This is a genomic window from Acinetobacter sp. YH12128 (assembly GCF_013418655.1).
In the GTDB taxonomy this organism is placed as follows: Bacteria; Pseudomonadota; Gammaproteobacteria; order Pseudomonadales; family Moraxellaceae; genus Acinetobacter; species Acinetobacter amyesii.
On the sequence record NZ_VPBO01000025.1, the window covers coordinates 1 to 55,014 of the forward strand.

A 55,014-nucleotide genomic window follows, 5' to 3' on the forward strand; every position below is an offset into this window, starting at 1 on the left:
ATTACGCAGAATAATTCGGTACTATTGAACATTAGGACTAGAGTTGTGAGTTTTGTGTGGTAACTCAACTGATGGCTCTAGTCTTCTTATTTTCAAGTTTATTTCTTATCCGCGATTCGGGTTAATTAAGCATCTTGTATTCAAATACAGTGATCCCTTAAAAAGCCTTATTCTGCGGATTTAAAAATAAAAAAGGGAGCCAATCAGCTCCCTTTTTTTAAATCTTTGATTAGTTTGTTAAGCAGTTCGAGGCATATCCTGAATACGTCGCCATGGCTGAGCTTCTTCAATTTCATACGCCAGTTCAATCAAGGTTTTTTCATCTCCGACATCGGCTGATATTTGCATACTGATCGGTAGTCCGTCGTTTTGCGTTTCTCCCATAGGAATCGACATACCCGGCGCACCCACCACATTTTGAATAGGTGTAAAAGTCACATAGTTCTGAATACGTTCAAATAATTGGTCAAACGGTAATTGAGGTGACAAATAGCCGATTTTCGGTGTGGTATGTGCAAGTACAGGCGATAGCAAAACGTCATAATGCTTAAAGATTTCATGATATTGCTGCTGCATTTTCTTTAATCGATACAGAAATAGCGGGGTTTTATAAAAGTTCTTTTTATACAACTTCGATAAACCAACGGTTAAGTGATCTAACTCTTTTGGATTAAAGTCAGCGCCAAAGATTTTCTTGCCAAAGGTACTCAGTAAAAAGGATAACATCCCCCAATATTCACTAAAATCTTCAACAAAGCTTAAGGAAAAAGGTAATTGAAGTTCTTCAACATGATGGCCTAATTTTTCTAAGAGTGCTGCACTATGCATTAAGGTTGCAGTTGTTTCGCTATCTATTTGCCCTGTAATCGATTGCGGGACTAAACCGATGCGTAATCGACGTTTAGAAGGCCCATGAATCATGCCTATGCGTGGCAGCTTTTTATTGTAATAACTTGATTCCATTCCTGCATAGAAATGAGCAGTATCTCGTATGCTACGGGTTAGGACACCTTCACTGATGATATTAATCGGAAGAGAGCCTGCTGCTTCACTGTCATAAGTACGGCCACGGCTAGGCTTTAATCCAATCAAACCGCAGCATGCAGCAGGGATACGAATCGAACCACCGCCATCATTGGCATGGGCAATCGGCACTACACCGGCTGCAACGAGAGCTGCGGAACCCCCTGAAGATGCACCGCAGGAATAACTTAAATGCCAAGGGTTATAGGTGGCTGATCCATCTTTATATTCGGTGCTGGCATTTAGACCAAATTCAGGGAGCTTGGATTTTCCTAATACGACAAACCCTTGATCTAAGATTTGTTGGCTAATTTGAGGATTACGATCGGCTGGTTTTGAACCGATGGCCTTTGAACCATGGCGTGAGGGCAATCCTTGATAATCTAGATTATCTTTAAAGAAAAAAGGGACACCCGCAAAAAGACCATGTTCAACATATTGATTTTGCTCTAAAGCACGCTGAAAACAGTCCAGTTCAATGGCATTTAGATGCGGGTTCACTTGTTCCGCACGTGCAATGGCCGCTTGTGTTATTTCTTGCACGGAGGCTTCTTTAGATTTGATGAGCTGTGCAATCCCCACAGCATCCAGATCTGTGAGTACATCCGAACTAAAGGCATGTATGCGTTGACTGTGTTTTTGATCTTCCATGAACGAACCTATTTGTTTTTTGAATTTTGGTAAATGTTGAATGAACTCGGTGTTATCTCAACAACAAATATATGTATTTGAACAATATCTGTTTGAGCATAATAATGACAATAAAAATTGTCAAATATTCCTCTGATCTGAGGAAAGTGCAGAGATTGTACTAAGGAGGGCATCTAAAGCCTGTTGAATCTCATCCTTCCATGCAAAGGAACAATTTAAACGGATATATTGAGTTTTGGCTTCCGCAACATTAAATAAACGGCCTGGAGCAACGCCAATCTGCTGTTGAATTAGGGCTTCATAGACTGCCATACTTTCAACATTTTCCGGTAGTTTTAACCAAAGAAAATAACCACTTGGATGATATTGTAATTTGCATCCAGTCGGTAGGCGGCTTTCTAAATAACGGTAAAACTGTAATTTATGTTGCTGTAGACTTTTTCTTAAGACCCGTAAATGTTTTTCATAATGATAATTTGAAATAAATTCCACCAAGGCATTTTGCAATAAGGTATTAACGGAAATCGTGCTCATGAGTTGTAAGTGTTGAATCGCTTGAGAGTATTTACCGGCGTGTACCCAACCCACTCGAAATGCAGCGCCCAACGTTTTAGAAAAAGATGAGCAATGTAAGACCATATTATTTTGGTCAAAATATTTCATTGATACGGGTTTCTTAGACGCATAATGCATTTCTTCATACACATCGTCCTCAATTAAATGCACATGATATTGGTGTAAGAGCACGGCAATTTTTTGCTTGATTTCATCACTCACTGTGAAGCCCACAGGATTATGTGAATTTAGCATCAGCCAACAGATCTTGATGGGATAAGTTTTTAAAATATGTTCAAACGCGGTTAAATCAAAACCGTCTTGTGGATGTTCAGGTAAGGTCACCACTTTAAGGCCTAAGCGCTCTGCAGCTTGCAAGGCGCCATAGAAAATATTTTGCTGTAACACGATATAGTCACCCGGTGAGGCAATGGCCTGTAAGGAAAGATTCAGTGCATCCATACAGCCTGAGGTAATCACAATATCCTCTGGATCTGTGGCAATGCCTTGCATGCAATAATGCTGTGCAATCAATTTACGAAGGGCTAAATTACCGGGTGGAAGATTATCAATGGCATCGTAACTTTTGGGATTTCGGGAAATTTGCCCCATGATTTGGGTTAACTTTTTAGAAAAAACAATGTCTTGAGCTGGAAAAGCTGATCCCAATGGAACGACTTTTTCATCTTGTATTGATTTTAAATACTTAAAGACTAGAGAGTTAATTTCAACCGGTGTGTTTAAGGACACGATTTGAGTTTGTTCAGCCTCTATTTCGACTAAGCCTTGCGCCACATAGTAGCCAGATTTCTCACGTGCATAGATTAAGCCACGCGATTCTAACTCCTGATAAGCATTCATGACTGTGATTAAACTAAAGCCGGACAACTGCACTTGTTCACGCAAAGACGGGAGTTTTTCGTGCGCTTTTAAAGTGCCATTTTCAATCAGTTGACGTAGGTGCTGAGCGAGCTGTTCCGATTTATACATAGTCATCAACAAGACAAAATTCTGTTATAAATATATCAGTAAATGAAACTTTACATTAAATTTTTATAACAGATGAGTCTATACTGTTATATGTTTTTTCAAAATCACTGTATCTAGTTTTAAGCTTGAATTTTTTATAAGGTGCATAGACCACAACACTTGTGGCGTCAAATGGTATGGAAGTTAGGGAGTTGAGTATGTTTAAAGCCAGTGAATTAGAACTGTTACAACATTTACTGGTGGATGTTCCATTGACAGATTCAACGCTGCATCTGTTGCAACAACAGCATACTAATTTAGAAGCGGTGCTTTTACGAAGTCGAATTTTGCGCCAAGTACAGCAAGTGGGCTATGTCAGTATTTGTCAGGAGTATATGCACGCCAAGGCTGAAAATGCGGCTTTTTTATTTGCACCCTTTATCTTAGCGAATTTGAATCAGAAGGTGATCTACGCTACACCACAAAGCCCTGAAAATGTTGCGATATTGAATCGTTATTATCATGCTGAGGCTAAACTTAGCGCATTTAAAGTTGATGATGTTTTATCGGGACTCAATGTCTACATTGAGCTAAATAATGAACAGCTATCGCCAGCAGAATACTTCTATTTTAGTTTGATCAATAGCTTATGTAATCCGAAAGTTTCCAAAATTATTTGTATTACACATCTACATATCGACTTAGAAAAATTAAATCAGCTTGCTGAATATTTAGATGTTGAAATCCATGTCTTGGCGGATAACGCTGAACCGATTGACTTTGATCTAAATAAAATCAATATGTTAAAGCTGCTATTTAAAGACAAAGATCAGCAATATAACGATTTATGTCAAAAATTTTCGTTTATTAATGCGCAAATTTTACAACGATTAGGTTTATATGAGTTTGACCGTGCGCAAGTCTTGGTAGAAGACATGTTTTATTCAGAACACATCTTTGAAAAAATGTCGGTATACGGTGAATATATTCAAACGCATCTACAGCACCAAGTTTAAAAAAACAGAGTCCTGCATAAGCGATTCAGAGGGGAAAGTAATTTTATAGCTGTAATTTGATCACTTTAAAAATGCAAAAAAGCTTGTAAATCTAGACTTACAAGCTTTTTTTAAATTCAAATTTAAACCAATTTATTTGGCCTAATGATCAATACAATATGATCTGATCACTAGCAAACATGAAATGTAAGATATACATGCAATAGCGAGTTGTAATAAGTGAATAGATTATCGCTTAAGGTAGATAAGAATTATCTGCGCCAACGACAAACGCTACACCAATACAGAATAAAAGCACATAGATTGAGAACCAAATAATGGCACGTTTAAAGGCCTTATCTGAAATTTCACTGTCTGCATATTTTTGCGGTTTTTTAGGCTCTTGATTGCTCATAAGATGTACTCTAAATCCCTAGTGGTTATAGGTGATTATTGGGGTATATCGCCTGAAAGCATAGATACAACATTCATCTAAATTTCTATAACAGTTATAGTTTGGAAGAAGCCATCCTGACTTAATCCATTAATAAACTATGATATTGGTCAGTTCTTTTTCTCAAAAAGTCCCAAACCAGTTTAATACGCGGCTCATGCTGTAAATCGACTAAGGTCAGCATCCAAAAGGTATGCACAAAACGAACATCTTGCGCCAAGACTTGTTCTAATTCGGGTTTTTCCTCGGCCAAAAACTTGGGCAATATTGCCAATCCTGCACCCGCACTCACAGCAATTTGTTGAGCCAAAATACTACTACTTCTAAAGTTTGCATTGAGCTGAATAGGTAAACGTTCTAAACAATACAGTTCTGGGCTATAGACTAGATCATCTATATAGTTCACAAAAGTGTGTGATTTTAAATCTTCTAATGTATGAATGGGTTGCGTGTTTTTTAAGTATTCTTTACTGCCATAAATCTTTAAACAATAGTCTGCTAGTCGAGTAATGATATAGGGGCCTGATTTTGGTCGATCGATGGAAATAACAATATCTGCTTCACGATGTGAAAGCTTGATCATTTTCGGTACAGGAATAAGGTCGATAGTCAGCAAGGGGTATTTTTTGGACAATTCTGCCAAGAGCTGTGTCAAAAATGCTGTTCCAAACCCTTCGGGTGTGCCAATTCGCACACGACCTTGCATAGGTTGGTTGGGTTTTTCGATTTGTAAAAAGGCCTGTTCCATTTGTTCAACGCGAGGAACCAGTGCCAAACCTTCTAAAGTGAGCTCATAACCTGTGGCTTCACGTTTAAATAATGGTGTGCCTAAAGCCAGTTCTAGCGCATGTATGCGTCGAGAAACTGTACTGTGCTCAACACCGATAATACGTGCGGTATTGGTTAGGGTTTTCGCACGAGCCAAAACCAAAAAATACTGTAAATGATCCCAATCTACTTTCATTGTTATTGTCATCCCTGTGCATATTTGCACATCAATCGTGCGTGAATCTCTATTGGTAGTCAAAATTTTCTTTGCTAGTTTGAAGTGAATTGGAAAATATAAATATAAGGCTTTTGGATATTTTCTAAGTCAGTACAAAACAATAAGTGCCTATGGAGAGGTCATGAACACAATGTCAAATATTCAGTCATCGACGGCTAAATTATTAATTAACGGTAAATTTGTAGAGTCAAACACTACAGAGTGGCAAGACATTTTAAATCCTGCAACTCAAGAGGTTTTGGGTCGTGTACCAATGGCGACTATGGAAGAAGTGGATGCAGCGATTGCTTCAGCTCAAGAGGCGTTTAAAACTTGGCGCTTAACACCCGTTCAAGCACGTATGCGTATTATGCTGAAACTACAAGATCTGATCCGTAGCAATATGAAAGACATTGCCCGTGTACTGACTGCTGAGCAAGGAAAGACGCTAGCAGATGCTGAGGGTGATATTCAACGTGGTTTAGAAGTCGTTGAGCATGCATGTTCGGTTGGCACACTTCAAATGGGCGAATATATAGAAGGTGTGGCACGTGGTGTGGATACCTATACTTTGCAACAACCTTTGGGTGTATGCGCAGGAATTACGCCATTTAACTTTCCTGCGATGATTCCACTGTGGATGTTCCCAATGGCTATTGTCAGTGGAAATACCTTTGTTCTAAAGCCATCTGAACAAGATCCATTGTCGACCATGATGCTTGTCGAACTTGCGATTGAAGCCGGTATACCAGCAGGCGTATTGAACGTAGTGCATGGTGGTAAGGACGTTGTTGATCGTTTATGTACACATCAAGCTATTAAGGCCATTTCATTTGTAGGCTCTACAGCCGTTGGTACACATGTATATAACCTTGCAGGACAGCATGGAAAACGTGTGCAGTCGATGATGGGGGCCAAAAACCATGTCGTGGTAATGCCGGATGCCAATAAAGAACAAACTTTAAATGCCCTCGTTGGTGCAGCATTCGGTGCGGCAGGTCAGCGTTGTATGGCTTTGTCGGTTGCTGTCATGGTTGGTGAAAGTAAAGAATGGGTCAATGAACTGGTTGAAAAAGCCAAAACGCTGAAGGTCAATGCAGGGCATGAGCCGAATACCGATATTGGCCCAGTTATTTCACCTCGCGCAAAAGCACGTGTACTGGATTTAATTCAAAGCGGTGTAGAACAAGGCGCAGAACTGTTGCTGGATGGTCGTGATGTTCAAGTCATTGGCTATGAGCAAGGAAACTTTGTCGGAGCAACGATTTTTAATCAAGTTTCAACCGATATGCGCATCTATACCGAAGAGATCTTTGGACCCGTATTAGCCATTATTCATGTTGATACTTTAGAGCAGGCGATTGAATTGATTAATGCCAATCCATTTGGCAACGGTGTTGGACTGTTTACACAAAGTGGTGCAGTTGCTCGTAAATTCCAAAGCGATATCGATATTGGTCAAGTGGGTATCAATATTCCAATTCCTGTACCTGTACCTTTCTTTAGTTTTACAGGATCGCGTGGTTCAAAACTGGGTGACTTAGGTCCATATGGTAAGCAAGCAGTTCAGTTCTATACACAAACTAAAACCATCACCAGTCGTTGGTTCGAAGATACACAAGAAAAAGGTGAAGTGAATACCACCATTAACCTACGTTAATTTAGGAGTTCAAGGATGAATATTGCCTTTATCGGTTTAGGAAACATGGGCGGAAAAATGGCCCAAAACCTACTCAAAGCAGGTTTTACGGTTTACGGTTTCGACTTAAGTGAAATTGCGATTCAGCATTTTACTGAAGCAGGTGGCATCGTTTGCCACAGCCCACAAGATGCCGCGAAACAAGCAGATGTCTTGATTAGCATGTTGCCTGCTGCCAAGCATGTCAAAGAGGTGTACTTGGGAGAAAATGGTGTATTGGCGGTAATGAAAGCAGGAAGCTTATGTATCGATAGCAGTACCATTGATCCGCAAACCATTAAGGATATAGCCGAAGCCGGTGCTGCACATCAGATAAAAATCTGTGATGCACCTGTTTCAGGCGGAACTATTGGTGCACAGGCAGGTACATTAACCTTTATGGTCGGTTCAGATGATCAAACCTTTGAAAGAACCAAAGCTGTATTGGGCCACATGGGTAAAAACATTGTGCATTGTGGCGATGTGGGTGCAGGTCAAATTGCGAAAATTTGCAATAACTTGATTCTTGGTATTTCCATGGCAGCCGTTGCTGAAGGTATGGCGCTCGGTGCGCGTCTGGGGATTGATCCTCAAGCCCTAGCGGGTGTGGTGAATAGTTCGAGCGGACGTTGCTGGAGTTCAGATGTATGTAATCCATGGCCGGGTATCTCAGCAAATGCACCCGCAGGACGTGGCTATACCGATGGTTTTGCAACGCAGCTGATGTTGAAAGATTTAGGGCTGGCTGTAGAAGCCGCAGGACAAGTCAAACAGCCGATTATTTTAGGCGGACTGGTTCAGCAGATGTATCAACAGCTGTGTTTACAAGGTAATGCACACTTAGATTTTTCAAGTATCGTGCAGCAATACTTACCTAAGGACGCTGAATAATCAGATTGAATACTAATCTGGCCTAGGGATGGCTAACAATACAAACACTCGTGTCGGAATAACAATAAATTGAGACTGAGGTAGAGAAGATGTCGAATTATCAGGATGTTGCAAAGGCATTTGACTTAAATCATGCTGCCAAAGAAATGTTATCAGGCTCTTTAGAGCAATTAAATGCATGTTATGAATGCTGTGACCGTCATGCGATTGATCAAGATAAGGTAGCACTATATTGGCAAGGCAAAGATGGGCGGAAAGAACAATATACCTTTTCAGAGCTGCAACAGTGGTCGAGCCAATTTGCCAATTTTTTAAAGTCACAGGGTGTGCAAAAAGGTGATCGTGTATCGGGTTTATTACCTCGTACAGTTGAATTACTTGTGGTGATTTTAGGGGCTTGGCGAATAGGTGCTGTATATCAACCGCTATTTACCGCCTTTGGCCCCAAAGCCATTGAACATCGTTTACACCTTGCACAAAGCAAATTGGTGATCAGTGATGTGGGTAATCGCAGTAAATTAGATGAAGTTGCACATTGTCCCCAAATCGTTACTGTTGCAGATCGAGCGGGTCATGGAATTCAACAGGGGGATTTAAACTTTTGGGATGAAGTCAAAGCACAGTCTACAGATTGTGAATTTGTCTTACAGAGCATTAATGATCCATTTCTTTTGATGTTTACTTCAGGTACTACAGGTCCTGCAAAACCTTTAGAAGTCCCGCTCAAAGCCTTAATCGCTTTTGGTCAATATATGAAAAATGCGGTAGGACTGCGTGAAGATGATTCGTTTTGGAATATTGCCGATCCGGGTTGGGCTTATGGTTTGTATTACGGAATTACTGGGCCACTTTTACTTGGACATGCAACACTCTTTTACGAAGGTGGTTTTAGCATTGATAGTTTGTGTCAGATCGTAGATGACTACAAAGTAACAAACCTTGCAGGCGCACCGACAGCGTATCGGATGATGATGGCGGCTGATCCTGAACAAATGGCAAAACTCAAAGGTAAATTTAGAGTCGTGAGTAGTGCTGGAGAGCCGCTTAATCCTGAAGTGTTCCGCTGGTTTAAACAAGTCCTAGATGCACCGATCTTTGACCATTATGGTCAGACTGAAGTTGGTATGGTGGTGTGTAATCACCATGGTTTACAACATGATATTCGCGCAGGTGTCGCAGGTTATGCCAGTCCAGGATATCGCGTGGCGGTTGTTGATGAACAAGGGCAAGAGTTAGCTGCAGGAACGCCAGGAGTACTGGCTGTCGATATCAGTCAATCACCGATGATGTGGTTTGGTGGCTATAAAGAAAGTCGTAAGTCACCCTTTGTAAAGCATTATTACCTCACCGGTGATACCGCAGAAATACACGCAGATGGCAGTATGAGCTTCGTTGGTCGTAATGATGATGTGATTACAACATCAGGTTATCGTATCGGGCCATTCGATGTAGAAAGCGCTTTACTGGAGCATGATGCAGTGATTGAAGCTGCGGTCATTGGTGTGCCTGATCCAGATCGGACAGAAATCGTAAAAGCTTTTGTGATTTTAGCTGAGCATGTCACAGCGTCAGAAGAATTAGCGGAGCAGCTGGGGCAATTTGTGAAAAAACGCCTATCTGCACATGCTTATCCACGATTGGTGGAGTTCGTTCAAGAACTACCGAAAACTCCAAGCGGAAAAATTCAGCGTTTCTTATTAAGAAATCAAGAGATTGCAAAACAATCTACGCAGCATGCAAGTTAAAAGACGCAACGATTAACCCTAAATGAATGCCGAACAATCAGGATCAGGAATCAAGCTTTCATTCATTTCCAAACTAGATGAAAGCAATTGATTGATGTACAGGAAGATAAGATGCAATTTACCGAAGAACAATTATTAATTCAGGACATGGCACGCAGTTTCGCGCAGGAACAAATTAAACCTCAAGCGGCTGAATGGGATAAACACGGAACCTTTCCCAAAGCGGCTTTAGCGCAGATGGGAGAACTGGGTTTATTGGGTATGTTGGTATCAGATGAATGGGGTGGTTCAGATACAGGTAATCTTGCCTATGTTATGGCTTTAGAAGAGATTGCCGCGGCCGATGGGGCAACCTCAACCATTATGAGTGTACATAACTCGGTAGGCTGTGTTCCTATTGCTAAATTTGGCACAGAAGAACAAAAGCAGAAATATTTAGTGCCTTTAGCACAAGGCAAAATGATCGGTGCATTTGCATTAACTGAGCCGCATACGGGTTCAGATGCTGCTGCCATTAAAACTCGTGCAGTCAAAGATGGCAATGAATGGGTGATTAATGGTGCTAAGCAGTTTATTACCTCTGGACATAATGCAGGGGTCATTATTGTCTTTGCTGTGACTGATCCGAGTGCAGGGAAAAAAGGCTTGAGTGCTTTTATTGTCCCTCGTGAAACAGCTGGCTATGAAGTGATTCGTACTGAAGAAAAGCTTGGATTACATGCCTCAGATACCTGCCAAATCGCACTCACAGACGTGCGAGTGCATGAAAGCCTAATGTTAGGAAAAGAAGGTGAAGGTTTGAAAATCGCCTTATCAAATCTAGAAGGCGGTCGTATTGGTATAGCGGCGCAAGCAGTTGGTCTTGCACGTGCAGCATTAGAAGAAGCAACCCGATATGCCAAAGAGCGTATTACTTTTGGTAAACCAATTTTTGAACATCAGGCAGTTGCGTTCCGATTGGCAAGTATGGCAACAGAAATAGAGGCCGCACGCCAATTGGTCTATCACGCGGCACGTTTAAAAGAAGCAGGACAACCTTGCTTAAATGAAGCGTCTATGGCCAAGCTTTTTTCATCTGAAATGGCTGAACGTGTTTGCTCAGCAGCATTACAAGTCTTTGGAGGTTATGGCTATCTCAAAGATTTCCCGATTGAGCGCATATATCGTGATGCACGTATTTGCCAAATCTATGAAGGCACGAGTGATATCCAACGCTTAGTAATTGCCCGCAGCTTATAACGTTGTCATTAAGACATTTAAACGAAAAGGCTTCAGATATGAAGCCTACTCATAAATATCGAATATATATAGGGATCTCACATGCAATTTGAAACGATTCTGCTCGAAAAGAACAATGGTGTTGGACTCATTATTTTAAATCGTCCTCAGGCCTTAAATGCGTTGAATAGCACAATAATTAAAGACCTTAATTTGGCCTTGGATGATTTAGATCGAGATCCAACCATCGGTTGTATGGTTATTACAGGTTCAGAAAAAGCCTTTGCCGCTGGTGCAGATATTAAGGAAATGGCTGAACTGAGTTTTCCGAATATTTATTTGGATGATTTTTTTCATCTGGCAGATCGAATTGCTCAGCGCCGTAAACCTCTAATCGCAGCTGTCAGTGGTTATGCGTTGGGTGGAGGCTGTGAGTTAGCGCTGATGTGTGACTTTATTTACTGTGCCGACAATGCAAAATTCGGTTTACCAGAAGTGACTTTGGGAGTAATCCCAGGGATAGGTGGGACACAGCGCTTAACGCTTGCTATAGGTAAGGCCAAAGCCATGGAAATGTGTCTGACTGCGAGACAAATGGGCGCAGCAGAAGCAGAGCAGAGTGGTTTAGTTGCTCAGGTCTTTCCTAAAGAGGAGTTGGTCGAAAAGACCTTAAAAGCTGCTGAAAAAATAGCCGAAAAATCTGTAGTCGCAACCATGATGATCAAAGAGTCAATTAACCGTGCATTTGAAGTCAGTTTACAAGAAGGTTTACGTTTTGAACGCAGAACATTCCATTCGATTTTTGCAACTCAAGACCAAAAAGAAGGCATGCAAGCATTTGTTGAAAAGCGCCAAGCCAATTTTAAAAACAATTAAAAATAAAAAAGGATTATATGGATATGAGTACAAATAACTTAATGATTGAAGAACATGGACATTTAGGCCAAATCAGTTTAGATCGCGTGGCAAGTTTAAATGCCTTGTCTTTGGAAATGATTCAAGGGATTCAACAGCAATTAGCACTATGGGCTGATCAAACTAATATTCATGCTGTACTTATTCGCTCAAATAGTCCTAAAGCATTTTGTGCAGGTGGCGATATTCGTTATCTCTATGATAGTTATATGAATGGTAAAGAAGATCATCAAGCTTATTTTCAAGCTGAGTATGAAATGCTGAATACCATTCGTGCGTATGAAAAACCCATTATTGTCATACTTGATGGCTATGTACTTGGCGGTGGATTTGGCTTGGCCCAAGCATGTCATGTGCTTATCAGCAGCGAAAAATCTAGATTTGCCATGCCTGAAACTGCCATTGGATTTTTCCCAGATGTGGCTGCGACACACTTTTTATCACGTTTAGATGATATTGGTGTGTACATGGCAACTACAGGCGATCAAATCAGTGCTAGCGATGCGTTGTATCTAGATTTGATTGACTACCATGTTCCGAGTGAGCAACTTGTTCAATTAGAAGAAGAATTAAGAAATTCCAAGCAACTCAGCAAGGAAAATATTGAACAATTGATTGCGAAATATATTACTCGACCAGCGGAAAGTGAACTTAGTCAAAATGCAGATTTAATTCGTAAGCATTTTGGTTTTGAGAGCATTGATGCCATTGAAAATAGTCTTGAAAATGAACAGCATAATGATGCTCAAGTGTGGGCGCTAAAAATACGCAATACCTTGGAACAACGATCTCCAATCGCGAAAAGAATCAGTTTACAACTCCAGCATTTAGGTCGTGGTCTTTCACTGAAGCAATGCATGCAAATTGAACGACATTTACAAGACGTTTGGTTTCAACATGGCGATATTGTCGAAGGTGTGCGCGCATTAATTGTGGATAAAGACAAACAGCCAAAGTGGCAACAGTCTAGTCCGACCTTAGATAAAATAATGGAGGAAATATCTATTTAATCAGTAATTTAAAAACATTCACGGTTCAAACACTTGGGTAATATTCATATTCAATTTCTTATTCAATATGAACAAGTGACTCAGCGTAAATTAAACATATATAAGATCTAAAAATATTGATTTTCATGAAGAAAATCATCACACAAATCAAGCATCGTGAAAATGCAACATAGAAATATCTTGCAGAATAAGGAAGATAACAATGCAAAATGTACAGGGAAACACAGCTCCACCAGCTAAGTCTTCGCATCGTTTAGCAGGTATTTCCAGCATGGTGGGTACAACCATCGAATGGTATGACTTTTTTATCTATGGTGCTGCCGCAGCACTCATTTTCAATCGACTTTTCTTTCCAAATCTTGATCCATTAACTGGCGTATTGGCAGCATTTGCCACTTATGCTGTTGGCTTTATTGGTCGACCACTTGGTGGAATTGTTTTTGGTCATTTCGGCGATAAAATCGGTCGTAAATCAATGTTATTGGTCACATTAATGTTGATGGGTATTCCAACGGTGATGATTGGGTTGTTACCGACATTTGAAACCATTGGTTATTGGGCAACGGTCTGTTTAATTATATTAAGATTTATACAGGGCATGGCCATGGGTGGAGAATGGGGCGGAGCAGTCCTCATGGCGGTAGAGCATGCGCCAGCGGGTAAAAAAGGCTTTTGGGGAAGTTTACCGCAAGCCAGTACAGGTGGTGGTTTATTGCTCGCTTCGGTAGCTTTAGGCTTAGTCTCAATGTTGCCTGAAGAAGCACTATTTAGCTGGGGTTGGCGTCTGCCATTTTTAGCCAGCATTATTTTACTGGCTGTAGGTTGGTATATTCGAGTGAAAGTGCCTGAGTCACCAGACTTTGAAAAAGTTAAAGCTCAAACCGAAACAATTAAAGTTCCAGCAAAACAAGTGTTTAAAAATCATCCTAAGCAGTTGATTACGATTATTTTATCTCGAGCTGCTGAAAATGCTTGGTTCTATTTAGCATCGACATTTGCTTTAGCCTATACAACCACACAGCTAAATATTCCTAGACAAGACATTTTGTTTGCAACGATTTGTGGTGCTGCGGTCATCATGGTCATTACGCCAATTTTTGGGCATTTGTCTGATAAAGTTGGGCAAAAAAACATGTTCAGATTTGGTTTATGCGTACTGGCTTTATACAGCTATCCATTTTTTGCAATGTTAAATACCAAGGATCCTGTATTGGTTTGGACGGCCATTGTGATTGGTATTGGCGTAGTTTTTCCTTTGATGTATGCGCCGCAGTCACAGTTATTTTCACGCCAATTTCCAGCAGAAATACGTTATAGCGGTATTTCAATCTCAGTTCAATTTGCAGGCGTGCTAGGTGGTGGTTTAGCTCCATTAATCGCGACGAAATTGTTGAGTATTGGTGATGGAAGCCCCAATTTAATTATTGCCTATATTTCAGGCTTTGCAGTGATTGCGATTATTGCGTCGTCATTTTTAAAGCCGGATCAAATAGAGCAAAAAACAAAAGCATTTAGCAGTAAAGAAATTAAATCTTCATAAATCAAAAATCAGGTAAACAGTAGGCTGATTTAAATATAGAAATTAATGTGAATTAGCCATAGCAATCGTTGTTATGGCTTTTTTCTTGTCTGAGGATTGTAGCAGGACAAATAATATTGTCAGTATTGCGTAGGATCTTGGCGGCACAAAATATGTTTGATGTGTAAGAGCAACAAATCAAGTTTGTTACACAGATGAAAGATTTAAGCACCAATAAATTAAAAAATATTAAATATCAAAGTCTTAATTATACTATTTCGTATAATATATATTATGTTAAATAGCATATCCAAGACTGTGGCCTACACAACGCATCCATGGTCTCCCAAAATATGATTGATCTAATATGAGCACCTCCAATGACCCTTTACACGGCAAAAAACTTGCTGACATCTTGGATGAATTATTGGATTACTACGGTGGTTTTGAAGGCTTAAGCCGCAAAATTGAAATTAGATGTTTTTGCATAGATCCAAGCGTTAAATCATCACTACGATTCTTACGTACTACACCTTGGGCACGTGAAAAAGTAGAAAGCTTATATTTGTATGTCTTACGCCAAAAAGCCAAACAGAAAGCGTAACGATGAATGCCTATGCTCGAATAATTTTGTATAGCAGTTTATGGTTTAAGATAGAATAAAACTGCTTAATCCTTCTAGCACTTCCTTGTACGCAGTATCTTCGCCTCAGATTTAAATTGATCCCTATTATGAGCAATACTTTTTCCCAGCATCCTCAAATTGGTGTAGTCACTACATTTTCTGAATTGATTCATAGTCATTTCGAAGGTCAAATGAATGCGCTTTGCTGGCAACGCAGCATACAAGGCGACTTTAAAGAAATAGTCGAAAAACTCGAACTGATTGAAAATATAACCGAAATTTCTATAGATGATCTGATGAAGTTAACACTTTCATCGCAAGGCCATTTAGCCAGAGAAGTTATTTTAAATGATCTGCAACAATTAACAGAATTTGGTGCATCACCTTCGTTGAACTTGCTCAAATGCTATGAACGAGATGATGAATTCGATTTCATCTCAACCGATGTTTATTCCTTTCATGTCGATCGATCACCTATCGCTACCGATACCTTTTTATGTACATATTATGGTGCTTCCAGTGATATTGTGCCAAATGATCAAGTGACACAAAGAATCTTAATTCCTAAAATACGAGAACAACTTAAAGATTTGTACGATGGCCCTACCTCAGAATTTGATGATTTTTTAGCGGAATATTTTTTTGATTTACATTATCAGCTCAAAGAAAATGCTGTGCCTGTAAATCTAGGCAATGGTCATCTTTGGCGTTTAGCGGTGGATCATCCTACACAGCCAGTTTTGCCTTGTGTGCACCGCGCACCTGTTGAAAATGCAGGTGAATATCGGCTTATGCTGATTTGCTGATTTGCTGATTTGCTGATTTGCTGATTTGCTGATTTGCTGATTTGCTGATTTGCTGATTTTAAATATTGATGGATCCTGAGTCCATACGATCCATTCTGTCTAATGAATGAATCGTATGGGGTAATGCAATATCGTTTTAATCTTGATTGATTAGTCTAGATTATTTAGATCGAGCTGTATTCAGCCAGCGGTAGAGCACGGGCAATAGCACCAAGGTCAGTAAGGTGGAAGAAAGAATACCGCCAATCACCACAGTCGCTAAAGGTCGTTGTACTTCTGCACCTGTACCTGTTGCCAAAGCCATTGGTACAAAACCTAAAGAGGCAACGCAGGCGGTCATGAGTACTGGGCGTAATCGAAGTACAGCGCCCTGCCATACGGCTTCATGCAATGGATACTTGTCCCCCAGTTCTTTAATGAAGGTCAGCATGACCAGGCCATTCAGCACAGCAACACCTGAGAGTGCAATAAATCCAATCCCTGCAGACATCGAAAGCGGAATATCTCTTAACCAAAGAAACAATACACCGCCCGTTAAGGCAAAGGGTACGCCAGTAAAGACCAGCAGACTTTCTTTCACATTATGAAATACTGCCATTAATAAAATAAAGATGGTCAGTAGTGCTAAAGGAATGACAATTTGCATTCTTGCTTTGGCAGATGCAAGGTTTTCAAATTGACCGCCATATTCAATCCAATAACCGCTTGGTAATACATATTGTTTCAGCTGAGTCTGCATATCCGCCACAAAAGAACCTAAATCACGGCCTTCAACATTGGCAGTCACTACAATACGGCGTTTACCATTTTCACGGCTGACTTGATTGATCCCATCTACATTAGACACTGTGGCAACATTTGAGAGTACAATACTGCCACCATTTGGCAACTTTAACGGTAGTTGTGAAATCGTGCTTACATTACGGTCTTGATCATTTAAACGAATAACAAAGTCAAAACGGCGATCACCTTCTAAAATCTCCCCTACACTTTGTCCACCGACACTGGCTGCCACAGTATCCTGTATAGATTTAACGCTTAAACCATATTGCGCAGCCAAAGCCTTATCTATTTCAATATTTAATAAAGGCAAACCTGAGGTTTGTTCAACTTTTACGGCGCTACTCCCCGCAACTTGCTGCATAATTTTGGCAATTTTAGTGGCTTCTGTGTTAAGCACTTGCATATCATCGCCAAATATTTTAACGCCCACATCACTACGCACACCTGAGATCAGCTCATTAAAGCGCAGTTCAATAGGTTGGGAAAACTCACTGTTATTGCCAGGAATCGTAGCCACATAAGCCACCATACGGCCACGCAGTTCATCCACACTTTCTTTAGGGTTCGGCCATTCATTACGTGGTTTGAGCATAATATAACCATCGGAAATGTTCGGAGGCATTACATCGGTTGCCACTTCTGCTGTACCTGTACGAGCAAATACAGCCTGAATCTCTGGAAATTTTTTCAGCAGCAATTTCTCAGCGTTCTCCTGCATTTTTAATGATTCTTCTAAACCAGTGCTAGGAGAGCGCATCAATTGAACTGCAAAATCACTTTCACTCAGCTGTGGTGCAAACTCACTGCCAATTTTAGTGCTTAAAAGCCCAGTAATGAGCAGTAAACACAGTGCAAAAGTCATCACTACAGCCTTGTAATGAAAGGCTTTATTTAAAATTTGAAGATACTGCTTTTTCAGCCAATTCATCCAACGGCTTTCTGTTTCTTTAATTTCACCTTTCACCCAAAGCGCTACAGCAGCAGGTACAAATGTAATAGACAGAATGATCGCCGCCACAAGTGCCAATACCACAGTTAATGCCATCGGATGGAACATTTTTGCTTCTACACCACTTAAAGCAAAAATTGGCAAATAAACCACTAAAATAATTAACTGACCGAATATCAGCGGACGGCGCGCCTGACGTGCAGCCAAAAAGACTTCATTAAAACGTTCATTTTGCGTTAATGGACGCTTTAATGTTTGCTGTGCATGGGCCAAGCGGCGGATACAGTTTTCAACAATGACCACAGCACCATCAACAATAATCCCGAAATCCAGCGCACCTAAGCTCATCAAATTCGCGCTGATATTCTTTTGTGCCATGCCGGTTAAGGTAAACAGCATTGACAGCGGAATAACACAGGCCGTAATGAGTGCTGCACGGATATTGCCTAAAAAGATAAATAAAATGATGATGACTAGAATTGCGCCTTCAACCAAGTTCTTTTGAACGGTTTTAATCGCTTTCTCCACCAATGTGGTACGGTCATACACTGTTTCAATTTTTACCCCTTTGGGTAAGCTTGCTTGAATGTCTTTAATTTTGGAATCTACAGCTTTCGAGACAGTTCGGCTATTTTGTCCCATAGCCATCATGGCAATACCTAAAACCGTTTCTTCTCCGTTATAGGTTGCACCACCTGTGCGCAAATCATGCCCAATGGAGACTTGCGCAATATCACCCACCCGAATTGGACTGCCATTTGGGCTGTCAATCATGGTGTTTTCAATATCTGAAATGGTGTTTAAGGTTCCCGGCACTCGAACTGTTAACTGCTGACCATTTTCCTCAATAAATCCTGCACCACGGTTTTCATTATTTTCTGTAAGCGCTTGCTGTAATTGTTCTAATGACAGGTTCAGCTGTTGCATGCGGTTTAAATCAGGTGAAACCACGTAGGTTTTATTAAAACCACCAATACTGTTGACCTCGGCAACACCTTGTACACGCTGTAATTGCGGACGCACAATCCAGTCCTGAATTTCACGCAAATCCATCGCGCTATATGCCGTACCATCTGCTTTTTTTGCATTGGGTTCAGCTTTAAGCACCCATTGATAAATCTCGCCCAAACCTGTCGAAACTGGCGACATCGTCGGAGAAACCTGAGCTGGCAATGACGACTGAACTTCCTGTACCCGCTGATTAATTTGCTGACGTGCCCAGTAAATATCCGTACCGTCTTTAAAGACAATCGTGACTTGTGACAGGCCATAACGGGAAATAGAACGGGTCAACTCCAAATCTGGAATACCTGCCATCGCATTTTCAATCGGATAAGTAATCCGCTGTTCAACTTCTAACGCTGTAAAGCCATTGGCCTGCGTATTAATTTGCACTTGGGTGTTGGTAATATCAGGTACTGCATCAATCGGCAGTTTTTGATAACTGTAAATCCCGACGGCAATCCATGTGCAGACAAACAGCATCACCCAAATTGCATTTTGAATTGAAAACTGAATAATGCGTTCGAATAAACCTGCTGGCTTTGGCAAATTAATGTTCGTGTTCTCTGAATTAGTGTTCATGGCCAGCCTCATCTTTTTCCAGTTCAGATTTCAGTAAAAAACTGCCTTGGGAAATATACTTTTGCCCTGCCTCAAGACCCGAAATCACTTCTAGCCATTGCCCATCACTGGATGCTTGTCCAAGTTTTAGCGCTTGTGCTTTTAAATGCACTTGGCCTTTTAGCTCAGATTCAACAATAAAAATACTGTCTTTACTCTCTATGCTTTGTACGGCGGACTTTTGCACCCGTAATGCTTTTTTAGTACCTGAATCAGCCAATAGCACGTTGACCATCACATTCGGGCGAAGCTCAGCAGATTGTTGTTTTAATTTGGCACGTACCACCAAGCGTCCCGTTTGCACATCTGCCTTTGACGTCAGGCTTTGTACCTCTGCGCTATAGAGCTGATCTGAGCCATTGATTTTGAAAGAGACGTTTTGACCCGTTTGTAATTGTGCGGAATATTGATGAGTTAAGTTAAATTCTAGCCACAAATCTTTTAGCTGTTCAATGGTGAACAATTGATCTGCCAATTGCACATTTTCACCTACAACAATATCTTTTTGACTGATTACACCTGCAATAGGCGCACGAATGATAAATCGTCCGTTTTGACCGCTATTCGCGCCCAAAGCTTGCAAGCGCGATTGTGTCGACTGTACGCTAATTTGAGCCTGACGATAGGCATTTTCAGCACGCTGAAAGTCCTGTTTGGCAGAAATCCCTTGAGACCATAGCTTTTGCTCACGCTGATAATCTTGGCGAGACAAATCTAAATTGGCTTCTGCCATACGCAAATTGGCTTGCTGATCAATTAATTCAGGCACAGAAAGCACAGCTAGAGTTTGCCCTTTTTGTACGGTTTGACCGAGTGCCACACTGACTTGCTCGACATGTCCGCTAAAATTTGGGGAAATATGTGCCTGCTGATCTGTATTGACGGCCAATTTACCCGGCAATTGAATAATATTTTCGACCAGACCATTTTCCGCAGTCGTAATTTTAATTCCTTGTTCCACCATTTGCTGAGCGGTAAGATGCAGTTCACCTTCTTCTGCATGTTCTGCTTCAGCATCACTATTATTAGCCTCGTTATGCTCTCCTTCATGCTCAGTTTTATCCGCATCGGATTTATTTTGACTGAACCAAATAGCAGTACACAGCATTAGCGTTAAGCCAATCAAAACTGCAATCATTAACGGCTGTGAAATTTTTCCATCTTGTTTAATTTTCATGTGATTAACTGCCTTATTGTGCTGATGCGCTGTTGATGAGGGTTTGGGATGCTTCAATGGCTTTTTTATTTAGTTGGCTATAAGCATCTGAACGGCTGATTTCTTCATAACTAGTGCCAATACTTAGGGCTTCAGCACTGAGTGCGCTCTGCCAAGCCTGCGCCAAAATTTGTATTTGGCTAAGTCGAAGGTCTTGGAGTTGTTTTGTGGTTTGCTGTACATCTGTAATGGCAAATTTCCCTGCCTGAAAACCTTGCAAAGTTCGGTTTTGAACCTTTTCAGCCAAGCCAATCTGACTGCCTGTGGCATCAAACTGCGTACGTAGACCTTTAAGCTGGTGAATGCTGTTGGCGATGTCCAAAACTTGCTGTTTTAACTCGCGCTGTTGCTGATGATTTAATAAAATTTGCTGTTTTTGCGCCATTGGAATGGCATATTGCTGGCGGTTAAAAATATTTAGCGGAATATCCACACCAAGTACCAAGACCGTATCATTGGTATCTGTTGGAGACTTGGTACGTGACATGCCCATATTTAGGGTTGGGTTTGGACGTGTCTGTACTTTTAAATGTTCAATTTGCTGATTTGCCTGCTGAATATTCAAGGCATACAATTTTTGTAACCAGCCTTCCGATAAATTACGCTCAACTAAACTTTGGCTCTGTTCAGGCCACGGTGTAACACTGTTATTCAACGCGATTTGCGAGGTGGTTTCACCCCATAAATTAGAAAGCTGACGCGCCGCAGTTTGCTGTTTTAAAACTGCCTGTTGATATAGACGTTGTATTTCCAAAGCTTCAATTTGAGCACGCTCCACATCCACCAAAGCTATACTGCCTGCTTGATAACGTTTTTGTGCACTGTCCAAATTAGATTTGCTGAGTTTGAGCTGTGTAGCGTAAATCGATTGCTCATTTTGAGCGATGGCTAGCTGTGACCATGCAAACTTCACAATCAACTGACTTTGTGCATTCCAAATTTGCTGTTGCAACTGTATTTGCTGTGCAGAGGTACTTGCGAGTGCTTGATTGATTTTACGCTGACCGAATACATCCAGTGGTTGGCTGATTGCGATACTGAGTTCTTGATCTTGATTGTTACCAAAACCATTTTGTTCAATCGATAGACTTGGGTTCTGCCAGAGCTTGCTTTGGCGCATATTAAAATCAGAGATTTGCTGTTGTTGTTGCCAAATATCTGTTTGGGCTTGGTAGTTTTGTACTTTGGCAAATGCAGATTCAAAACTGCTGACATTTTCTGCAAAAGTACTTTGTAAGGCCGTCGAAATACCGACAGCTAAACCTAGACGTATAAACGCCGTAAAATATAAAGACATGATTTTTCCCACTCATTTATTAAAAAAAGTGGCGGGAATGTTTTAGGCTACCCCGCCATTAGCGGGGCATAAACAGGAGGAGGTGTTCGCAGTAAGAGATCAGGGGCTTGATAAAGATTCTTCCAAACAAATTTTGGCGAATATTCAAAGGCCTGATGTGCAATAAAAAGAATCGATTGTGGATTTTGTACAATCAAATGCGTCATAGACGGCAAATGGTCTTGATGATCTTCACCAAGTTGCAGATCGTTAGCCGTATTTTTGATGGGTTTGCTACTAGATTCATCAGATGCTTGATGTAATGAATGCTTTAGATTTTTTTCACTGCTGACGCATAAGGTATTTTGATGATGACCAAAGTGATAGCTTTGTAAAACTGGGGTTTGCTCTTCATGCACACAGAAAGCAGCTGCCATGTTCCAAAGGCTTTGGAACATGAACAATCCAACTAAGACTGTTATCCATGTCGCAGAACGCATATTCCATCAATCAAGAAAATTTTAACGATTATAAAGCTTGGAGTCGGTCGAAGGTCAAGTGAATCTTTGAATTCATCTTAAAAATGAATTGCCATAGAGATATAACGTAAGGCATTCGCATTAATCCCCTAACATGACACATTCTAAAGACAATCCATTGGTGCATGATTACGATTTTTATCAGCGAAACCTTTATTTTTAATTCAGTTCTGAATCATTCTTCAACTTAGCTTTTCTTGTCACAACTAAGCCGCAGAGAACTACCAATGTCGTAACACCTAAGGACAATGAAGTCTCATAACTGTAGGCTGGAGATAAAAACATATAGATCAGCACACTTAAGATCACCAGAATGACTGCCCATGTCAGCCATGGAAATAGCCACATTTTAAACGCAATTTCAGTTCCATTTTTTTCGATTTGTGTTCTCAATTTAAGCTGTGAAAATGCAATCACTAAATAAACCAATAAGGCAATTGAACCTGTTGTAGACAGTAAAAATCCAAATACTTGGCCTGGAAATAAATAATTGACTGCACAGCAAATTAAGCCAACTACAGACGATGCAAATACAGCAATAGCAGGTACACCAGAGGCATTAATAGATGTGACCCATTGAGGTGCTTCTTTGCGTGTCCCCAATGAAAATAGCATCCTTGATGAACTATAAAGTGCGGCATTCATACAACTTGCAACCGCAATAAAGACTACACTATCAATAATCAATTTTGATTGAGGGACATTTAAACTGACCAAGACATATTGGAAGGTGCCTAATTGTTGTAATTGCGGTGAACGCCAATCTACCAGTGCAACCGTTATAAAAATTGAAACCACAAAAAATAAGATGACCCGATACAACACTAAATTGGTTGCACGTTTAATTTTTTGTTCAGGATCTTTTGATTCTGCTGCAGCGATCGATAGTATTTCTACACCAAAGAATGAAAATGCTGAAATCAATATTGCTGAAAGTACACCACCCAGGCCATTTGGCATAAATCCATCATTTTTGAACAGATTTTCTACACCACTCACGTCAGGTGCTAAGGGCCAAAATCCAAATATTGCGGTGAGTCCAATGGCGATAAAAATCACAATAGCCAAGACTTTTATCAGAGAAAACCAAAATTCAAACTCACCAAAACTTCGAGTACTAAAAAAGTTGGCTAAACTGAGAAGCACAATGAAGAATGTTGCAAATACAGCACTGGATATTGATGGAAACCATGCATGCAAAATTTCTGCACCGGCAATTGCTTCAATAGGAATAACTAAAACCCAAAACCACCAATATAACCATCCGATAGTAAAGCCAGCCCATGGCCCTATGGCTTTTCTTGCATAGGTTGAAAATGAGCCTGTGTCAGGTTGAGCTACTGCCATCTCCCCCAACATTCGCATGACTAAAAAAACCAATATACTGGTAATAATATATGCAAGAACAGCGGCTGGCCCGGCTTTTGCGATAGCAGCAGATGACCCAACAAACAGTCCAGCACCAATTACACCACCAATACTGATCATCGTGATATGCCGATTAGATAGCCCTGCACCCAGTTTTGCAGTTGATTTATGTGTGGCTAAGCTATCATCATGCATCGATTAGATTCCCTGTCTGCACGTTCAGTCGTACAAATCATTATTTCCAAGATCATTAGGAATAAAAAAGGGAAAACGCTGTGTTCTCCCTTGTTTTGTAACAATTTAATCTAGAAAATGAGTTTTTCATAGTTCTAATCAAAACTTTAAGATGCATCTTAATACCATTTTTTCATCTAATTCACTGTTATTACTTATATAATTTATATTTATTTAAAAACTTATTTGACCATTTTCTAGATGCAAAATATGGGCTTTTAAATAATCTAACTCATCACCATGATGCGTGACATATATCATCGGCAGCGCCGACTGTTCTTTCACCGTGTTTAAAAATGGCAATATTTGATCTTTCAGCCTGCGGTCCAGCCCTGTCAGCGGTTCATCTAACAGCAGCAAGTCAGGCTGTGACAGCAATGCGCGGCCTATGGAAACGCGCTGCGCCTCGCCGCCAGAAAGTTCATGTGCCCGCCGTTTAAGCAGCGGCTTTAACTCAAGTAAAGCCACAACTTGATGAAACTGAAATTGCGCATTTTTCTTTGCGCTTAACTTCTCTGCATATTGCAGATTTTGCTGCACATTCATATGCGGGAAAAGCCATGCTTTTTGAAAAATCAGCGCAATACGGCGTTTATGCATCGGCACATTAATCTTCTGCGCTATGTTGAACACTTCACGCTGATTCAGCGAAATATAACCTTGCTGCGGCTGCAGCAGACCGGCCAAATTTTTCAGCAGCGTAGATTTTCCGCTGCCTGATGGCCCCATAATGCCAAGCAGCTGTTCTTGCATCTGCAGCCGAGCCTGCAATTGAAAATCTGCATATTGAAACTGAAAATCACACTGAAGCATGGCTTGCTCCGAGTTTTCGCTGATAGCGCTGTAAAATATAATAATTAGCAATCAATGCACCAAAAGCTGCGACCAGTGAAAGTACAACTAAACGCATTGCGGCCTCTTCACCATTTGGCTGCTGTATCAGCGAATAAATGGCAATTGGAATGGTTCGAGTTTCCTCTGGAATATTGCCGACAAAGGTAATGGTTGCACCAAACTCACCTAGACTTCGGCTAAATCCTAAAATGCTGCCAATTAAAATCCCCGGTAAAGCCAGCGGCAGGCTGATCGAGGCAAATACCCGTAAAGGATGTGCGCCTAGTGAGCCTGCAACCTGCTCCAGCTGTTGATTGATCATTTGAAAAGACAAACGGATCGGCTGCACAATCAGCGGAAATGACACAATCATGGATGCTAAAACGGCGCCTTTCCAATTAAAGGCCAGTTGAATGCCCAATTCATTGAGTAGCTTGCCGATCCAGCCATTTGAACCAAATAAAATCAACAACAGATAACCCAAAACGACTGGCGGCAATACCATGGGCATTTGCAGTAAAGCTTCAACTATAAACTTCAAATGAAAATCATAACGTGCTAAAACCCATGCCAGTGCAATTGCAAATGGCAAGCAAAATAAAGTCGCACAAATGGAAACTTTGGCTGAAAGATACAGCGCACTCCACTCTTCTGGGCTAAGCATACTTTAGCCTTTCACGCCAAAACCATAATGCTTAAAAAGCATTTTGCTTTGCGCATGGTCTTTAAGATAACGGTAAAACTTCACGGCCTCAGGTTTAGCTGCGCCTTGATGTGTTAAAGCCAATGGATAAATGATCGGTTGATGAGTATGATTTGGAAAAATCCCGGCTATTTTAACTTTAGAACTGATCAGCGCATCGGTACGGTAAACAATCCCCGCTTGGCACTCACCGCGTTCAACAAAAGCCAAAGCCGATCGTACATCATCTGTCCCGACAATCCTTCCATTCAAACTTGATAGCCAGCCCAACTTGGTTAGGCTTTGTTTGGCATATTTTCCAGCAGGTACAGACTCCATTTGCCCTGTACATAAGTGACCTTTGAATGCCTTGGCAAAATTAAACTGCGGCACGGCTTTAAATTGCATATTCACCGCTTTAGGCGTAATCAGCACCAAATCATTGCTTAGCATGTTGAATACTTGCTTTGCAGGTATTTTCTGTTTTTGCACCAAATAATTCATCCAGTCCACATCTGCTGAAAAATACAAATCACTTGGCGCACCGGCTTCAATCTGTTTGGCTAAAGCAGATGACGCGCCAAATACCGGTACAATTTTGATGTCTGGATTCTGTGCCTGATATTGCTTTGCAATATCGCTGATAGCATTGCTTAAACTGGCTGCAGCATAAATTTTGACTGTTTCCGCCTGAGATGCGCCAGCAATGAAGCTCACTCCTACTGCTAAAATAAATTTGAATCGCATAGCAAACTCCTAATGCTGAATAAATACGCCTTGAAGAATTTGTCCTGCTTGCACAGACTGCCCTGCAGGAATCCGAACAATGCAATTGGCTTGCATTAAATTGCTCAACATATGCGACTGCTGTTTAGACAGGCTGGTTAGTTGAAGCTTGCCTTGCTTATCAAAGTGCGCCGACATTCTTAAAAACCGCTCACGTGCATCTGCTTTTAGGTCATGTGTCATGACTGCGCTGAACCAGTCCAGCGCAGGTGTTTGACCTTGTAGGGCTTTCAATAATCTATCTGTATAAATTTGCATGCCGACATAGACTGCAGCGGGGTTGCCCGGCAGTCCGAGTAAATAACAGGAACTGCTGTCAAGACGTCGATATTGTGCAAACAGCATCGGTTTGCCGGGTTTTTGTTTCACTTTCCAGAAAATTTGCTGAAAACCGATGTCCAAGGCTGCCGGCCGAACAAAATCATAATCACCGACAGATACGCCGCCAGTCGTTAAAATTAAATTAAAGCTGTCTTTTAAACGGTTGAATAAATCTAAAACCGCCTGTTTTTCATCTGCAATATGAATCACTTCAACTTGGACGTGCTGCGACTGAAACCATACTAAAATCAGCGGCGCATTGGCATCAAATATTTTACCTGCACGATAATCTTCTATATTTTGTGCAACTTCATCACCTGTAATGACCACCGCAACTTTAGGGTAAGCGTAGACCTCACAATGAGAAATACCTGCCATACTCAGTGCTGCAATTGCGCCCACAGAAAGTTTTTGGCCTTTTCTTGCCAATATTTGACCCTCTGAGAATTCCTCACCTGCATCACGAATATCCGCATGCTTATTTAAAACTGAAGTCAATTCAATTTGCTGTGCATCCGCTTTCACAATTTCTTGCCGTGCTACTGTAGTCGTGCCTTCAGGAATCGGCGCGCCAGTAAATATACGGACAGCTTGGCCTGCTTTTAAAATAGTTTCAGCCGTTTGCCCTGCGCGGATTTCTCCAATGAGCTCAAATTGCGTACCTGCTTTAATTTCACCCGCCGCGCAAATGGCATAGCCGTCTACAGCGCTTTGAGCAAATAAGGGCAGCTGAATTTGTGAATGCACATCTGCCGCCAAATAACGGCCTAAAGCGTGTTGAAGTTCCAAAGTTTCATGCGCCAAACTTTGTGTATGTGTCTGAATCAGCGCAAGAGCCTCGTCAACTGAAATCAGTCCAGCCTCAGCACCGCAGCCTGTATGCAATACAGCTTGGTTCATTGATAGCCTCCTGCATGCGGAATATTCTTCTGCACATCAAATAGATGTACCAAGGCAGGTAAAATGGCAATAAGTGATTCTTTTGCGCCTTGTCTGCTGCCCGGCAATGTAATGACAAGGCTGTTATCTATATAGCCCGCAACACCACGGCTAAGCGCAGCATAAGGCGTGCGTTTTTGACCAAAACTGCGTGAAGCCTCCATCAAACCCGGAATTTCACGTTTTAACAGCGGCTGTATCGTTTCTACAGTTAAATCTTTTGGCCCTAAACCCGTACCGCCAACCGTCAATATCAGCGGGTATTGATTTTTTTGCTGCTCAATCAAGGCAAGCAGTTGTTCAGGACTGTCTGGTATCACTTGATAGCTGATATTGCTGAAGTTTGCTTCTTCCAATATTTCGAGGACATTTTGCCCTGCAGTATCTGATTTTTTACCGGCAGCAACCGTATCTGAAAGCACAATAATCGACGCCGATAAGCTTTCTTTCAATACACGGGTAAAATGTGATTTACCGCCTTTTTTCTTTTGCAGTTTCACCTGATCTAGGCATAAATCTTCAGGCTCACAGTGCGGTTTCAGCATGTCATACAGCGTTAAACCGGCAAGACTGACCGCAGTTAATGCTTCCATTTCCACACCCGTTGGGCCAATGGTTTCGACCACAGCACTGATTTCGACATGCGCCTCAAATAATTCATATTCGACATCTGCACGGTAGATCGGCAGCGGATGACACAGCGGAATGAGTTCATCCGTGCGTTTTGCGCCCAATATACCTGCAATCCGTGCGGTTTTCAGCGCATCGCCTTTTTCTGTATTGCCATTACGCAGCAGTTCAATGCAATGTGGCGGTGCATGCAGTATTCCAGTTGCAATGGCTGTACGGTAACTTTCCGCTTTCATGCCCACATTTTTCATTGCTTTATCCTTATTTTGTTCATTTTCAGCTGTAATATTGAAAATATTGAATTTTGGGTTTTATAAATGCCATTGGTAAATATTGGCGTTCAAATGCATGGTCTGGCTATTTTGATGTGAATGTTCGCATGACTCGCTATGAACATGAGCATGCTTCGTTTCGTGATCTGCCACTTCAGGCGCGTGATCCTTACGAATACAGCAGCCCTCTACATATTGACTGCTGCCATCCATATAAAACTCTTCTTTCCAAACAGGCACTTCATGCTTTACACGTTCAACCGCTTCTTCGCAGGCTGCAAAAGCTTCACGGCGGTGCGGTGCATAAGCCATAGCAATAATTGCAGTATCACCAATATCTAAACTGCCAATACGATGCACAACCCGTACATATGACACGTCGTATTTGGCTTGAATTTCCTGTTCAATTTGTCGGATCATTTTCTCAGCCACAGGCGCATAAGCTGTATATTTCAGGGCTTTTACCGCTTTGCCTTCATGGTGATTACGAACCGCGCCAATAAATACACCTATACCGCCGCATTCAGGAAATGCCTCAATGCTGTCAAAATCAGCTTGGCTGAATACCGTATCTTGTATGCGTGAAATATGCTTGAGCTCCATATTCAGCCTCCCGCTACAGGTGACAGCAGCACAACGGTGCTGTCCTGCACCAATGCGGTTTGTCTTGGTACAATATCTTCCCCAATGGCACAGGCGCAGCGTTCAAGCATGCTGAATGACTCCGGAAATTGATCTGTAACTTGCTGTAAAACCTCTGCAATTGATTGCTGTGCCAAGCAAGTCAGACTTAAATTCGCTGGCAGCAGGCGTTCAATAGCGCCAAAAGATTCTATTTTGATGGTGATCTGAGTCATCTTTAACCTCCAATCATATGCATGCTGATTTTTCTAGATGGGCTGGATTGGGTAGTTATGGCATGAAAGCCTTGTTCCTTCTGCCAAATGTAACCGCCTAATTTTTGCTGCAAAGCCATTGCATCGAGCGGCATTAACTCTGTTGTTTTACTGCTTTTCAGCTGCTGAATTTCATGGCTGAGATTTAAACCTTTTCGGGCAAACAGGCAGTTAAAAAACTCGCCTTGCGCATTCAGTCTCAAACGGTCGCAGCTGCCGCAAAAAGAATTGCTGATGGTTGAAATAATACCTATAGGCAAGCCGTTGATTAAGTATGATCTGGCTGGTGACGCGCCTTGACCTTGCAGTGTTTGCACTTCAAAAGCAGTCTTTAGTTTATCCAGTATGTCTTGTTCAGTAACGACCGCAGCTTTAGACCAGTTTTGATCACCATCCAGCGGCATAAACTCGATAAACCGCAGTTCGAAACCTTTTTGCAGCGCCCATGCTGTTAATGGAATGATTTGCTGTTCATTTAGACCTTTGATTAACACAGCATTGATTTTTATTTCAAAGCCCGCTTGCTGAGCTGCTTCAATCCCGTCTAATACAGGCTGTAATTGTTTTTGCGTCAGCTGAAAAAATTGCGCTTCATCCAAACTGTCCAAGCTGATATTTATGCCATCTAGGCCAGCTTGTTTTAGGGCCTGTGCATATTGCTTCAGATAATGTCCATTGGTGGTCATGGAAATACGTTTAAGGCCTAGCTTTCTCAGCTGCTGCAGCTGTTCAATAAAATGCACAACGCCTTGACGCATAAGAGGTTCACCGCCGGTGATCCGGATTTGATCAATCCCGCGCAGCACCATAAACTCACAAAAATTGTAAAGTGATTCAAAACTAAGAAGATTATGCTTTTTCATCCACTCAGGATGTTCAGGCATGCAATAGACACATTTAAAATTACAGCGGTCTGTCACTGAAATGCGCAACTTGCGTTTTTCACGGCCAAACTGATCCTTAAAAATGGTCGCTGGCTGTAATTGTGTCATGCTGTTCATGTTTATCTTCCATGGTGCTGTCATTTGCCCTGTCTTAGCTCAGTACAAATTTTGCGCCCTCTTTTCTTGCAGTAAAAATTGCAATAAGTGTTCCAACTTTGCGCTTTTTTAAATAATTATTTTAAGCACTTTAGGTTTGATATTTTAATCAACAATATCAAACATTTACGTTTTATAGACCATAATATTAAACACAAATTGACGTTAAGGCGCTGATCTATAGGATATAAGCAGGCAGCTTTATTACTGAATAACGCGGTTGAAGTCTATCAATGGGACGTCATGCCTCTTCATTGGCTCAAAACTGCACTTGAACATCATCCATTCACATAAAAGCGCACAGCAAATTAAAACTTTTAAAGGAAATTCAGCTGACGGTGCTGCTGCAGCTCATCTAGAGAGTTAATACTGTGAAAAAAGAGTGCATTATTTTGAAAACGTGCAACTTGCATGTGCATTTTACTGAAACACCCCTTCAAACTGCGCTGTTTTTGATCAAGATGGGCTTGCAGCATTGTGAGACTGCTTCGTTTCAGCAAACAAAATGGATACAGCGCTTTGCCATTAATTTCCACAACTGCCACTTCACACAAGGGATCCCGCTGCATAGCCTGATGTAATCTCGAAAGCACTTTCTTCGGGATATAGGTCACATCGCACGGGACAAACAAAACATAATCCGACTGTACATGTGACCACGCGCTTTTCATGCCCATCAACGGCCCTAAAAAACCCGCTTCATCATCTTTATACAGCTTTATTGAAGGAATCATGCATTCATAGATTGAATGGTCACGATGGCTGTTAATCCAGACATTTGCAGCCCGTGATTTTAAACACTGATGAATCTTAATAAGCTGAATTTCATCATCAAATTTTTGTAAAACTTTATTTATACCGTTCATTCTGCGGGCTTGACCGCCCGCCAAAATGACCAAGTCTGTTTCTGGATAGCCTACTGATTTGGTGATTTTCTTCATCATTCTGCGTACTCCGTCTGACAGGCTTTAATTAAGCCTCGAATTTCTGATAAGCACGAACCGCAATTGCCGCCGGCCTTTAAACATGCAGTAACTTGTTTTTCATGGGTAATATTCTTTTCTTTAATGGTTTCGATAATGGTATTTTTACCGACTTTAAAGCAGCTGCACACCAGCGGACCTGCACTGTTGGTCATGTTCATCGGCTGACCTGCAAGCAGCGCTTTGCGGTGCGTTGCGCTGAGTCGTTCACGCTTAAACATGCCAGCAATCCAATCACGGTCTGGCAGCATAGAGCGTTGCGCAATATATAGACTGGCAATTAAATGCCCATCTTGCAGCACCACGGTATGACTCAAATCGGCAGTTTGATCTTCCAAATTCAGCCATTCAAAGCTTTCATCGGTAAATGGCAGTAATGTTTTCAGCTGCTGCGCTGTAGTGCTGAATTTTTGACGGTTTGCAAGTTCATAGCGAGTAGCTTTTGCTGTGGTGACTTTAGTCCACCAAATCGTATTTTGAATGGTAGATTGCACAATGTGTTCAAAGCCCTGACGCACGTACAGCACGCCTTGCCACTGTGTATAAAACGGCTGCACAAATACAGGTGTGTGTTTAAACTCAGGTTCGCCTGAAAGCGCATCAACCACAGGATTCACCACTTTGCCTATACGCGCATCCGATGCGACTTGGTCATTCCAATGAATTGGCGCAAAGATTTGACCGCGTCGAATTTTACTGCTGACCTGTGCACGTAAAATACATAAGCCCCACTGTGATTTCACCTCAACCAGTTCACCATCTTTGACACCAAATTTCAGTGCATCTTGCGGGTGTATTTCACAAAATGGCTCAGCGATATGCGTACTCAAATTTGCAGATAAACCTGTACGGCTCATGGTGTGCCATTGGTCACGGATACGGCCAGTATTTAAAATCAGCGGATATTCGCTGCAAACCTTATTTAGAGGATCAACAGCGGTTGTCGCGACAAATTTGGCTTTTGCATCGGCATGACTGAATTGGCCTGCTGCAAACAAACGGCTGACTGCATCAGCGCACTGATCTAACCGCCAAACTGGCCATTGCACAGGCTTTAATTCATCATAATCTTGTGCAGATAACTTACTTAAACCCTGCAAGTTAAAGTAGCGGAAAGACTCAGTTGTATCACGTTGATCTAAAGGCGCATTTTGATAAGCAGATAATTTTGCATGTTCAATAAATATGTCATAGCTGCTGCTGTAGTCAAAACCGCTATAACCCATCTTTTTCGCAACTTGTGCAATAGACCACCAGTCTGCTCTGGATTCACCCGGCGCATCTAAAAATGCAGTTTGACGTGAAATACGGCGTTCAGAATTGGTCACGGTTCCGTCTTTTTCACCCCAGCCCAATGCAGGTAAAAGCACATCTGCATATATTGCTGTGTCTGTGTCTTTGCAAATATCCGACACCACTACAAACTCGCATTGCTCTAAGGCACGTTTGACTTGATCTGCATCTGGCAAGCTCACAACAGGATTTGTCGCCATAATCCAAATGGCTTTGATTTTCCCGCTTTCTACAGCCTGAAACAGATCAACTGCTTTTAATCCCGCTTTATTGGCAATAAATGGACTTTGCCAAAACTCTTGTACTAATGCCTGATGCGCCGTGTTATCGACATCTAAGTGCGCAGCCAGCATATTGGCTAAGCCGCCAACCTCGCGGCCGCCCATCGCATTGGGCTGACCTGTCATAGAAAATGGCGCTGCACCTAATTTTCCGATTTTGCCTGTAAGTAAATGGCAATTAATAATACTGTTGGCTTTGTCTACACCGCGCGAAGACTGATTAACCCCCATCGAAAATAGCGACATAACTTTGTCAGTTTGCGCAAATTTTTCAAAAAATAGCTGTAATTTTTCTAAAGAAATACCTGTACGTTCAGCAACTGCTGTCATAGAAGTTTCTGTTTCACTTTGCTCCAGCGCTTGCATCAAACCTTGAGTATGTTTGGCGATAAAATCTACATCACTATGATTATTTTGTACTAGATACTGCAGCAAACCGTTGAACAGTGCGACATCTTGCCCCGGTAAAATCGGCAAATGCAAATCTGCAGCCTCACAGGTACTGGTAAAGCGCGGATCAATGACCACCACGAACAAATCACGTTCTTCTTTGGCTTTCATAATGCGCTGATACAGCACGGGATGGCACCATGCTGTATTGGATCCGACCAGCACCACCATATCTGTATGCTCAAAGTCTTCATAGCTTGCTGGTACAAGGTCTTCACCAAATGCACGCTTATGTGCCGCCACAGCCGATGACATGCAAAGCCGTGAATTGGTGTCAATATTTGCCGTACCTAAATAGCCTTTGACAAATTTGTTAACGGCATAGTAATCCTCCGTCAGCAGTTGGCCCGACACATAAAAAGCGATGCTTTCACGTCCGTAAAGATCTATACATTGCTGAAATTTTTCGGCAATCAAAGCTGTTGCTGTGTTCCAGTCTGTAGCCTGACGAGTATTAAATGGTGATGTTTGACGCCCAAGCATTGGCTGTAAGACACGTGTTTCTAATCCAATCGTATCGGCTAAGTTACTGCCTTTAATGCACAGCTTGCCATAGTTTGATGGATGGTTCGTATCGCCAGTCACACTGACTTTTTGCCCTAAAGCAGTCTGTTCAACTGTTGCGCTCACGCCGCAGCCGACACCACAATATGGACAGGTGGTTTGCGTTGTTTTAATTTTATTTTCTGTGGAGCTATGCAGTTCCACGATCGGGATGCTATTCACTTCTGCCGGCTCCTTTTTCCAAACTCAATTAATTGAGTGTTACGACCAATTTCAAAAGATGACTAAATTATTTAAATTTAAGTTAAAACTAACTATCGTGTGGTGGCATGGATGCCACCGTTGGGCGGGGTATAGGATGTACCCTTCGCCCAACAAAGGATTTTTGTCACTTTTGATCCTTCAAAAGTGAGGCAACACCTACGCAAATACAAATTTCTTAAAAATGAAATTGCGCGGTCGTGACTATATTCTTTGATTAATAATGAATCACCCTGCTTTCTTTAATGCAAAATCCTTACCAAACAGCAATTTGTTTCGGATACTTGAAATTGGAGTTTGATCTGAAATCAATTCTGCATACCACGCACCGTCTTCTGTATCACCAAACAGCACAGCGCCAATCACTCTATCTTTTTGAATAATAATGCGTTTATAAATTTGACGCTTTTCATCATTCAAAATGATGTCTTCAAAATCATCCTGCGGTTCAAAGTTTCCTGCTGAAAATACGTCACAGCCGCTGACTTTTAACTGCGTCGGAACCATAGGCGCTTTGAAGGTTAAGCTGCCATGTTCAGCCAAATGTGATGCACAAATGAAAGCCTGTCCCCAAAGCGGTTCAACCAGACCAAAGGTTTGACTGCGGTGTTCAATACATTCCCCAACGGCATATATACTTGGGTCAAAGGTTTGCATGGTGTCATTCACCATCACACCGCGTCCGCATCGAAGCTCTGCACTTTGTGCCAATGCAATATTTGGACGAATACCAACTGCAAACACGACAAGATCTGCAGCTAATACCGTGCCATCCTGCAAACGTAATTGCGTCACATGACTATCTTGCCCAATTAACTCTTGGGTATTCGCTGCAGTCAAAATCCGAATGCCTTTTTGCTCAATCGCTGATTTCAGCATCAGGCTGGCTTTTTCATCCAGCTGACGGTCCATAATACGATCCATCAAATGCAATACCGTAACATTCATGCCACGCTGTTTCAGACCATAAGCTGCTTCTAGCCCTAATAAACCGCCGCCAATCACCACTGCATTTTGCTTAGATTTACAGTAATCCAGCATGCGGTTTACATCATAAATATCACGGAAGCTGAGAACACCTTTTAAGTCAGTTCCCGGTATAGGCGGAATAAATGGCTTAGAACCTGTCGCTAAAATCAGACGGTCATAATCGATGACCAAGCCTTTTTCTGTGTATACCTGCTTGCGCGGACGGTCTATGCGTACCGCCGCATCACCTGCTACAAAACGGATATTTTTGTCTTTATACCAAGCATGTGAATGCAGCATGATATCTTCAATGGTTTTATCACCTGAAAGCACAGGTGAAAGCATAATGCGGTTGTAATTGCCCCAAGGCTCTTCGCCTATGACTGTAATTTCATAACGCTCTGGCGCCATATCCAGCAGATCTTCTAAGCAACGCATACCCGCTAAGCCATTGCCGACCAAAACTAGTTTCATCAGTTCAGACGATGGCGCGTTATTGGTAATATAGGTTTTTTGAGCAGTTGGACTAATCAGCACACGGCCATTTTCAATTTTGCTTGGAAAAACCAAGAGTTTTTGGTCTTTATCTTCTAAGCAGCGTCCAGTAGCAAGGCTGAAATGCTGTTTATAAATGGGTGATGCAATAACACGTTCACCCTGCAAGTCACCAATAATACCGCGGGACATAACATAGGCTTGGCTAAATGGGTCTTGATTGCTGAGCGCATAAACCCGCTTTTCTTCACCGACACGGAATATCGCAATTTGCTGATTTTCAATCAGTGCGCCCACACCTGTATTTGGCGTAATATCATCTAATGCACAAACATCAAACCAGTCTAAATCATTCATTTCTTTTAAAATTGTCATATTCTTGATCCTTTTTAAACTTCTTTTAGATCACTATCTTTTCATTTTCGCCTTAGCGAGAAACCGAATAAGGATGTAAATCAAATAAAAGAAGTTTTAAATTCGTTATTCTCTTAAGCTTCAACCACTGGAATGCGTGTCGTATCGCGTTCAGCTTCTGTTTTGGGTCTGATTTGACCGCGAACGGATGCAAACTGAATATGCGGATCATTTTGCTGTTCTGCTTTTGCATTCACGAAAGTCACAAAGCGTTTACGTACTTCAGGATCTTCTACAGCAGTACGCCATTCATCTTGATATGTACCCACAACATGGCTCATACGGCGTTCAAGTTCAGCAGCTACGCCAAGCGAATCATTCACAACGACATCTTTCAGGTAATCTAAACCGCCTTCCATGTTGTCGCGCCATACAGAAGTACGCTGCAAACGGTCTGCTGTTTGAATGTAGAACATAAAGAAACGGTCAATGTATTTGATCAATGTTTGCGTATCTAAGTCTGATGCCAAAAGCTCTGCGTGACGCGGCTTCATACCGCCGTTGCCGCATACATAAAGGTTCCAGCCTTTTTCAGTCGCAATCACGCCAACATCTTTACTTTGCGCTTCAGCACATTCACGGGTACAGCCTGATACTGCCATTTTCAATTTATGCGGTGAACGCAGGCCTTTGTAGCGGTTTTCTAGGAAAATCGCCAAACCCACAGAGTCGTCTACGCCATAGCGGCACCAAGTACTGCCGACACATGATTTCACTGTACGCAATGATTTACCGTATGCATGACCAGACTCAAAACCTGCAGCAATCAATTTTTCCCAAATTTCAGGCAACTGATGCACTTGTGCACCAAACATATCGACACGCTGACCACCTGTCAGTTTGGTATATAGACCATATTCTTTCGCAATTTGACCTACGGCAATTAATCCATCCGGAGTAACTTCACCGCCTGCCATACGTGGCACGACTGAATAAGAGCCGTCTTTTTGTATGTTGCCTAGGTAGTAGTCATTACTGTCTTGCAAGCCTGCATGGCTTGGTTTAAGTACAAAGTCATTCCAGCATGACGCTAGGATATTGGCTGCCGTCGGTTTACAGATGTCACAGCCTAAACCATGGCCATGCTGTTGAATCAGGTCATCAAAGGTTTTGATTTCGTTCACACGTACCAAGTGATAGAGCTCTTGGCGTGAATAAGCAAAGTGTTCACATAAATGGTTATTTACCGTTACACCTTGACGCTGAAGCTCCGATTTAAGTACTTGAGTGACTAATGGCGCACAGCCGCCGCAAGCTGTTGCAGCTTTGGTGCATTTTTTCAATGCGCCTAAAGAAGTCGATCCGTCAGCAATGGCTGAGCAAATGTCTGCTTTAGAGACGTTGTTACATGAACAAATCGTTGCACTGTCTGGCAGCAGATCGACACCGCTGCCGCCCGATTTACCAGCAGATTGTGCATAGCCCGGCATGATTAAGCTTTCAGGGCTTTCTGGAACTTCTAAGCCATTCAGCATCATTTGCAACAGGTCATTGTATTCTTTAGCACAGCCCACCAATACTGCACCAAGCAGCTTAGTTTTCTCTGCATTCACGACTATTTTTTTATAAACCTGAGCTGCTTCATCTGCATAGAAATAGCTTAAAGAATTTGGTGTCATTGCATGCGCATCGCCTACAGATGCAACATCAACACCCATCAGTTTCAGCTTGGTGCTCATATCTGCACCAGCGAAAAGCGTGCAGTTTTGTTCCATCACATGCTTTGCTGCAATACGCGCCATGTCATAGCCCGGCGCAACCAGGCCATAAATTTTATTTTGCCAAAGCGCACATTCACCAATGGCATAAATGTCTGGGTTTGAAGTTTGGCAATAGTCATTAATCGCAATGCCGCCACGCTCACCAATGGCTAAACCACTTTGGCGCGCTAATTCATCGCGTGGGCGGATACCTGCAGAGAATAAGATGATGTCGGTTTCCAGTTCAGAACCATCACCAAACTTCATTACATGCTTCGCATTTGCACCGTCTTCAATGCAAGATGTTGATTTTTGCGTATGGACTTTAACACCTAGATTTTCAATTTTCGAGCGTAAAACTTTACCGCCTAGATCATCAATCTGAACTGCCATTAAGCGTGGTGCAAATTCAACAACATGGGTTTCTAAGTTTAAATCACGCAGCGCTTTTGCTGCTTCCAGACCCAATAAACCGCCGCCAATCACCACACCTGATTTTGCATTCAAGCTTGCAGCACGAATAGCATCTAGGTCGTCAATGGTACGGTACACAAAGCAGTTTTCACGCTCATTGCCTGGAATTGGCGGCACAAATGCATATGAACCTGTTGCGAGCACCAGCTTGTCAAAAGAAAGAATATCACCGTGATTGGTCGTGACCGTTTTATTACGCTGATCAATTTCAACCGCTTTGGTGCTCAGGCGTAAATCTATACCGTATGCATCAGCAAAGTCGCTGCGGCACAGGGTTAAGTCTTTCGCTGACTTGCTGCTGAAGTATTCAGTTAAATGCACACGGTCATAAGCAAGACGCGGCTCTTCAGCTAAAATGGTTAATTCAACATCATCACCTGCGTGTTCCAGTACAGATTCGATAAACTTGTGGCCAACCATGCCATGTCCAATCATGATGATTTTCATATTCTTACTCCGCAATTTTTTTTTGTTTGCCCCTAAAGCGCTATGTTTTGTTTAGAGGCAACTTTCAGTATTAGTTTTGAGCTTCAGCTAGATTTCTTTCATTCACAGCTTGTTCAAACAAACGCTGTTCTTTTTCTTTATGCTCTACAGAAAAGCGGATCATCAGTACACAGCTGGCTGCAATCACCACCAAACCGCCAAGCACCATTAGCGTGGTTTGTATATCCAGCATGCCTTTAAGCAAAAAACCTGCAGCCACTGCACCTACGTTACCGCCTGCACCGATAATGCCTGCAACACCGCCTAAAGCATCACGGTCAATGAATGGCACCAGCGCATAGGTAGCACCGCAAGCCATATGTGTGAAGAGCGCAAAGACTGTCATTGCAAGGATTGCAAGCACTGCAGTATTCATTTGTGAGAAGACAATCAGGAATAAGCCTTCTAGCAGAATCATGGCAAATAACACTTTGGTACGGCCATCTAAGCCTTTTTTAGTCGCTACTTTGTCCGAAACAATGCCGCCAAGCGCACGAGCAAACAATGCAAGCAAACCAAAGATACCTGCTGCCATACCCGCCTCTTTTAATCCAAAGCTGAAATGGTCGACGTAGTACATTGCTACAATGTTGTGAATAAAGATTTCAATACCGAAACAAGCTGCGTAAGCGCCAAATAGAATCCATACACGGTAATTGCGTGCTGCATGCATTAGAATTGCCAAGCCGCCTTTTTTGTCACTGCCAACACTGATGCCTTGTTCGCGAAGTTCTTTAAAGTTGCCTTGCGGACAGTCTTGTGTGAACTTCCAGTAAAGCGCACCAACAATCAGCATCATCACACCGGGTACAATCAGCGCAATACGCCAGCCCATCGCTTGCTCTACACCAAACATAACGAGTGCGCCAAGCAGTAAAGGCATAAGGGCTTGAGTTGCACCGCCGCCTGCATTGCCCCAGCCTGCTGTTGCAGCATTGGCTGTACCCACAACATTAGGCGCAAACATAATGCTTGTATGGTATTGAGTGATGACGAAGCTTGCGCCAATCGCGCCGATCAGCAAGCGGAAGAAAAGAAAGGATTCATAGCTGCTCGCAGAAGCGACACCAAAGACTGGAATACTGCCGATGATTAATAAAGCTGTATAGGTTTTACGCGGGCCATATTTATCACATAAAGGACCAACGATCAGACGGACTAAAATCGTGATCGCAACAGCGGCAATATTAATATTGGCAATTTGATCTTTCGTGAGGTGAAATTCGCCAGCAATCACTGGCATCAACGGTGCACAGGCAAACCATGCAAAGAAGCAAACAAAGAATGCGAGCCAACTCATGTGGAAGGCCCGCATTGCTGCTGAAGAAAAATTAAATAGACTTATTTTTGTGGCTTTTTTGGCATTTAAATTTGAAGACATAACCTTCTCCTGACTGAACTGAACGCATGAATTACTCGGTTATGTCGCTAACACATAACAGAGTCGATCAGAACGGACGTCGTTGGCCGTCTAACAAATTTTTAGAGTCTTCTTTGACTCAATAAGTATTAAGCACGATACGTGCCAAGTTTTTATTTCAATCGTAAATTTCATCTCTATATTTAAGCATTGAGCGCCGATCTATCCGAAAATAAGCGAATTAAGGTAAATAGATAGTCAATATGCCTATAGAGATGCGGCTGAATATTCAAACGTGGTTCAGCCCTGCACAAGATCAGTGCACGGAAATGGTTCAATTTTAAAATGTGCATATAACCAAGCTAAAATTTAGAAGCAGATTTATATTTTGTATTGTCTTAAAATTTGGCATTTAAATTGCTTAGAAAACTCAATACGTATTTGTTTGGCTCTGTCTGAGCGTTTGCATGCCAAAACTAAAAATAGCCCTAATTGATGATGATCAAGAACGCGCTGAATTTATTCAAGCCTCATTAATTCAACATGACTTTGATGTGGTCGCCAGTTTCATGATTGATCATTTAAATATGTCATATCTGCAAAATATTCAGGCAGATGTGATTTTATTGGATATGGATCATCCACATCGCGATGTCATTGAAAGCTGTGTCAGCCAATTTGACTTACCGACTGTTCTGTTCACTAAAAATTCGAGTCTTGAAATCATCCGAAGCGCGATTGATGCGGGTGTCACGGCATATATTGTCGATGGTATTGACCCTGCACGTTTGAATAGCATTTTAGAAATTTCGATTGAACAATATAAAAAGCATAAAAAACTGCTGAATGATTTGGCTGAAACCAAGTGCAAATTGGCCGATCGAAAAGATATTGAAAAAGCCAAAGTGCTTTTAATACAAATGCATGGTTTAACCGAAGATCAAGCATTTAATTTGCTGAGAAAAAATGCCATGAGTCACCGTATGACGATGGGTGAAATGGCGCGCCGACTGCTTGATGCGCAAGCGCTGTTACAGTCTCAATTTAAGGAATAAACCATGCAAAAGCTTGAAAAAACTGATATTCAATTGGGCTATATTCCTTTACTTGACTGTGTTGCTTTGCTCTGGGCAGAACATCAAGGGTATTTTGCTGAACAAGGGTTAAATGTCACACTAACTCAAGAACCGTCTTGGGCAAGTTTACGTGACCGTCTAGCTTTTGGTTTTTTAGATGCAGCACACTGTTTATCGGCCATGCTGCCTGCGTCTGTGACGGGCAAAGACCATCTCGGCATCCCCTTACAAACCTCACTAACGCTCAGTACCAATTGCGCTTATATTAGTCTGAGTCAAAAGCTCTACTATGAATTAAAGATCCATGCATTAGATCTACCAATTAATTCAGCAGAGAAAATCGTATCTGCGATAAAGCAGAATCAAACGATTCAGTTGGCGCATGTTTTTCAGCATTCGATTCATCATTATATTTTAAGAGAATGGTTGGCACTTGCCGACACAGAACTCGCTCAAACGCAGACCTTTTCAACTCTACCACCGCCTTATATGGTGGAAGCAATATCAACGCAACGAATTGATGGATTCTGTGTCGGAGAGCCGTGGAATACGCAAGCTGAAATACAAGGCTATAGTCGTATCATCGTCAATAGCCAAGATATTATTAAGCCTATACCAGATAAGGTTTTGGCTTTTACTCATGATTGGGCAGAAAAACATCCCAATACCTTAAAGGCGATCAATCTTGCCATCCAAAAAGCACAAAACGATCTACTTCAACAAACACATTTCTCAGAAATATTTTCTTTGTTAAAGCAATATCACATCATCCGTTTTGATTGTTCTGAGCAGATTCACGTCGAGGCTTTTCATCGGATCAAAAGCATCATTCAAAATTTTGGCAAGACCCAAGCGCCACAAACTTCAGACTTTGAATGGATGATTCAAAAAATGCAGCAATACGATCAATTAAATATTGAAGATGAAAAGGTTTTTGAAATAGCACAATCTTGTATTTATCAGGATGCTTTGGGCTGAAGTGATTGATATTTCATAAGACCCTATCATCTGAATAGTGGATCTTGTGTTACATCGACCATGAAACCTTGATTAGTTATGCATCTGCATCGATGGCGTGTAAGTCGATATTTTCTTCAACGAAGACTTCACGAATGCAATCCAGTATCTTTGGAATGTAATTACTATGATCCATATTTCGTACTGACAAAGAGATTGGACTATAGGCTTCCAAATCTAAGATTGGGATGTACATCAAATTTTTCATGCCAATATCACTGGCACTTTCAGGAATCAGGGAAATGCCCTCTCCTGACGCCACCAAGCCCAAAGCCATATGAATTTCACGCACTTCGGTTAAATGTTTAGGTACAAGTCCTAATTCGGTAAATATCGATTGAATGAGGGTGGAAAAATTCGGTTTAGGTGTTGTTGGGTAGGCAAAAATTGGTTCATCTAAAATTTGAGAAAGATAAATGCCTTTGTCTTTAAATTCAGCCAAATGATGGTTTTTATGAATAGCTAAACGTAGCGCTTCTTTTCTTAATAAAACACGTTTAATGGACGGATCGGTTAAGCGAAGTCGTCCAAAACCAATATCGATTCGACCGGTTTTTAAGGCTTCAATCTGGTCGCGTGTGCCACATTCTATGAGTTCAACATGAATATCTGGGTTGCGTTGTCGAAATAGATAAATAATTTGCGGCAATAATGCGTATAAAAGCGAACTGACATAACCAATGCGGACAGTTTTATCAACGGCATTAATTCGCTGTGCCATGGTTGTGGCCTGGGCGGTATGCGTCAATATCTGCACAGCATGCTCATAAAAGAACATACCAGCTTCTGTGGTTTTCACGGGTCTAGAACCACGCTCAAACAAGGTAATGCCCAGTTCTTCTTCAAGCTTTTGAATTTGGCGGCTCAAAGGCGGCTGAGCAATACATAATTTTTCTGCTGCCTTGGTAATACTTTGCTCTTCAACCACGGTGACAAAGTAACGTAAGTGCCTTAATTCCATTTATATACCTTTTAAGTATCTAAAAATACCAAAATCGCTCTAGTTAAAGATATTACATTAAATTAGGGTATATAAATAGTTGGATAGATAAGAAATACGCAAGATGTATAAGTCGATTGAAACCCTGCTCGTGGAAATCCCAACAATCCGTCCGCACAAGATGGCTGTTGCAACCATGCAAACGCAAACCCTTGTTTTGATTAAAATCACCACCGAAGATGGTTATATCGGTTGGGGTGAAGCGACGACGATTGGTGGTCTAGGCTATGGTGAAGAAAGCCCTGAAAGCATTCGTACCAATATTGAAACTTATTTTAGTCCTTTACTGAAAACTCTCACTGGTTTGAATGTTGCTCAAACCATGCAAGCTATTAAACGTAGTATTAACGGCAATCGCTTTGCTAAATGTGCCATTCAAACGGCGCTACTCGATATTTTGGCGCAGCGTTTAAATCTGCCCTTAAGTGAAGTATTGGGCGGCCGTTTACGTGACAGCTTGCCTGTTCTTTGGGTACTTGCATCTGGCAATACGGAAAAAGACATTGCCGAAGCACAAAAAATGATTGCGGCAAAACGACACAATATTTTCAAACTTAAAATCGGTTCACGCCCCGTTGAAGCCGACGTTGAACATGTTTTAGCCATTAAAAAAGCGTTAGGTGCGGACATTTCTATCCGTGTGGATGTTAACCGTGCTTGGTCTGAATTAGATGCCATTAAAGGCATTCAGTTGTTACAAGATGGTGGTGTTGACCTGATTGAGCAGCCTTGCGCGATCGATAATATTGACGCAATGCGCCGTTTAACTCGTCGTTTTGATATTGGGATTATGGCAGATGAATCACTGATGGGGCCTCAAACGGCATATCAACTTGCTCGGCACAATTCTGCCTCTGTTTTTGCAGTCAAAGTTGCACAGTCTGGCGGTTTAATCGAAGGCTGTGAGGTTTCAAAAATCGCCAAACTTGCGGGTATCGATTTATACGGTGGAACCATGCTTGAAGGTCCTGTAGGCACTATTGCATCGGCACATGCATTTTCTACATTTGACAATTTAGCTTATGGCACTGAGCTTTTTGGTCCATTGCTGTTAACTGAAGAAATTTTAAAAACCCCACTTCAATATCAAGATTTCGAACTCAAGATTCCAACCACGGCAGGTTTAGGGATTGAAATTGATGAAAACAAAATTGATGACTTACGTCGTAAATAACATTTAGCTAGGAGTAAGAAATGCTTTTCCAAGTACGCATGGATGTCAATATTCCATTAGATATGCCAGTCGAAAAAGCCAATGAAATTAAAGCTGTAGAAAAGGCTTATTCACAAGATCTACAACGTCAAGGTAAATGGCGTCATATCTGGCGCATTACTGGTCAATATTCAAATATCAGTATTTTTGATGTTGAAAGTAATGAAGAGCTACACAACATTTTACAAGGATTGCCCCTTTACCCGTATATGAATATTGAAGTTATGGCTTTAAATCGTCATCCATCTTCTATTCGTAGTGATGACAGCTGATGCGATTGGATTCCAATTGGGTAACACATGATTGGAATCAATTTTCTGCATTTTTAAGTTTGTAAATATTTGAAATAAAAGATTATCTGCCTTGTATGACTGAAGTGGTTAGTCAGGTAAATAGTTTTATCGTTCTTGATGAAGGATCGTAGCATGATTGATAAAAGTACCGCTTCCTTAACAGAAGCACTTTCTCAAATTAAGGATGGATCAACCATTATGATTGGCGGTTTCGGTACGGCTGGTCAGCCTGCTGAACTGATTGATGGACTGATAGAACTTGGGATCAAAGATCTAATCATCGTCAACAACAATGCAGGTAATGGTGACTATGGACTGGCTAAATTACTCAAAGCCGGTGCTGTCCGTAAGATGATCTGTTCTTTCCCTCGCCAATCTGACTCTTGGGTGTTCGATGAATTATATCGTGCAGGAAAGATAGAACTTGAGCTTGTACCACAAGGTAATTTGGCTTGCCGTATTCAGGCAGCTGGTATGGGTCTGGGTCCAATTTATACACCAACAGGTTTCGGTACATTGTTGGCAGAAGGCAAACCTACACTCAATTATGAAGGCAAAGATTTCGTCCTCGAAAATCCAATTAAAGCCGATTTTGCTTTAATCAAAGCACATCAAGGCGACCGCTGGGGCAACTTGGTCTACAACAAATCAGCGCGTAACTTTGGCCCCATTATGGCCATGGCGGCAGATGTGACAATTGCACAAGTCTCAGAAGTGGTTGAACTTGGTGCATTAGACCCAGAGCACATTATTACCCCTGGCATTTTTGTACAACATGTTGTGGCTGTTCAACCTGCACAGCTTGAGCAATCTGCATAAATCACGTGAGGAAAGAACCATGAGCTATACCAAATTAACCCGTGATCAAATTGCAGAACGTGTTGCACAAGATATTCCAGATGGCGCTTATGTCAATTTAGGCATTGGCTTACCCACCAAAATTTCAAATTATTTACCAACGGACAAAGATGTTTTTCTACATTCAGAAAATGGCCTTTTGGCTTTTGGTCCTCCTCCGGCTAAAGGCGAAGAAGACCCTGAATTAATTAATGCAGGAAAAGAGTTTGTTACTATGCAGACGGGTGGCTGCTTTTTTCACCATGGCGACTCTTTTGCCATGATGCGTGGTGGTCATTTAGATATTGCAGTACTAGGCGCTTTTCAGGTTGCCCAAAATGGTGACTTAGCAAATTGGCATACTGGCGCGCCAGATGCAATTCCGGCAGTTGGTGGTGCAATGGATTTGGCTGTTGGGGCAAAAAAAGTCTTTATTACCACAGACCATGTGACCAAAAAAGGTGAACCGAAAATTGTCGCTGAGTTGTCATACCCTGCGACAGGCCTGCAATGTGTAGATCGTATTTACACAGATTTGTGCGTCATTGATGTGACGGTGGAAGGCATGAAAGTCATTGAAAAAGTTGAGGGCTTGAGCTTTGACGAATTGCAGTCAATGACAGGTGCGAAGCTGATAGATACGACAGCATAAAGCAAAAAGTCCCTCCTTGATTAAAGGAGGGATTTTGGGAGGATTAATTTAAAAAATTAACTTCCTGTAAATCCCTCCCAACCTCCCGTTAAAAGGGAGGAGCTGAGTTTTTAGGATTTATAAAATGAAAAATGCCTATATTATTGATGCAATCCGCACCCCTTTCGGTCGCTATGCGGGCGGTTTAGCAGCAATGCGTACCGACGACCTAGGTGCTTTACCCATTAAGGCACTGATGCAGCGAAATCCAAGTATTGCTTGGGAGTCTGTTGATGACGTGATTTACGGCTGTGCGAACCAAGCCGGTGAAGATAACCGTAATGTTGCACGAATGTCGTCGCTACTCGCAGGTGTACCTTTTCAAGTTCCTGCTACAACTGTGAACCGACTTTGTGGTTCATCACTTGATGCAATTGCGATGGCAGCCCGTGCAATTAAGGCAAATGAAGCAGACTTAATTATTGCCGGCGGTGTTGAGAGTATGTCCCGTGCACCCTTTGTTATGGGTAAATCGGAAAGTGCTTATGGACGCAGCCAAAAGATTGAAGACACCACCATGGGCTGGCGTTTTATCAATCCAATCCTTAAGCAAATGTATGGCGTGGAAACCATGCCTCAAACCGCTGAAAATGTGGCAGAACAATTCAACATTAACCGTGAAGATCAAGATGCTTTTGCCTTAGAAAGTCAGCGCCGTACAGCCGCTGCACAAGCCAATGGTTTTTTTGAGAAAGAAATCATCCCTGTCGTCATTCCACAGCGTAAAGGCGACCCACTGATAGTTGATACAGATGAGCATCCACGTGCATCGACGACAGCAGAAGGTTTGGCAAAACTCAAACCTGTGGTGAAAGCAGATGGGACGGTAACAGCGGGCAATGCTTCAGGGATCAATGATGGTGCGGCTGCACTACTGATTGCTTCAGATGATGCTGTCAATAAATTTAAGTTAAAGCCACGGGCCAAAATTATTGCGGCAACGGTGGTGGGTGTTGAACCCAAAATCATGGGCTTTGGTCCTGCGCCTGCCATCAAAAAGCTATTAGCTCAAACAGGTCTAAGCCTTGAACAAATGGATGTAATCGAGCTGAATGAAGCTTTTGCAGCTCAAGCCTTAGCGGTAACCCGTGAACTAGGTTTAGAAGATGGTGCTAAACATGTTAATCCAAACGGTGGCGCTATTGCTTTGGGGCATCCTTTAGGTGCATCTGGAGCCCGTTTAGTTACGACTGCGTTAAATCAACTTGAGGCAATTTCAGGTCAATATGCCCTCTGTTCGATGTGCATTGGTGTCGGTCAAGGCATCGCTTTGATTATTGAACGTGTTTAATCCTCAATAAAAGTCCACCTTATCAAAGGGGGGATTTAGGGGGATTTATAAAATTAAGGATTCAAAACATGCCTACATTTATATCCAATGATGCAACGATTAATTACGCAACCTTTGGTGACCACACACGACCTGTGATTGTGTTTTCTAATTCTTTAGGCACAAAGTTCAGCATGTGGCAGCCTCAGATAGAGGCACTACAGCAGGATTATTTTGTGATTTGTTATGATACACGTGGTCATGGTGCATCTTCTGCCCCTCAAGGGCCATATAGCCTTGATCAATTGGGTACAGATGTCATCCATTTATTGGATCATTTAAATATTCAACAAACCACATTTTGTGGAATATCGATGGGTGGTTTAACAGGCCAATGGCTTGCAAAACATCATCCTGAACGCTTTAACCATGTCATTGTATGCAATACCGCTGCAAAAATTGGGCAAGAATCAGCTTGGAATGAACGTGCGCAATTAGTCCGTCAACAAGGTCTGGAACCAATTGCAGAAACGGCAGCATCACGATGGTTTACAGAACCCTTTATCCAAAGTAACACAGCAACTGTACAATCTTTGAGTAACGACCTCGGAGCTGGCAGCCCAGAAGGTTATGCAAGTTGTTGTGAAGCTTTGGCTAAAGCGGATTTGCGCAATGAAATCTCGTCTATTCGCATACCGGTATTGATTATTGCAGGTCAACAAGACCCTGTAACTACAGTTGTAGATGGTCAATTCATGCAAGAACGCATCGCAAATAGCCAATTATTTGAAATTAATGCATCGCATATTTCAAACATTGAACAGCCTGATGCATTTAACCAAACACTCATCTCTTTTATCAGTGCTTAAATCCTGCATATTGTTCTTCGATAAAATTTAAAAAACATAAAGCCCAAATTGATTTGGGCTTTATGTTTTATGTGTTGAAAGTTTTAGGTTCTTTGCAACTCATTGACTGCTGCACCGCGTAAACTGAGCCAGTCAGAACGACGTTTAAATAATGCAGGTGCGGCAAAATTAATTTGGTCAATAAATTGTTGTAAGTCTGCATTAAGCAGTTGACCATTTTTGACCAAAACTTTTCCTGCAACCATCGTCATCACGACATCTTGGCCCTGAACTGCATGGACCAAGTTTGTATGTAGATTAAATAAACTACCTTGGTTGATTAAAGGAGTCATGCGAGGTGTAGCGGTATTTACCACGATTAAATCCGCCTGCTTTCCGACTTCAATTGAACCAATTTGTTGCTCAAGTCCTAATGCACGCGCTCCATCTCGAGTTGCCATTTGACAAACTGACCATGAATCTAAAGCTGCTGCATCTAAATTTGAAAATTTAGCCAATAACGAAGCTGTTTTCATTTCCTCAAATAAATCTAAATTGTTATTTTCCTTTTCACCATCTGTACCTAAACCCACGGCAACGCCTTGTTTGAGCAATTGAGTCACAGATGCAGCGCCTGAGGCAAGTTTCATATTTGAAATGGGGTTATGCGCAACCCCAACGTGATAATGTTTAAGCAGCTGAATTTCGTCATCATCTAACCATACACAATGCGCCAGTAAGCATTGAGGCACATCGAGCATGCCTAATTTTTCAAGGGTCTGAACAGGCCGCATGCCATAACGTTTCAGATTTTCTACGACATCAAACTTGCTTTCATTACTATGGGTGTGAAATCCAGTTTGATAGTCCTGACACATTTTTTGGATGCGACCTAAGGCCTGATCTTCTGCATAAAATAAATGTTCTAGCCCCACCCAGACCTGAATACGACCTTCTGCTCGCATGTGCCATCGTTGAATCAGCGCTTCATTGCTATCTAGTGTTTCAAAATAATTATGGTCTGGATGTTCTGCGACATACGGAACCAATACAGCTCGAATCCCTAAGTCTTCGGCTACTTCGGCACTGCCATCCATATAGCGCCACATATCAACAATCGTGGTCGTCCCTGACAGCAGCGCTTCGACATAACATAAATAGGAAGCCAATTTTGCATCTTCGGGTAATAACACTCGGTGCATGGGATCAATAAATTGTTGTAACCAGTCCCAAACAGGTAAGCCCTCCGCGGTGCCGCGAAGTAAGCCCGAATGACAATGTGTATTGATTAAACCTGGCATCAACAATCCATCGGGATAATGCTCATGTATCGCATCTGGGAACTGCTTTAAAAGCTCTTCTCTCTTGCCAATTGCTTGTATCACTTGGCCTTTGACTAATACTGCCCCATCTTGAATATAGTCTAAGGACGAATTCATAGTTAATACATGGCCTGCACTCAGTAATTTCATTCATTTGCTCCTTTGAACATTGTGTTATTGGCCAAAATTAAGGGCTGAAGGTTTTCCCAAGTGAAGCTGGTAAATTCAGTTTTAGATGTTTTTTATTACGAGAAATCAGCACTAAAACCACAATCGTTGCCACATATGGAAGTGCAGAAAGCAATTCATTCGGCACATTTAAACCTAATGCTTGGGCATGGAACTGAAGGATCGTAACGCCACCAAATAGATAAGCTCCGAGCATTAAACGGGTAGGTTTCCATGTTGCAAAGACCACCAATGCAATCGCAATCCAACCCCGACCTGCCACCATGTTCTCAATCCACATCGGCGTATAGACTGTTGATAAAAATGCGCCACCTACTCCAGCCATAGCACCACCAAAAAGAACCGCACAGTAGCGAATCGCTAAGACGTTATAGCCCATAGCATGCGCACTTTCTGGTGACTCGCCCACTGCTTTTAGTAGCAGACCAAGGCGAGTTTTTGTGAGTACCCACCAAATAATCACAAAAGCCAACATGGACAAATACACAACATAGTTATGCTGAAATAAAATAGGCCCTAAGACAGGTATTTCACTTAAAAGCGGGATGTCTAAACCCTGTAAGCCGGGCAATGCCATGCTCACGTAGTTTTGTCCTATAAATGCTGAAATTCCGATACCGAAAATTGTGAGTGCTAAACCGCAAGCGGACTGGTTAGTACTTAAAGAGAGGGTAAAAAATGCAAAAATCAGTGCCATCAATGTGCCTGCAAGGCCACCGACCATTAAGGCACTTGCCACACTCGCATCATATTGTGCAGCGAAGGCAAAGCCAGCGATAGCACCAACCAACATCATACCTTCTACACCGAGGTTTATGACCCCTGTCCGTTCTGCGACTAATTCACCAAGACCTGCAAAAATGAGTGGCGTTGCTGCGGCGATCGTGCCAGCTAAAATGGCTGTAATTTCAATGCTCATACATTTCTCCTCAATCTAAGCCGTAGTCGCTTGACGATCTGTCAGCGTTTTATTTTTTTTCGGTGCAAAACGATAGCGGTTTTCAATCAAGGCATCTGAAGCTAAAAGGAAAAATAACAATAAGCCTTGGAAGATACCTGTAATCGCAACCGGAAGTTGCAGCTGCATTTGTGCCATTTCCCCACCCAAATAAATCAGTGCCATCAATAAACCTGAAAGAACGATTCCAATTGGGTTTAAACGACCTAAATACGCCACAATAATGGCTGCATAACCATAGCCCGGAGAAATGTTTGGATTTAACTGTCCAATAGGCCCTGCAACTTCACAGATGCCTGCAATCCCCGCCATCAATCCTGATAAACCTAAGCTGAGCCAAATGGCCTTTTTAGATGAAAATCCTGCATATTTCGCGGCCAATGGTGCTTGCCCACTTACTTCAAGTTTGTAAGCAGTTAAACTTTTACGAATAAAAATCCAAAATATCACCACAGCAATGATCGTGATGAAAATAGATGCATTGACTCGAGTCCCTTCCCAAATTAAGGGCAATGTCGCAGACTCACTAAACATGACTGATTGAGGAAAATTCATGCCATCAGGATCACGCCATGGTCCATTGACCAGATACAACAGAACGAATAAGGCCACATAATTCATCATGAGCGTGGTCAGGGTTTCTTCAGCATTAAAGTGCGTTTTGAGTAATGCAGGAATAAGCCCCCACAATGCGCCACCAATTGCCCCCATCAGCACCATGAGCGGCAAAATCCACCACCCTATCTGTTCGTGAAATAAAATCGCGATTCCGCCACCAAAAATAGCGCCCATGGTCAGCTGACCTTCGGCCCCGATGTTGAATAATTTCGCACGAAAACCAATGGCTAAACCCAACGCAATTAAAATCAGGGGTGAAGCTTTAATCGCAAGTTCACTTAAGCTATAGATCGAGGTTAGAGGCTCGATAAAAAAGATGTACAGCGCATTGAGTGGATCAACACCTAAAGCTAAAAATAACAGACTGCCCACCACCAACATTGCCAAAAGCGCAATAACCGGAGACAGCCATTTCATCATTTGAGAGGGATGCTCTCTAGGTTCTAATAAATGCATGGATTTATCCTTTCATTGCTAGGCATGTGCCTGATTCAGAGACATTTCTGTAGAGTTTTTAGAGTTTGAAATACCCGACATCAATAGACCGATTTGCTCGGCATTGGTATCCGTGGTTTTCATCGGTTTTGACAGTTGCCCTGCGGCAAGTACACAAATTCTGTCGCTAATCTCAAACAGTTCTTCTAATTCTTCAGAGATCACCAATATTGCAACCCCTTGTCGTGATAGATCGATCAGGGTTTGTCGAATAAACATCGCTGCGCCTACATCAACGCCCCATGTTGGTTGCGATACAATCAGCACTTTGGGGTTTTGTAGAATTTCACGTCCGACAATGAATTTCTGTAAATTCCCACCCGAAAGTGACCGAGCTTCAGCATCAGCACCTGAAGCTTTGACGCCAAACTTTTCAATACACTGCTCTGCAAAGGCGCGCATTTTTGTAAAATTGATTAGACCCCAATCGGTTAATTCTTTACGAAAAGCGGTTAATAAACCGTTTTGTGACAGTGTCATATTTGGAACAGCACCTCGGCCCAAACGCTCTTCTGGTACAAAGCCCAACCCTTGATCACGGCGCAGTCCTGCACTTTGCAGCGAAATATCGACACCTTGAAAAACAATGCTGCCTTTTTTTGAAACTTGCTCACCTGAAAGTAAGGACAGTAGTTCCGCTTGACCATTGCCCGAAATACCTGCAATTCCTAAAATTTCACCGCCATACAAATCCAGTTGGATATGTTTAAGCGATACTCCAAATGGATCTTCGGATTCGTAATTCAAATCATCAACAGAGAAAAGCTGTTCTTTTTGACCTGAAAAATCCACATGCTGGTAGGTTGGCAAATCTCGACCAATCATTAAACGAGCTAAGTCACTGGTTGACTGATTTTTTGGATAGACATGTCCTGTCACCAGACCGTTTCTTAAAATCGTCGCTTCATCACAAAGTTCTTTAATTTCATGCAATTTATGACTGATATATAAAATAGATACGCCTTGAGAAGTGAGTAATTTCAAGGTCTTAAATAATTGTTTGACCGCCTGAGGTGTGAGTACCGATGTCGGCTCATCTAAAATGATTAAGGATGGATTTTGTAATAAACAGCGAATAATTTCGACGCGTTGACGCTCACCCACTGACAAAGAAAAGACTTCACGACGTGGGTCTACACGTAATCCATATTGTTCAGACACGGCAACGATACGTTCATGCAATTGTTTTAAATCTACTTTTTCATCGAGTCCCAACAGAATATTTTCAGCAACGGTTAAGGTTTCAAATAGTGAAAAATGTTGATAAACCATACCAATACCCAGCTTTCTTGCGGCTGATGGGCTATCAATATTGACCTCTTTGCCATTCCAAATGACTTGGCCTTCATCTGCACGTGTTGCCCCATAAATGATCTTCATCAGGGTACTTTTACCCGCACCGTTTTCTCCCAAAATGGCGTGGATTGCACCGGGCTGAACCATTAAATGAATTTGATGATTGGCTTTGAGTGAGTTATAGCTCTTGCATATATTAATGAGCTCAAGACGAGGAATGACATTTTTATGCTCAGCTCGATCGAGTGGGTTTGCAGGTTCTTGTTGAAATGCATTCATAACTTAAGCTCTCTTCAACGTAAATTTATAGGACCAAAAGTGAGATGCACTTTTGGTCACAGCTTGAATGTTTCAAAATTATTTAGGTAAAACCCCTTCTACGCCTTTCACGTAATAATTCATTTTGTTGAGATCAGCATCACTCATGTTTTTACCTTGAGCGAGCGCTAAACTGCCATCTTGTTTATATACAGGGCCTGCAAATGGATGTAATTTTCCAGTTTGAATTGCGGTTTGTACGCCTAAGGCTTTTTGCTTAACGGCAGGTGCTAAAAATGGTGCAAAGGCTTCAATTTTGACCGCATCTTGTTTCACGCCGTACCAGATTGCACTTGGTTTCCATGTTTTATTTGCAACTTGCTGCATGACTGGGGTATAGATTTTTTCCCAGTGCAACACTGAAGCCGCCAATTGAGCTTTAGGTCCAAACTTGCTCATATCTGAGTCCCAACCAAAGGCATATACGCCTTTTTGTTGTGCTGCTTGCACCACGGCTGGAGAATCCGTGTTTTGCATCAACACATCAGCTTTTTGAGAAATCAGTGCTAATGCTGCATCACGTTCTTTGCCTGGGTTAAACCATGAATTGACCCAAATCACTTTGGTTTTAATTTTAGGATTGACGCTTTGTGCGCCACGTGTGTAAGCATTGATATTGCGTATAACTTCTGGAATTGGAAATGAACCAACGACACCTAAAATGTTGCTTTTCGTTTGCTGTCCTGCGACAACGCCGAGCATGTATGCACCTTCATAAGTACGTACATCATAAACACCTAGATTTTTGCCCTGTTTATAACCTGTCGCATGCATAAAGACGGTATTTGGAAATTGTTTTGCCACTTTTTCCATTTGGTTCATATAACCAAAAGACGTCCCAAAAATGACTTTATTGCCTTGTTGCGCTAAGTTTCGGATCACACGTTCGGCATCGGCCGTTTCAGGGATATTTTCAATATGTGTGGTTGTATATTTTCCAGCTAAGGCCTTTTGGGCTTTAATACGTCCCTGATCATGTGAATAGGTCCATCCATGATCACTGGTTGGGCCAATGTATACAAAGGCTGCTTTATCTGCTGCATGTAGCTGAGTCATCAAGCTTGCACCACAGAGACCTGCTGCACTAAATACCAGTGCCATTTTTTTTAAACGGGTTATAAAGCTTTTCTTTTGCATCATTTCATTCCACCTAAAATATTAAAACTTGATCTAATTTATAAAAAACTAAAATTATTCTGCATAAATTCGATTTTCTATTTATAGTTAGCAAATATCGTTCCAAAATTTATTTTAAAATGAAAAAATATTTTAAATAAAATTTAATAATTAAAATAAAGGTGAATTTATATATATAAATCGAATCCATGAATTTTATTTAAAAGATTATTATTTAACCCGAATCCCGCTTAAGCCAATGATTCCATAATTTGAATTGTTGGTTTATTTTGATGATTAAGTTGATATGCACATAACGATGCGTAAATCCCACTCAGAAATCCATGAATACTACGAGCT

General features: G+C 41.8%; 46 protein-coding genes and 1 pseudogene. 18 read left to right on the top strand and 29 right to left on the bottom strand.

The window, feature by feature from the left end:
• Positions 1 to 237: 237 nt before the first annotated feature.
• The gene (locus FTU64_RS13005) at positions 238 to 1,674 is read right to left on the bottom strand and encodes an amidase (protein ID WP_180054697.1); all 1,437 of its coding nucleotides are present in this window, start codon (positions 1,672 to 1,674) and stop codon (positions 238 to 240) included.
• Between the two features lie 120 nt (positions 1,675 to 1,794).
• Entirely contained in the window at positions 1,795 to 3,219 is a 1,425-nt protein-coding gene (locus tag FTU64_RS13010) for a PLP-dependent aminotransferase family protein (RefSeq protein WP_180059992.1), read from the bottom strand.
• A gap of 197 nt (positions 3,220 to 3,416) precedes the next feature.
• Between FTU64_RS13010 and FTU64_RS13015 the strand changes: the two genes are divergently transcribed.
• The gene (locus FTU64_RS13015) at positions 3,417 to 4,214 is read left to right on the top strand and encodes a hypothetical protein (RefSeq protein ID WP_180054699.1); all 798 of its coding nucleotides are present in this window, start codon (positions 3,417 to 3,419) and stop codon (positions 4,212 to 4,214) included.
• Positions 4,215 to 4,449: 235 nt separating this feature from the next.
• Here the strand turns inward: FTU64_RS13015 and FTU64_RS13020 are convergent, their stop codons facing one another.
• Together FTU64_RS13020 and FTU64_RS13025 are read right to left on the bottom strand one after the other, a co-directional pair.
• Positions 4,450 to 4,608 carry a hypothetical protein gene (locus tag FTU64_RS13020; protein ID WP_168379604.1) on the bottom strand — a complete coding sequence of 53 codons (159 nt, stop codon included), beginning with the start codon at positions 4,606 to 4,608 and terminating at the stop codon, positions 4,450 to 4,452.
• Between the two features lie 121 nt (positions 4,609 to 4,729).
• Complete coding sequence (locus FTU64_RS13025; RefSeq protein WP_078193328.1) at positions 4,730 to 5,611, bottom strand: LysR family transcriptional regulator; 882 nt, start codon at positions 5,609 to 5,611, stop codon at positions 4,730 to 4,732.
• Between the two features lie 163 nt (positions 5,612 to 5,774).
• Here FTU64_RS13025 and FTU64_RS13030 point away from each other — a divergent pair, with 163 nt between their 5' ends.
• The 9 genes from FTU64_RS13030 to FTU64_RS13070 all read left to right on the top strand — a co-directional run bounded on the left by FTU64_RS13030 (position 5,775) and on the right by FTU64_RS13070 (position 16,039).
• Positions 5,775 to 7,292: a CoA-acylating methylmalonate-semialdehyde dehydrogenase gene (locus FTU64_RS13030; protein WP_180059937.1), complete on the top strand. Its 1,518-nt coding sequence runs from the start codon at positions 5,775 to 5,777 to the stop codon at positions 7,290 to 7,292.
• Between the two features lie 15 nt (positions 7,293 to 7,307).
• A complete protein-coding gene (gene mmsB / locus FTU64_RS13035) occupies positions 7,308 to 8,201 on the top strand; it encodes a 3-hydroxyisobutyrate dehydrogenase (protein WP_180059939.1) in 894 nt (297 codons plus the stop codon).
• A gap of 89 nt (positions 8,202 to 8,290) precedes the next feature.
• On the top strand, positions 8,291 to 9,946 hold the full coding sequence (locus FTU64_RS13040; RefSeq protein ID WP_180059941.1) for an AMP-binding protein: 1,656 nt from the start codon (positions 8,291 to 8,293) through the stop codon (positions 9,944 to 9,946).
• Positions 9,947 to 10,057: 111 nt separating this feature from the next.
• Positions 10,058 to 11,185: an acyl-CoA dehydrogenase family protein gene (locus tag FTU64_RS13045; protein ID WP_180059943.1), complete on the top strand. Its 1,128-nt coding sequence runs from the start codon at positions 10,058 to 10,060 to the stop codon at positions 11,183 to 11,185.
• 81 nt (positions 11,186 to 11,266) lie between these two features.
• A complete protein-coding gene (locus tag FTU64_RS13050; RefSeq protein ID WP_180059945.1) occupies positions 11,267 to 12,040 on the top strand; it encodes an enoyl-CoA hydratase in 774 nt (257 codons plus the stop codon).
• 23 nt (positions 12,041 to 12,063) lie between these two features.
• Positions 12,064 to 13,089: an enoyl-CoA hydratase/isomerase family protein gene (locus FTU64_RS13055; protein WP_180054714.1), complete on the top strand. Its 1,026-nt coding sequence runs from the start codon at positions 12,064 to 12,066 to the stop codon at positions 13,087 to 13,089.
• A gap of 202 nt (positions 13,090 to 13,291) precedes the next feature.
• Complete coding sequence (locus tag FTU64_RS13060; RefSeq protein WP_180008152.1) at positions 13,292 to 14,629, top strand: MFS transporter; 1,338 nt, start codon at positions 13,292 to 13,294, stop codon at positions 14,627 to 14,629.
• Between the two features lie 346 nt (positions 14,630 to 14,975).
• On the top strand, positions 14,976 to 15,212 hold the full coding sequence (locus FTU64_RS13065; protein WP_078193741.1) for a VF530 family DNA-binding protein: 237 nt from the start codon (positions 14,976 to 14,978) through the stop codon (positions 15,210 to 15,212).
• A 128-nt stretch (positions 15,213 to 15,340) separates the two neighbouring features.
• Positions 15,341 to 16,039: a DUF1826 domain-containing protein gene (locus tag FTU64_RS13070; RefSeq protein ID WP_180059947.1), complete on the top strand. Its 699-nt coding sequence runs from the start codon at positions 15,341 to 15,343 to the stop codon at positions 16,037 to 16,039.
• Between the two features lie 160 nt (positions 16,040 to 16,199).
• Here FTU64_RS13070 and FTU64_RS13075 read toward each other — a convergent pair whose 3' ends face one another.
• From FTU64_RS13075 to FTU64_RS13160, 18 genes are all read right to left on the bottom strand, one after another.
• Positions 16,200 to 19,355: an efflux RND transporter permease subunit gene (locus FTU64_RS13075; RefSeq protein WP_180059949.1), complete on the bottom strand. Its 3,156-nt coding sequence runs from the start codon at positions 19,353 to 19,355 to the stop codon at positions 16,200 to 16,202.
• Positions 19,345 to 20,571, bottom strand: a complete 1,227-nt coding sequence (locus FTU64_RS13080; RefSeq protein ID WP_180059951.1) for an efflux RND transporter periplasmic adaptor subunit — start codon at positions 20,569 to 20,571, stop codon at positions 19,345 to 19,347. Before FTU64_RS13080 ends, FTU64_RS13075 begins: the two co-directional genes overlap by 11 nt.
• Before the next feature lie 13 nt (positions 20,572 to 20,584).
• Positions 20,585 to 21,907, bottom strand: a complete 1,323-nt coding sequence (locus FTU64_RS13085; RefSeq protein ID WP_180059952.1) for a TolC family protein — start codon at positions 21,905 to 21,907, stop codon at positions 20,585 to 20,587.
• A gap of 47 nt (positions 21,908 to 21,954) precedes the next feature.
• Positions 21,955 to 22,386: a cation efflux protein, CzcI-like gene (locus FTU64_RS13090; protein WP_218950867.1), complete on the bottom strand. Its 432-nt coding sequence runs from the start codon at positions 22,384 to 22,386 to the stop codon at positions 21,955 to 21,957.
• 198 nt (positions 22,387 to 22,584) lie between these two features.
• Entirely contained in the window at positions 22,585 to 23,988 is a 1,404-nt protein-coding gene (locus FTU64_RS13095) for an amino acid permease (RefSeq protein WP_180059954.1), read from the bottom strand.
• 213 nt (positions 23,989 to 24,201) lie between these two features.
• Positions 24,202 to 24,840, bottom strand: coding sequence for an ATP-binding cassette domain-containing protein (locus FTU64_RS13100; protein ID WP_180059956.1), 639 nt, complete (start codon positions 24,838 to 24,840; stop codon positions 24,202 to 24,204).
• Entirely contained in the window at positions 24,827 to 25,525 is a 699-nt protein-coding gene (modB, locus tag FTU64_RS13105; protein ID WP_180059958.1) for a molybdate ABC transporter permease subunit, read from the bottom strand. The genes FTU64_RS13100 and modB overlap by 14 nt, the downstream gene beginning before the upstream one ends.
• A gap of 3 nt (positions 25,526 to 25,528) precedes the next feature.
• Positions 25,529 to 26,290: a molybdate ABC transporter substrate-binding protein gene (modA, locus tag FTU64_RS13110; protein WP_180059960.1), complete on the bottom strand. Its 762-nt coding sequence runs from the start codon at positions 26,288 to 26,290 to the stop codon at positions 25,529 to 25,531.
• Positions 26,291 to 26,299: 9 nt separating this feature from the next.
• Complete coding sequence (locus tag FTU64_RS13115; RefSeq protein ID WP_180059962.1) at positions 26,300 to 27,550, bottom strand: molybdopterin molybdotransferase MoeA; 1,251 nt, start codon at positions 27,548 to 27,550, stop codon at positions 26,300 to 26,302.
• Complete coding sequence (gene moaCB, locus FTU64_RS13120; RefSeq protein ID WP_180059964.1) at positions 27,547 to 28,470, bottom strand: bifunctional molybdenum cofactor biosynthesis protein MoaC/MoaB; 924 nt, start codon at positions 28,468 to 28,470, stop codon at positions 27,547 to 27,549. The genes FTU64_RS13115 and moaCB overlap by 4 nt, the downstream gene beginning before the upstream one ends.
• Before the next feature lie 60 nt (positions 28,471 to 28,530).
• Positions 28,531 to 29,094, bottom strand: a complete 564-nt coding sequence (locus FTU64_RS13125) for a molybdenum cofactor biosynthesis protein MoaE (RefSeq protein WP_180004420.1) — start codon at positions 29,092 to 29,094, stop codon at positions 28,531 to 28,533.
• Positions 29,095 to 29,096: 2 nt separating this feature from the next.
• Positions 29,097 to 29,348, bottom strand: coding sequence for a MoaD/ThiS family protein (locus tag FTU64_RS13130; protein WP_180059966.1), 252 nt, complete (start codon positions 29,346 to 29,348; stop codon positions 29,097 to 29,099).
• A gap of 2 nt (positions 29,349 to 29,350) precedes the next feature.
• Positions 29,351 to 30,388 carry a GTP 3',8-cyclase MoaA gene (gene moaA, locus FTU64_RS13135; RefSeq protein ID WP_180059968.1) on the bottom strand — a complete coding sequence of 346 codons (1,038 nt, stop codon included), beginning with the start codon at positions 30,386 to 30,388 and terminating at the stop codon, positions 29,351 to 29,353.
• A gap of 356 nt (positions 30,389 to 30,744) precedes the next feature.
• Positions 30,745 to 31,368, bottom strand: a complete 624-nt coding sequence (locus FTU64_RS13140; protein ID WP_373886578.1) for a molybdenum cofactor guanylyltransferase — start codon at positions 31,366 to 31,368, stop codon at positions 30,745 to 30,747.
• Positions 31,368 to 34,160: a nitrate reductase gene (locus FTU64_RS13145; protein ID WP_180059971.1), complete on the bottom strand. Its 2,793-nt coding sequence runs from the start codon at positions 34,158 to 34,160 to the stop codon at positions 31,368 to 31,370. Before FTU64_RS13145 ends, FTU64_RS13140 begins: the two co-directional genes overlap by 1 nt.
• Before the next feature lie 267 nt (positions 34,161 to 34,427).
• Entirely contained in the window at positions 34,428 to 36,038 is a 1,611-nt protein-coding gene (gene nirD / locus FTU64_RS13150) for a nitrite reductase small subunit NirD (RefSeq protein WP_180059973.1), read from the bottom strand.
• A 113-nt stretch (positions 36,039 to 36,151) separates the two neighbouring features.
• A complete protein-coding gene (gene nirB, locus FTU64_RS13155; protein WP_218950868.1) occupies positions 36,152 to 38,698 on the bottom strand; it encodes a nitrite reductase large subunit NirB in 2,547 nt (848 codons plus the stop codon).
• Between the two features lie 70 nt (positions 38,699 to 38,768).
• The gene (locus FTU64_RS13160; protein ID WP_180009439.1) at positions 38,769 to 40,118 is read right to left on the bottom strand and encodes an MFS transporter; all 1,350 of its coding nucleotides are present in this window, start codon (positions 40,116 to 40,118) and stop codon (positions 38,769 to 38,771) included.
• 446 nt (positions 40,119 to 40,564) lie between these two features.
• Between FTU64_RS13160 and FTU64_RS13165 the strand changes: the two genes are divergently transcribed.
• A complete protein-coding gene (locus tag FTU64_RS13165; RefSeq protein ID WP_078190882.1) occupies positions 40,565 to 41,152 on the top strand; it encodes an ANTAR domain-containing response regulator in 588 nt (195 codons plus the stop codon).
• A 3-nt stretch (positions 41,153 to 41,155) separates the two neighbouring features.
• Positions 41,156 to 42,151: an ABC transporter substrate-binding protein gene (locus FTU64_RS13170; protein ID WP_180059975.1), complete on the top strand. Its 996-nt coding sequence runs from the start codon at positions 41,156 to 41,158 to the stop codon at positions 42,149 to 42,151.
• 76 nt (positions 42,152 to 42,227) lie between these two features.
• Here FTU64_RS13170 and catM read toward each other — a convergent pair whose 3' ends face one another.
• Entirely contained in the window at positions 42,228 to 43,151 is a 924-nt protein-coding gene (gene catM / locus FTU64_RS13175; protein ID WP_180059977.1) for a cis,cis-muconate-binding transcription regulator CatM, read from the bottom strand.
• 103 nt (positions 43,152 to 43,254) lie between these two features.
• On the opposite strand from catM, the gene FTU64_RS13180 reads away from it, so the two are divergent.
• From FTU64_RS13180 to pcaD, 6 genes are all read left to right on the top strand, one after another.
• The gene (locus FTU64_RS13180; protein ID WP_180059979.1) at positions 43,255 to 44,364 is read left to right on the top strand and encodes a muconate/chloromuconate family cycloisomerase; all 1,110 of its coding nucleotides are present in this window, start codon (positions 43,255 to 43,257) and stop codon (positions 44,362 to 44,364) included.
• 20 nt (positions 44,365 to 44,384) lie between these two features.
• A complete protein-coding gene (gene catC, locus FTU64_RS13185) occupies positions 44,385 to 44,675 on the top strand; it encodes a muconolactone Delta-isomerase (protein ID WP_180009435.1) in 291 nt (96 codons plus the stop codon).
• A gap of 153 nt (positions 44,676 to 44,828) precedes the next feature.
• Complete coding sequence (locus tag FTU64_RS13190; protein WP_078193765.1) at positions 44,829 to 45,515, top strand: 3-oxoacid CoA-transferase subunit A; 687 nt, start codon at positions 44,829 to 44,831, stop codon at positions 45,513 to 45,515.
• Between the two features lie 19 nt (positions 45,516 to 45,534).
• Positions 45,535 to 46,185 (top strand): 3-oxoacid CoA-transferase subunit B, encoded by a 651-nt coding sequence (locus FTU64_RS13195; RefSeq protein WP_078193766.1) that lies wholly within the window; start codon positions 45,535 to 45,537, stop codon positions 46,183 to 46,185.
• A gap of 124 nt (positions 46,186 to 46,309) precedes the next feature.
• Positions 46,310 to 47,515, top strand: a complete 1,206-nt coding sequence (gene pcaF, locus FTU64_RS13200; RefSeq protein ID WP_180059981.1) for a 3-oxoadipyl-CoA thiolase — start codon at positions 46,310 to 46,312, stop codon at positions 47,513 to 47,515.
• A 68-nt stretch (positions 47,516 to 47,583) separates the two neighbouring features.
• Positions 47,584 to 48,363 (top strand): 3-oxoadipate enol-lactonase, encoded by a 780-nt coding sequence (gene pcaD / locus FTU64_RS13205; protein ID WP_180059982.1) that lies wholly within the window; start codon positions 47,584 to 47,586, stop codon positions 48,361 to 48,363.
• An 83-nt stretch (positions 48,364 to 48,446) separates the two neighbouring features.
• Here pcaD and FTU64_RS13210 read toward each other — a convergent pair whose 3' ends face one another.
• From FTU64_RS13210 to FTU64_RS13235, 6 genes and pseudogenes are all read right to left on the bottom strand, one after another.
• Positions 48,447 to 49,814: an amidohydrolase family protein gene (locus FTU64_RS13210; RefSeq protein WP_180059984.1), complete on the bottom strand. Its 1,368-nt coding sequence runs from the start codon at positions 49,812 to 49,814 to the stop codon at positions 48,447 to 48,449.
• A gap of 37 nt (positions 49,815 to 49,851) precedes the next feature.
• Positions 49,852 to 50,772 carry an ABC transporter permease gene (locus FTU64_RS13215; RefSeq protein WP_078190892.1) on the bottom strand — a complete coding sequence of 307 codons (921 nt, stop codon included), beginning with the start codon at positions 50,770 to 50,772 and terminating at the stop codon, positions 49,852 to 49,854.
• 15 nt (positions 50,773 to 50,787) lie between these two features.
• Positions 50,788 to 51,885, bottom strand: coding sequence for an ABC transporter permease (locus FTU64_RS13220; RefSeq protein ID WP_180059986.1), 1,098 nt, complete (start codon positions 51,883 to 51,885; stop codon positions 50,788 to 50,790).
• Positions 51,886 to 51,903: 18 nt separating this feature from the next.
• On the bottom strand, positions 51,904 to 53,499 hold the full coding sequence (locus FTU64_RS13225) for an ABC transporter ATP-binding protein (RefSeq protein WP_180059988.1): 1,596 nt from the start codon (positions 53,497 to 53,499) through the stop codon (positions 51,904 to 51,906).
• Positions 53,500 to 53,577: 78 nt separating this feature from the next.
• Complete coding sequence (locus tag FTU64_RS13230) at positions 53,578 to 54,678, bottom strand: BMP family ABC transporter substrate-binding protein (RefSeq protein ID WP_180059990.1); 1,101 nt, start codon at positions 54,676 to 54,678, stop codon at positions 53,578 to 53,580.
• 227 nt (positions 54,679 to 54,905) lie between these two features.
• Positions 54,906 to 55,014, bottom strand: a pseudogene (locus FTU64_RS13235) (IS982 family transposase); the annotation flags it as partial.

Bases quoted from the DNA above. Each gene is read 5' to 3' on its own strand.
- FTU64_RS13010 (WP_180059992.1), bottom strand. From the start codon at position 3,219: ATGTATAAATCGGAACAGCTCGCTCAGCACCTACGTCAACTGATTGAA.
- FTU64_RS13115 (WP_180059962.1), bottom strand. From the start codon at position 27,550: ATGAACCAAGCTGTATTGCATACAGGCTGCGGTGCTGAGGCTGGACTG.
- FTU64_RS13050 (WP_180059945.1), top strand. From the start codon at position 11,267: ATGCAATTTGAAACGATTCTGCTCGAAAAGAACAATGGTGTTGGACTC.
- FTU64_RS13230 (WP_180059990.1), bottom strand. From the start codon at position 54,678: ATGATGCAAAAGAAAAGCTTTATAACCCGTTTAAAAAAAATGGCACTG.
- FTU64_RS13190 (WP_078193765.1), top strand. From the start codon at position 44,829: ATGATTGATAAAAGTACCGCTTCCTTAACAGAAGCACTTTCTCAAATT.
- FTU64_RS13130 (WP_180059966.1), bottom strand. From the start codon at position 29,348: ATGACTCAGATCACCATCAAAATAGAATCTTTTGGCGCTATTGAACGC.
- FTU64_RS13215 (WP_078190892.1), bottom strand. From the start codon at position 50,772: ATGAGCATTGAAATTACAGCCATTTTAGCTGGCACGATCGCCGCAGCA.
- mmsB (WP_180059939.1), top strand. From the start codon at position 7,308: ATGAATATTGCCTTTATCGGTTTAGGAAACATGGGCGGAAAAATGGCC.
- nirB (WP_218950868.1), bottom strand. From the start codon at position 38,698: ATGAAAATCATCATGATTGGACATGGCATGGTTGGCCACAAGTTTATC.
- FTU64_RS13025 (WP_078193328.1), bottom strand. From the start codon at position 5,611: ATGAAAGTAGATTGGGATCATTTACAGTATTTTTTGGTTTTGGCTCGT.
- FTU64_RS13070 (WP_180059947.1), top strand. From the start codon at position 15,341: ATGAGCAATACTTTTTCCCAGCATCCTCAAATTGGTGTAGTCACTACA.
- FTU64_RS13100 (WP_180059956.1), bottom strand. From the start codon at position 24,840: ATGCTTCAGTGTGATTTTCAGTTTCAATATGCAGATTTTCAATTGCAG.
- moaCB (WP_180059964.1), bottom strand. From the start codon at position 28,470: ATGAAAAATGTGGGCATGAAAGCGGAAAGTTACCGTACAGCCATTGCA.
- FTU64_RS13055 (WP_180054714.1), top strand. From the start codon at position 12,064: ATGAGTACAAATAACTTAATGATTGAAGAACATGGACATTTAGGCCAA.
- FTU64_RS13165 (WP_078190882.1), top strand. From the start codon at position 40,565: ATGCCAAAACTAAAAATAGCCCTAATTGATGATGATCAAGAACGCGCT.
- pcaD (WP_180059982.1), top strand. From the start codon at position 47,584: ATGCCTACATTTATATCCAATGATGCAACGATTAATTACGCAACCTTT.
- FTU64_RS13060 (WP_180008152.1), top strand. From the start codon at position 13,292: ATGCAAAATGTACAGGGAAACACAGCTCCACCAGCTAAGTCTTCGCAT.
- nirD (WP_180059973.1), bottom strand. From the start codon at position 36,038: ATGACAATTTTAAAAGAAATGAATGATTTAGACTGGTTTGATGTTTGT.
- FTU64_RS13095 (WP_180059954.1), bottom strand. From the start codon at position 23,988: ATGCATGATGATAGCTTAGCCACACATAAATCAACTGCAAAACTGGGT.
- FTU64_RS13030 (WP_180059937.1), top strand. From the start codon at position 5,775: ATGAACACAATGTCAAATATTCAGTCATCGACGGCTAAATTATTAATT.
- FTU64_RS13080 (WP_180059951.1), bottom strand. From the start codon at position 20,571: ATGAAAATTAAACAAGATGGAAAAATTTCACAGCCGTTAATGATTGCA.
- FTU64_RS13160 (WP_180009439.1), bottom strand. From the start codon at position 40,118: ATGTCTTCAAATTTAAATGCCAAAAAAGCCACAAAAATAAGTCTATTT.
- FTU64_RS13085 (WP_180059952.1), bottom strand. From the start codon at position 21,907: ATGTCTTTATATTTTACGGCGTTTATACGTCTAGGTTTAGCTGTCGGT.
- FTU64_RS13210 (WP_180059984.1), bottom strand. From the start codon at position 49,814: ATGAAATTACTGAGTGCAGGCCATGTATTAACTATGAATTCGTCCTTA.
- FTU64_RS13170 (WP_180059975.1), top strand. From the start codon at position 41,156: ATGCAAAAGCTTGAAAAAACTGATATTCAATTGGGCTATATTCCTTTA.
- catC (WP_180009435.1), top strand. From the start codon at position 44,385: ATGCTTTTCCAAGTACGCATGGATGTCAATATTCCATTAGATATGCCA.
- FTU64_RS13225 (WP_180059988.1), bottom strand. From the start codon at position 53,499: ATGAATGCATTTCAACAAGAACCTGCAAACCCACTCGATCGAGCTGAG.
- FTU64_RS13140 (WP_373886578.1), bottom strand. From the start codon at position 31,368: ATGAAGAAAATCACCAAATCAGTAGGCTATCCAGAAACAGACTTGGTC.
- FTU64_RS13045 (WP_180059943.1), top strand. From the start codon at position 10,058: ATGCAATTTACCGAAGAACAATTATTAATTCAGGACATGGCACGCAGT.
- FTU64_RS13220 (WP_180059986.1), bottom strand. From the start codon at position 51,885: ATGCATTTATTAGAACCTAGAGAGCATCCCTCTCAAATGATGAAATGG.
- FTU64_RS13125 (WP_180004420.1), bottom strand. From the start codon at position 29,094: ATGGAGCTCAAGCATATTTCACGCATACAAGATACGGTATTCAGCCAA.
- FTU64_RS13040 (WP_180059941.1), top strand. From the start codon at position 8,291: ATGTCGAATTATCAGGATGTTGCAAAGGCATTTGACTTAAATCATGCT.
- modA (WP_180059960.1), bottom strand. From the start codon at position 26,290: ATGCGATTCAAATTTATTTTAGCAGTAGGAGTGAGCTTCATTGCTGGC.
- modB (WP_180059958.1), bottom strand. From the start codon at position 25,525: ATGCTTAGCCCAGAAGAGTGGAGTGCGCTGTATCTTTCAGCCAAAGTT.
- FTU64_RS13195 (WP_078193766.1), top strand. From the start codon at position 45,535: ATGAGCTATACCAAATTAACCCGTGATCAAATTGCAGAACGTGTTGCA.
- FTU64_RS13065 (WP_078193741.1), top strand. From the start codon at position 14,976: ATGAGCACCTCCAATGACCCTTTACACGGCAAAAAACTTGCTGACATC.
- catM (WP_180059977.1), bottom strand. From the start codon at position 43,151: ATGGAATTAAGGCACTTACGTTACTTTGTCACCGTGGTTGAAGAGCAA.
- FTU64_RS13015 (WP_180054699.1), top strand. From the start codon at position 3,417: ATGTTTAAAGCCAGTGAATTAGAACTGTTACAACATTTACTGGTGGAT.
- moaA (WP_180059968.1), bottom strand. From the start codon at position 30,388: ATGAACAGCATGACACAATTACAGCCAGCGACCATTTTTAAGGATCAG.
- pcaF (WP_180059981.1), top strand. From the start codon at position 46,310: ATGAAAAATGCCTATATTATTGATGCAATCCGCACCCCTTTCGGTCGC.
- FTU64_RS13090 (WP_218950867.1), bottom strand. From the start codon at position 22,386: ATGCGTTCTGCGACATGGATAACAGTCTTAGTTGGATTGTTCATGTTC.
- FTU64_RS13020 (WP_168379604.1), bottom strand. From the start codon at position 4,608: ATGAGCAATCAAGAGCCTAAAAAACCGCAAAAATATGCAGACAGTGAA.
- FTU64_RS13075 (WP_180059949.1), bottom strand. From the start codon at position 19,355: ATGAACACTAATTCAGAGAACACGAACATTAATTTGCCAAAGCCAGCA.
- FTU64_RS13180 (WP_180059979.1), top strand. From the start codon at position 43,255: ATGTATAAGTCGATTGAAACCCTGCTCGTGGAAATCCCAACAATCCGT.
- FTU64_RS13005 (WP_180054697.1), bottom strand. From the start codon at position 1,674: ATGGAAGATCAAAAACACAGTCAACGCATACATGCCTTTAGTTCGGAT.